Consider the following 56,746-nt stretch of genomic DNA (forward strand, 5'->3'; position numbering starts at 1 on the left):
ATGCCGCCGGCGAGCGACTTGAGGTCCGGCAGGGCGTTGCCCGCGTGGCAGGTGTCGACGAGGGTGACGACCCCGCCGAGGCCGGGGGTGTCGAGGAGCCCGGTGAGGAGCGAGCCGACGTCCACGGCGGTGAGCGGCTCCTCGGCGCGGGAGTCGCCCGCCATGAAGTACAGCCGGGTTCCGGCGGCCATGCCGTGGCCGAGGAGGGCGAGGACGAGGACCGCGCCCGCGCCGGCGGCGGCGAGGCCGGCCTGCCGGACGGCCTTCTCGATGCGCGCCTGGGTGAGTTCGGGGCCGTACAGCAGGGTCGGGCCGTGCGGCTGGTCCTTCTCGCAGGCGCCTGCCCACGGGGTGGTGAGGGTGTCGTGCAGGGCGCGGGCGGCCTGCTCCAGTTCGTCGAGCAGGCCGAGTGCGGGGCACTGGGCCCCGATCACCAGCACGTGTCGCGGTCCGCTCATCGCCCTGCTCTCAGTGCCCCGCGAGGGAGGTCAGGGCTTCGACGAGGGGCCCGGCGACGGCCGGCTGCGCCAGGTATTTGGCGGCCGGGTGGACCCAGGCGCCGTCCGAGTCGACGCGACGGGACGCGGGGGCCACGGCGGTGGCGTTCGGCCGGACGAAGCTCTCCAGCCGCGGCCGGGCGGCCACGATGTCGTCCCGGTCCCAGAAGTTGAGCCAACGGCCCACCGACGCCGGAGTGGCGAGGGGGTTCGGCCGGACCCGGGGCTGGACGGCGGTGCGGATGCCGAGCGGCGAGCCGAGGGTGATCAGGAGGGGCACGTCGGCGCGCTGCTCGTGCAGGGTCTCCAGGGCGACGACGGTGCCGAGCGAGTGGGCGACGACCACGTTGGGGCCGTCGGGGTCCAGGCAGTCGGCGACGCGGGCCCGGATCCGCTGGTCGAGGGTGGTGGCGCCGTCGGGCTCGGCGCGGTTGAGGTAGCGGGCGACCTGGCCGAGCATGCCGGCCGTGACGCGGGCGCTGAGCCAGCCGCCGGCGGAGCGCACCCCGGGTACGGCGAGCAGGCTGGTGACCGCGTTGACGACGCGCCGCGCGGGCGCGCCGGCGCCCTGCGCTCCGCCGGGCGGGGCGAGCTGGGTACGGGCGTGCCGCAGCGCGCGGGCCTCGGCCGGGGGCAGGCCGGGGTCGGCCAGCCGCTCGTCGACGGCCTCCAGGAGGAGCTCGGCGAGCATCTCGTCGTCGCCGTCCTCCCCCGGAGCGGCGCCGGAGCCCTGGGCGCCGGCGGTACGGAACAGGTCGCCGTAGTAGGCGAAGCGGGCATCGGCGGCCCAGCCGCCGGTAAGGCCCGAGACGTGCGCCGAGTGCCCGGCGGCACCGGCTCCCGCGGCCACGGCCCGCAGCCATTCGTCCAGGTCGGCGACGGCGTCGCGGGGGCCGCCGATGCCGTGGACGAAGACCAGGCGAGGTTTCATGACTCCCCCGTTCGACATGATTCTCTGCGGCGATCCTTGCGGGTGGGGCGGGGAGGGAGCAAACCGTCGTGGGGTCAAGACCAGCTCTCGGCCAACTCCCGGGCGAGCTTGGCGAGATACGTACCGTGGTCGGACGCTCGCGCTCAGCGCGTGTCGGTCCGCCGGACGAGGTCGTCGATGAGGCCGAGGGCGTCGTGGGCGGCGTACTCCTTGGCCAGGTCGGCGGCGCGCGCGCCGTAGGACGGCGTGGACAGGACCCTCTCCACGGCGCCCCGGACGGCCGCCACGGAGGGGTCGGCGGTCCGGAGGTTGATGCCGGTGCCGCTCCACTCGGCCCGGGCGGCGACCTCGGGCTTGTCCTCGGTGTCGCCTGCCACGACGAGCGGGACGCCGTGGGCGAGGGCCGCCTGGGTGCCGCCGTAGCCGCCGTTGGTGACCAGGACGTCGGCGAGCGGGAGGAGTTCGGCGAAGGGGACGTAGCCGGCGATCCTGATGTGCGCGGGCAGGGCGGGAAGTTCGGCGGCGAGGAGCGACGCGGCGTCGTCACGGCCGGTGGCGGCCACGACGAAGACGTCCTCGCGGTCGGCGAGGGCGCGCACGGTGGGGCCGATCAGCCGGTTCGGATCGGTGTTGGCGAGGGTTCCCTGGGTGACCACGACGACCCGCCTGCCCTGGGCGCGGGCCGCCTGGAGCTCCGGCCACCAGGCGGGCGGCTCCTGGCCGGCGGCGGCCGGGATCGGGATCGTGCCGGCGAAGCGGACGGTGCCCGGCAGGTCGCTGCGCGGGTACTCGAAGCCGGGGACCGTCAGCTGGAGGAAGACATCTGCGGCCTCGATCAGGGTGCGTCCGAGCCGGCCTTCGGGCAGCGCCACGCCCGCCGCGCCGAAGCACGCCCTCAGGTGGGCGTCGAGCGGTGCCCGCTGCTCCGCCATGCGGTCCGCCAGCTCCGCGTAGCCGGCGCGCTGCGCCTCGTCGGCGGGCGGGAGCAGGCCGAGCATGTGGGGCGCGGTGTCCCGGCTCTCCACGCCGAGCGGCGAGACGCCCACGCTGAAGGTGGCCGGGCGGCGACCCGGCTCGTCGCTCAGGGACAGGGCGACGCCGCCGAAGAAGAGGTTGTCGTGCAGGACGGCGGTGGCGGGGAACTCGTCCAGCAGGCCTTTCAGGCCCCGGAACTGAGCGGGCGTCGGATCACCGAAGACGTGCCGGACGTCCCACATGATCTGCGCCGGTCCGGCCGGGATCCGCTCACGTTCCGGGAAGCGGGCCGAGAAGTCGCGGTCGTCGTAGTCCGCTTCGGCGGGCAGGGCGCGGAAGGCGGGACCTGCGGCCCGGACCTGGTCGGCGAAGCGTGCGCCACCGAGGAACACCACCTCGTGGCCGAGCCCGGTCAGGTGGCGGGCTATCTGGAGCAGCGGACCGTGGTGGCCGGACACGGGCGTGGCGGCGACGAGAATCCTGGTCATGCGGACGTTCCCCCTGGTGCTGGTCGTGGTGGGACGAGTATCGCCAGGGGGAACGGGCGACGCCTAACCGTGGCCTGTGGGTGGCGCGTCGGCCAAGGCCATGCCCCCGGCCCCGGCCCCAGCCCCAGCCCCAGCCCCAGCCCCAGCCCCAGCCCCAGCCCCAGCCAGGATCCCCCAATCCCGTGCTGACGATGGCCACGGCGAGGCCTGCCGCCACCGACCGCACACCCTCGTCACTCTCCGGAGCCGACCGTCACTGGTTCTGCGTTTGACTACGGCCCGGCACGGGGCTGCACTGGACTCATGGACGCTGCGGCGACTCCGTCCTCTGGGAGAGCAGCGATGACGACCATGGAAAGTTTCAGCCTTCTGCAACCCTACAAGATCGCCGAGGAGACGTTCGTCATCCCGTGGGCTCTTGAGGCCCCACCGGTCGGCCACTTCCCGATGAATTCGATGGTGATCCGGGGAGCCGAACCGGTCCTCGTGGACACCGGGGCGCCCGCGGTGCGCTCGCAGTGGCTGGAGGCGGCCTGGTCCGTCGTGGACCCCCTCGACGTACGGTGGATCTTCCTCACCCACGACGACCGCGACCACGCCGGCAACCTCCTGGCGGTCCTCGCGGAATGCCCGAACGCGACCCTGCTGACGACCTGGTTCTCCATCGGCCGCATGGCCGAGGAGTGGGAGACCCCCATCAACCGGTGCCGCTTCCTGACCGACGGCGACACGATCGACACGGGCGACCGCACCCTGGTCGCCAAGCGGCCGCCCCTGTACGACAACCCCACGACCCGCGCCCTCTTCGACTCGAAGACCAACGTCCTGTGGGCCGTCGACACCTTCGCCACGAACGTGCCGACCCCCATGCCCGAAGTGGCAGCCCTTTCTCCAGACGAGTTCCGCGACGGCCAGTTCTTCGGCGGAAGACTGGTCTCTCCCTGGGTCGCCCTGCTGGACGCCCAGAAGTTCGGGACGGTGGTCACCTCCTTCCAGCAGCTGAACGCCGAGGTCATCGCCGGCTGCCACTGCCCGGTCCTGCGCGGCCCCCGGATCCCCGAGGCCTACGACCTCCTCCGCCGGCTCCCCGGAATCCCACCGTGGACCGAGTTCACCCAGTCCGACCTGGACCAGTGGATGGCGGTTGCCGAGAGTTCGGTTCCACCGGAGCAGCCGCGACCGTCGGGGACGTGACCCACGGGGTGCGGCGGCGCTCGGTCCTGGCGCGCCCGTGGCCGTCGCCGGCGACGGCCGACCGGGGAGATGGCCCGTGTGAGGATGACTGCGCGTGAGCTCAATCGGGCCGCCCTCGGCCGTCAGCTCGCCGCCGCGGCTGATGGCGATGTGGGACAGCGTTCTGCTGGCGTACGCCGATCGCGGCCGGGTGATACCGCCCGGCTACCGGCGCGTGGTGATCCGCAACAACGGCGACGTGCTGCCCACGGTGCTCGTCGACGGCTACGTGGCGGGGTGTGGCGGCCGGCCGAGGGCGGCATCGAGGTCACGGCCTTCCGTGACCTTCCGGAGCCGGTGTGGGAGCAACTCGCCGAGGAGGCAGGGGTGTTGCATGCCGCGCTCGCCGCTCGCGACCTCGCGCTCTACCGGAGGTACGACCACTGGTGGGCCCGGCCGGCCGAGGGGCGGGTCCGGGTGCTGCCGGGGTAGGACGGCAGGGGCGGGCCTCCGGCGGACCGGGCGGGAGGCGCCCACCCGCCTCACCGGAGGACGGCCGGCGGCCCCCGCAGCGCACGCCCGCGCGCGAGGGCCCCGGCTCCGGGGGTGTCACCCCCTGGGCGCGGTGCCCGCATCCGAGGCGGGCACCGCGCCGCTCAGGTTCAGTGCCAGTACTTCATGTCCGTACCTCCTCCCCCGCTGAAGGGCGGGCATTCACGTGGCTCGGGCTCAGTGCCAGTACTTCATGTCCGGTCCTCCTCCCCCGTCGAAGGGCGCAGCGTCACCTCGAAACGGTCGAGGCCGCGGAGGGTGAGGTTGCGCCGGTGGTGTGGTTCCGCGACCGCCCGTGCGCCGGGGTGGTCCGTGGCCAGGGTCCCGAGGACCGATCCGGCGAGCCGGATCGCCATGGACGCGCCCAGGCAGGCGTGGGCCCCGCGGCCGAACCCGAGGTGGGGGTTCGGGGCACGGTCGAGTCGCAGCTCGGTGGGGTGGGCGAAGCGGAGCGGGTCGTGGTTGGCCGCCCCGAGCAGGAGGGTGACGGGGTCGCCCGCCTTGATGGCGACGCCGCCCAGTTCGGTGTCCTCGACGCAGACCCGGGCATCGGCCTGGACGGGCGCGTCGTGGCGGATGAGTTCGTCGACGGCGGTGGCCGGGCCGGCGGCGCGGAAGGCGGCCGGGGCGCCGGGCGTGGTGAGCAGGGCCGCGGCGGCGTTGCCGAGCAGGCGGGAGGCCGACTCGTAGCCGGCGTGGAGGACGGTGCGCAGACTGTTGCGCAGTACGGCCGGGTCGACGCCGCTGCCGCCGGCGTGGGCGGCGACGTAGGCGATGAGGCCGTCCTCGGGCGGGTCGGCGAGCCAGCCGCCGGCGTACTCGGCGAGTTCGGCGCGGGCGGCGACGGCCGGCTCGTGCCGCTCGGGCCACAGGCCCGCGTCCATGCCGTCCACGACGGTGCGGGACATGGGGACGAACCAGGCGAGGTCCGGGGCGGGGACGCCGAGGAAGGCGGTGACGAAGCGCAGGGCGAGCGGTTCGGCGAGCTCGCCGACGAGGTCGAAGGAGGTTCGCGGGGCGAGCTCGGCGAGGAGCTCCTTGACCTGCTGGTCCAGCGCCTCGTGCAGGGCCCGGCGGTCCTGGGCGCGGAAGCCGTCGAGCAACAGGTGCCGGATGGCCGTGTGTTCCGGCGGGTCGAGGGTCTGGACGCTCAGCAGCGGGGCCGGGATGTCCTCGCCCGACCGGCGCCAGTCGGACGCGAAACGGGTGCTGTCGGTGAGGACGGCGAGACAGTCGGCGTGCCGGGTGAGGACCCAGGAGCCGAGGAGTTCATGCCAGAAGACAGGGGTGCTTTCGCGCAACTCGGCATATGCCGGGTAGGGGTTGCGGAGGACCGACGGCCGGGCCAGGTCGAGTATCGGGTCGGCTGCCGCCGCCTGATCCGATCGCTCCACGAAACGTCTCCCCCTGCGCAGAAAGGCCTGGTTGAGGCCGTAAATGCTTCCGGTTGAGCAATGCGGAGGAAACGATTCGCCGGTGGGCGACGCCCTTCCGCGGGCAATTCTCCGTGCCGATGGCCGGTGACGCTACCACGCAACTTCGGTGGCTGGTATGACTACGTGCCACGGATCTTTCCCACGCTCACGGGGAGTAACGGATGTCGGATCAAGGCCAGACGATCGTCCATGACGTGCCGCTCGACGTAGCCCAACAGCCCGATCCCTACCCGCTGTTCGAGCGCATCCGGGAGCACGGCGTCGTCCAGCGGGTTCGGCTGAATCCCACCCTTGAAGTCTGGATGGTCACGGGGTACGACGAGGCGGTGGCCGCGCTCACCGACCCCCGGCTCAGCAGCAGCCCCGCCGGGGTCAGCGGCCTGGCCGAGGAGATGGCGCACCAGGAGCGCACCAACGTCCTGATGGCCAGCATGCTGGTGGCCGACGGCCCGGACCACACCCGGCTGCGCAACCTCGTCTCCAAGGCGTTCACCGCCCGCCGGATCGAGGCGCTGGCCCCGCGCATACAGGCGCTCACGGATGCCCACCTGAACGCCTTCGCCGGCCGCGGAACCGCGGATCTGGTGGCCGAGTTCGCCCTGCCGCTGCCGATGGCGGTGCTCAGCGAACTCATCGGCATCCCCGCCGAGGGGCAGCCTGATTTCGCCAGGCTGGCCGTCGGACTCATCATGCCGCCCAACACCCCGGAACGGCTGGCCAAGGGAGCCAGGGCGCGGGCCGAACTCACCGAGTTCTACGAGCCGTTGATCGCCCAGCGCAGGAAGGAGCCGCGCGACGACCTGCTGAGCGCGCTGTGCGCGGCCCAGGCCGAGGAGCGGATCTCCGACCGCGAGCTGACCGCGATGGCCATCCTGTTGACGCTCGCCGGGCACGAGACCACGGCCGGCCTGATCGCCAACGGCGTGCACGCGCTGCTGCGCCACCCCGAGCAGTTCGCCGCGCTGCGCGACGATCCCTCGCTGCTGCCCGGCGCGATCGAAGAGCTGCTGCGCTACGAGGGGCCGGTCAGCCGCGGTGTCGCCCGGTTCACCGTGGACCCGTACGAGATCGGCGGCGTCACCGTCCCGGCCGGCGAGATGATCATCATCGGGCTCGCCGCGGCCAACCGCGACCCGGCCCGCTACGACCGGCCGGACCTCCTCGACGTGGCCCGCCGCGAGGTGCCGCAGCAGCTCGCCTTCGGACACGGTGTGCACTTCTGTCTCGGTGCGCCGCTGGCCAGGGCCGAGGCGCGGATCGCGCTCGGCACCCTGCTGCGGCGCTTCCCGGACCTGCGGCTGACCGACCCGGACGAGGACCTCACCCGGCGCGAGGGCATCCTGCGCGGCATGGCGACCCTGCCGGTCTCCTTCACGCCGACCGCCCCCGTCGCGTGAGCGGGGCGTCGTCCATGGGCCGTACCGCCGCGTTCGACGCCATCGCCCCCACCTACGACGCCACGCGCGGCGGCACCGCCCGCGCCGCCGCCTTCGCCGAGCAGCTCGCCGCGCTGCTCGACCCGGCCGAGCCTGTCCTCGACATCGGCGTGGGCACCGGGATCGTGGCGGCCGAACTGACCGCCCGCGGCCACCGGGTGTGCGGCATCGACCTGTCCCCCGGCATGCTCGCCCACGCCCGTGCGCGGCTCGGCGCCCGGGTGGCCGCCGGCGACGCGGGCCGGCTGCCGGTGCGTACGGGGTCGGTGGCGCAGGCCGTGTCCACCTGGCTGCTGCACGCCGGGCCGAACCCGCGGGCGGTCTTCGGCGAGGTGGCGCGGGTGCTCCGGCCGGGCGGCCGCTATCTGGTGATCCCCGCCCGCGGCATGCGCCCCGGTGACGACATCGGCCGTGTCGTGGGCGAGTTGGAGGACCGGCTCGACCCGGAGGCCGCCCGGCAGGACGGCCCGCAGGTCCTCGCCCCGATCGCCGCCGCGCACGGCCTGGTCTACGAGGGCACGGCGAGCGAACGGCCCACCGTCTTCCGGGTCTCCCCGGAGCAGATGGCCCGGTCGCTGGCGGGCGGCCGGCTGTTCACCGGGGCCTGGCAGGTGGGCGAGGAGCACCTGGGGCTCGTCGCGGAGGCGTGCGAACGGCTGCGCGCGCTGCCGGATCCGCAGGTGCCCCGGGTACGGGAGATGGCGGACTTCGTGATGGTGTTCCGGCGCACGGAATGAGGCGGGGGCCGTGGGCTCGTGACGAAGCCGTCGGCCCGTGACGAACCCGCGGCGGTGACCGCCGCCCGGACGGCCGGCGGCGGCCGGGCCGCGTCCTACTGGCCGTACCGCAGCGCCGCCGCGTACGCCTCGTCGGGGTCGAGTCGGCGCAGTTCCTCGGCGATGAGTTCGGCGGTGGTCCGGACCTTGAGGGCCATGACGCGGTTCGGCTGGCCCGGGATGGCCAGCCGGGCCACCGGGCCCTCCGGGCGGTCGATGCGGATCTCGCCGGCGGGGGTGCCCATGCGGACGGCGGTGACGACCGGCCCGTCCGTGACCACCCGGTCGACCGGGACGTTCAGGCGGGCGCCGAACCAGCGGGCGAGGAGCTCGGCGCTGGGGTTCTCGGCCTCGCTCTCGACGGCGGCCGACACCACCGTCGTCGGGGCCTGGTCGAGGGCCGCGGCGAGCAGGGAGCGCCAGGGGGTGAGCCGGGTCCAGGCGAGGTCCGTGTCGCCGGGGGCGTACGAGGCGGCACGGGCCGCGAGCGCGGCGATCGGGTCCTCGACGGCGTACGCGTCGGTGATACGGCGCTGGGCGAGAGCGCCCAGCGGGTCGCGGGACGGCACGTCGGGGGCGTCGGCCGGCCACCAGACGACGACGGGCGCGTCCGGCAGGAGCAGCGGCAGGACGACGGACTCGGCGCGGGTGAGGAGTTCGCCCTGGAGGCGCAGCAGCACGGTCTCGCCCGCGCCGGCGTCGGTGCCGACCCGGACCTCGGCGTCCAGACGCGTCTCGTTGCGCCCGCGCGGGGCGCGGGCGCGGCGCTTGATGACGACGAGGGTGCGGGAGGGGTGTTCCTTGGAGGCCTCGTTCGCGGCCTTCACGGAGTCGTAGGCGTTCTCCTCGTCGGTGACGATGACGAGCGTGAGCACCATGCCGACGGCCGGTGTGCCGACGGCGCGGCGGGCCCCGAGGATCGCCTTGTTGATCTTGCTGGAATTGGTGTCCGTGAGATCGATCTTCATGTCCGGCGCCCGTACCTTCCCTCGCGTGCCTGCATGTCGCGGCTCTCCCCCCTGCATCAAGCCCGGATCGGCGCCGGATCTTCCCGGAACACTACCCAGGCGATCAGGCCTCGCCGACCGACAGGATCAGCTTGCCCCGGGTGTGACCCTCGCTGTTGAGACGCCAGGCCTCGGCGGCGTCGCGCAGGGGGAGGACCTTCTCGACGGGGACGGTGAGCCGGCCTTCGTCGGCGAGCTCGGCGAGCGTCGTGAGGCCCGCGCCGTCGGGCCTCACCCACACGAAGTGGCCGCCGAGGGCCGCTGCCCGGTGGTCGGCGACGGAGACGAGCCGTCCGGGCGAGGGCAGCAGTTCCACGGAGACGTCGACGGCCTCGCCGCCGACGAAGTCGAGGGCGGCGTCCACACCCTCGGGGGCGAGCGCCCGTACCCGGTCGGCGAGGCCGGGCCCGTACGCGACGGGTTCCGCGCCGAGTTCGCGCAGGAAGTCGTGGTTGGCGGGGCTCGCGGTGCCGATGACCCGGGCGCCGCGGGCCACGGCGATCTGGGTGGCGAGGGAGCCGACGCCCCCGGCGGCGGCGTGCACGAGCACGGTGTCGCCCGCGCCGACGCCGATCCGGTCGGCGGCCTGCAGCGCGGTGAGCCCGGCGAGCGGCAGTCCCGCGGTCTGCGCCCAGCTCAGGGAGCGGGGTTTGCGGGCGAGCATGAAGACCTGGGCGGCCACCTTCTCCGCGTAACTGCCGTGCTCGGCACTGTCCTTGCGGATGTTGCCGAACACCTCGTCGCCCGGCGCGAATTCGGGCGAGTCCAGGCCGTTGCGTTCGACGACGCCGGCCACGTCCCAGCCGGGGATGAGCGGGAAGTGGGTCACCATCAAGGGGTCGAGCCCGCCGGCGGCGAGTTTCCAGTCCACCGGGTTGATGCCGGCGGCCACCACGCGGATCAGGACCTCGCCGGGGGCGACCTTGGGGTCGGGGAGGTCGACCAGGGTGAGGGTCTCGGGGCCGCCGAACCGCGGCATGGTCATCGCCTTCACGGCGTCACCCCCCGTCTTCCGGAGCGGTCGTGTGCTCGGGTTCGGGCTCCTGGTCCGCGGCCGGCCCGGGCGCGGACACCTCCTGGGCCCGGCGGCCGACGACGGCCGCGGCGGCGAGCGCCGTACCGACGAAGGCCACGGCGACCACCCAGGGCCGGTCGACCACGTGTCCCGAGGCGTGGTCGAGCGAGTAGCGGCCGGCCCCTGCGACGCCGATGGCGGCCGCGGTGAAGCCGAGGAAGGCGGGGTACTCGAAGCCGCCTTCCATGGCGAAGAAGCCGGCCGGTGCGTGCACGGCGACGGCGCCGGCCATGGCGCCCGCCGCCGCCGCGCCGGCCACCGGGGTGGCGAGGCCCAGGGCGAGCAGGGCGCCGCCGCCCGCCTCTCCGAGCCCGGCGGCGACGGCGCTCTCCCGGCCGGGCCGGAAGCCCATCGCCTCCATCGCCTTGGTGGTGCCCTCGATGCCGCCGCCACCGAACCAGCCGAAGAGCTTCTGGGCCCCGTGCGCGACGAGTACGGCGCCGGTGCCGACCCGCAGGACGAGCAGTCCGAGGTCGCGGCGGTTGAGAGCGGTCATGGGGTCTCCCGGTGCGTGACACGGGCGCGGCGGGTGCGCGCGCCCTCCACAGGCGCTCCCCACTCTGCTCCGTACGGCGCCGTAACCCTCTGCGTTACTCGTCCATACAGGTCATCCTTCGCGGCGCTCGCCGGGTGTCGATCGAGCGGTCAAGGCGCCCGGGAGCCCGCCCCGCCGGGGCCGTGGGGCCCTGCGCTACATTTTGCCGGTCCTTGACCGCGATCGTTCACGATCACTTCCTTCCGGAGCCGGCATTCTCATGACCGACATCGTCAACGGCCTCGGCCGGGCCTCGGCGTACGGCGCCCTGGGCGTCGTCCTGCTGATCCTCGGCATCTTCCTGGTGGACCTGCTGACGCCCGGCAAGCTCGGCCGGCAGATCTGGGAGGACCGCAACCGCAACGCCGCGATCCTGCTGACCTCGGCCCTGCTGGGCATAGGCGGCATCGTCTTCACCTCGATCTGGACGACGTACGAGGACTTCGCCAAGGGCCTCGCCTCCACCGCCGCGTTCGGCCTGCTCGGCCTGGTGATGATGGCGCTGGCCTTCCTCGTCGTGGACCTGGTCACCCCGGGCAAGCTGGGCGCCACCCTGGTCGACCCGGAACCGCACCCCGCGGTCTGGGTGACGGCCGCCTGCAACATCGCGGTCTCGGCGGTCGTCTCCGCGTCCATCGCCTGACCGGTGCGGGCCGGGCAGCGCTTAGGGGGCAGGCTCCACCTCCAGGAAGCGGCGGCCGCGGGGGCCCCGGTAGAGGAGGGCGTCCCAGCCGAGGCGCTCCAGGACGGTGGCGCAGGCCGTGAGGGCGGGTTCTTCCTGGTGGGCTGCGCCCGCGCCGGGAGGCCCCAGCCATTCCACTACGGCGGTGCCGGGGCGGTCGCCTGCCAGGACGCGGTAGCCGGTGGCCGTGCGGGTGCCCGAGTCGTTCACTGCCGAAGGGGGCTGTCCGGCCGCCTCCAGGGCGAGGGCCACCGCCCGTACCGGCTGCCTGCGCTCCCATGCGGCGGGACGGGTGGCCTGACCGTCGGTCAGACGCCGGATCTGGAGCAGGCCTTCGAACGCGGCCCGCACCTCGCGCGGGCGCTGTCCGGTCTCCGCCGCGGGCAGCTCCGGGCCGTCCCCCGTGGCCGCCTCGAAGGTGCTCACAGCAGGCGCCGGATGTCGCCGCGGACCCGGTAGAAGCCGCCCGAGGCCGCGTGCAGGGCGTCGACGACGTAACGGGCCCCCGGCTCGCGGATGGCCCGCGGGAACTGCACGTTCCAGCCGGGCTCGTACCCCTCCGTCACCACGTGGACGCGCACCCTGCCGGCCTCCTGCACGCACTCGACGACGACCGTGCCCGCGGGCGCGGTGCTGACGGCGGTGACGGCCGCGACGGTGGTCGCCGGCGCGTACGTGGGCAGCGCCTCGGCGAGCTTGATGTCCTGGGCGACCGGGACGGTGCCCCGCTGGGCCGCGGCGATGGCCGCCTCGCTCGCGTCCACGCAGACGAGCGAGCCGTCCGTGGTCACCAGGTAGAGCCGCTCGTCGCGGTACTGCATGGACAGCGCCGAACCGCCGCCGGTGCCCAGCTTCCACAGCCGGGTGCCGTCCTCGGCGAAGCAGTACACCGAGGAGGCGTTGTCACCGGCGAAGACGAAGCGACCGCCGGGCGAGGTGGCACACGAGTACACCGCGCTGTCGCACCCGTACACCGCCTCGGTCCTGCCGTCCTTCTTGGCGAGCCGGTGCACCTTGCGGCGTGCGGTGCCCGCGTAGACGGAGCCGTCCTCCTGCCAGCCGAAGAGCACGCCGCCCTCGGCGCTGGTGTGCCAGAGCTCGCCGCCACCGTCGGGGGCGTACGCCGTGACGCCCCGGCTGTCGCCGTGGTACACGGCGTGGGCGTCGGCGCGGACCATCCACGCGTGCTCGCCGCGGCCGCCGCGCGACCACTGGTGCTCGTCCTCGTGGTCGATGACGGTCAGCCGGCCGGAGCGGTCGGCCACGTTCAGCACGCCCTCGTGGATGTCGAGCCAGAAGATGTCGACGTCGACGGCGATGTCGTAGGCGGCGAAGGGCAGCTTGGACGACAGGTCGTAGACCCGGCCGTCGTCGCAGCCCGCGTAGATCCAGAAGTCGTCGGCGACCAGGCACTTGACGCCGTCGGGCAGGCTGAAACGGGCCTGGACCTCGCCGGTGTGGCTGAGCGTGAAGACCTCGCCCGCCTGGTTGCCGACCCAGCAGCGCTCGTCGTCGACGTGGATCCCGAAGGCCGCGGAACCGGTGCGGAAGCGCCACAGGACGGGGGCGACCGCGCGGGCCGTGGAGGGCGCGGAGCCGACCGCGCGGCGGGTCACGGCGCGGGCCGCGCGCTGCCCCCGGACGGCCGGCGCGTAGCCCTTGCGGGTCTTCTCCCCTATCTTCTTCGCCGCCGCTGCCCGGGCCTTCTCAGCCGTCGGGAACGTCGAGGTCTGTGTCTGCCCGGCCGCACCGATCCGTCCGTAACGGACCGACACCACCGTGGCGTCGACCGTCACTTCGTAGAACTTGTGCGCACCGCCGTCGTCCTGCGACAGCTCCAGATAGGTCGTGGTCGTCATGTCGAAAACGGTAGGGGCACCCACTGACAACGCCGCCGCGCAGCGGGACCAAAAACCGCACCATTCGGGACCTTCGGCGTGGCCTTGCGAACGGTCACGCCTGTGACGATGGTCCCCCGAGATCATCCGACACGTCGTCACCTCGCCGGGGTGACGGCCGGAAGGGCCCCATGAGCGAGCCACAGAAGCGGCCCCTGCGCGTGCGACGCCAAGCCGACGGCATACCGATGGACGACCTGTCCTCGCCGGCCTTACCGCGCTCGGCGCCGCCGCGGCGCTGTTGTGGCGGGCCCGGCCGCTGCGCGGTCGGGCCCGGCCGGGTCGTGCGCGCCGGCTACAACCGGAGCTACGGCAACGAGGTCGTGATCCGGCACGGCGACGGCCGCTACACGCAGTACGCCCACCTCTCCCGCATCGCGTCTCGGCGGGCCAGAGCGTGTCGGGCGGTCAGCGCATCGCCCGGTCGGGTGCGACGGGCCGGGTGACGGGCCCTCACCTGCACTTCGAGGTGCGGACCACGCCGTACTTCGGCTCGGACGTCGACCCGCTCGGGTATCTGCGGCGGCACGGCGTCCGGGTGTGACGGTCAGCCCGCCACGCGCTCGATCCAGGCCGCGAGGTCGGCGAAGACCTCCTCCCGGTTGGTCTCGTTGAGGACCTCGTGGCGGGCGCCCTCGTAGCTGCGGTACGTGATGTCCGTCAGGCCCGCCTCGCGGTAGCGGGAGACCAGCAGGTCGGAGAGGGCGAGCCGGCCGTTGAGCGGGTCGTGGTCGCCGACGAGGACGCACAGTGGCAGGGCGTCCGGTATGCCCTGGGGGGCGGCCAGCCGCGCGGCGGCGGCGCCCATGTCGGCCATGCCCTGGTCGTCGGCCGTGAAGCCGCAGAGCGGGTCGGCGAGGTAGGCGTCGACCTGGGCCTCGTCGCGGCTGAGCCAGTCGGCCTCGGTGCGGGCCGGCGCGAACGCGGCGTTGAAGGCGTCGAACGCGGTGCCGCCCTCGATGCCCGCCTCCCGGGCCTGCTGTGCGGCTTCCAGGAGCGCGACGAGGAGCCGGTCGACGGCGGTGGTGCCGGAGAGGGCGACCCCGTCGACGAGTCCCGCGTGGTCGAGGAGGTACTGCTGGGCGGCGAAGGAGCCCATGCTGTGGCCGACGAGGACCACCGGGAGGCCGGGGTGGTTGTCGCGGGCGATGCGGGTGAGGGCGGCGAGGTCGGCGACGAGGAGGTTCCAGCCGTCGGCGCCGAAGTGGCCGGGGCCGGCGTGCATGGACAGGCCGTGGCCGCGGTGGTCGGCGGCGTAGACGGCGAAGCCGAGGCCGATGAGGTGCTCGGCGAGCGGGGCGTAGCGGCCGGCGTGCTCGCCCATGCCGTGCGCGATCTGCACCACGCCCCGGACGGGGCCGGCCGGCCGCCACTCGTGGACGTGGATCTCGACGCCGTCCTCGGAGGTGAAGGTGAACATGCGCGACTGCTCCCGCTGTCCGGCCCTCGGTCCCGGCCCGGGGGCGACGCCGTCACCGTAGGGGTGTTCGGCGAGGCCGAGCACCCCCACGGCGGGGTGATCCGGGTCACCCCGTCGCGGCGTTCTCCTTGAGGGAGATCCGGCCCTTGCGGAGGGTGGCGAGGCGCGGGGCGCGGCGGGCGATGGCGCTGTCGTGGGTGACCATCACGAAGGTCAGGCCGTGTTCCTTCCAGAGCCCTTCGAGCAGTTCGACGATCTCGTCGCGCATCGACTCGTCGAGGTTGCCGGTGGGTTCGTCGGCGAGCAGCACCTTGGGCCGCTTGACGAGCGCGCGGGCGATGGCGACGCGCTGCTGCTGGCCGCCGGAGAGCTCGGACGGCAGGTGGCCGACGCGCTCGCCGAGGCCGACCGAGTCCAGGGCCTCGGACGCCCGCAGACGGCGTTCGGCGGACTTGACGCCGAGCGGGACGAGCGCGGTCTCCACGTTCTCCTGCGCTGTGAGGGTGGGGATGAGGTTGAAGCTCTGGAAGACGAATCCGATGTTCTGGCTGCGGACGGTGGTCAGCCGGCTCTCCGGGAGCGTGGCGAGATCGATGCCGTCGAGCAGGATGCTGCCGGAGGTGGGGCGGTCGAGGCCGCCGAGCATCTGCAGCAGGGTGGACTTGCCGCCGCCCGTGGGGCCCTGGATGACCAGGCGGTCGCCCTCGCTGATGGTGAGGTCGATGCCGGCGAGGGCGTCGACTCTCTCCTGGCCGCGGCGGTACTGCTTGGTGACGCCGGTGAGTTCGTACATCTTGCGCTCCTGCGGTACGGGAAGGGGTTCGGGCTGCTACTCGACGCGACGCAGCGCGTCGGCGGGGCGCAGCCTGGAGGCGCGCCAGGCGCCGAACGCGCCGGCGACGAGGCCGCCGCCGAGGGCGAGGACGACGGCGAGGCCGACGGTGGTGAGGCTGACCGGGGCGGTCAGGGCGATGTCGAGGCTCTTGCCGAGGCCGGCGGTGGCGCCGGGTCCGCCGCCCACGAGCATCCGGCCGCCGGCCCCGCCGCCGGGGCCGCCGAGACCGCCCGCGGACGCGCCGAGTTCGGCGGTGAGGGTGGGGCTGACGGCGGTGACGAGGTAGGCGCCGCCGAGGCCGACCGCGATGCCGAGGACACCGCCGATGAGACCGTTGACGAGGGCCTCGCCGACGACCTGCCGGGTGACCCGGCCGCTCTTCCAGCCCAGCGCCTTGAGCGTGCCGAACTCGCGGACGCGGCGGCTGACGGCGGATGAGGTGAGCAGCCCTGCGACGAGGACTGCGGCGAGCAGCACGGCGTACGAGAGCCAGGTGCCGACGGTGGTGGCGAGGCCGGAGGCGGTGTCGAGGGAGCCGGAGACCGTCTTGGCGAGGTCGGCGGAGGTGGTGACGGTGGTGCCGGTGACGTTCTTCTGGATGGCGCCCTTGACGGCGTCGATCTTCGTGGAGTCGGCGGCCTTCACATAGACCGTGGTGACCTTGCCCTTGGAGTCGGAGAGCGTCTGGGCCTGCTTCAGCGGGAGGTAGACCTGGGCGGCCGCCTGGCCGCTGTCGGCGGTCGCGATGCCGATGATCTGGAAGGCCACGGCCTTGACGGTGAGCGTCTTGCCGACGGCGAGCCCTTCCTGCTGGGCGTAGGAGCTGTCGACGACGGCGACCTTGGCGTCGGTCTCGGTGGTCTGGAAGGTGCGGCCGGTGGTGACGGTGGAGGTCGTGAGGGGGCCGAGGCCGGGGGCGGTGACGTCGGTGCCGTAGATCGTGAAGGAGTCGACGTCGAAGGCCGCCCCGCCGCCGGTGACGGTGTCGCCGGGCCCGGAACCGGAGCCCGGCCCCGTACCGCCGCCGGGGCCGCCGCCCTGGCCCGCGCCGGTCTGGCCGCGCTGGATCTGGCCGCGCTTGAACTCGCCGTTGATCTTGAGGTTGACGAGGCTGAGGCCGCCGACGGCCTGGGCGACGCCGTCCTGCCGGGCGACGGTGCCGACGGTGGAGTCGGCGAGGGTCTGGAAGCCCTGCACCATCAGCCGGTCGCTGCTCTGCTCCGCACCGTCGTCCCGCCCGTCGAACCGGAACCGGGGTCGCTGCGCCTGCTCCCCCGCCTTGGGCTGCTCCTGCGCCTTGGTGACCGTGAGGTCCGTACCGAGTCCGTAGAGGGATTGGAGGACCTTGTCCTGTGCCTGCTTCATCCCGGACGAGACGGAGCTGACGACGATGACCAGCGCGATGCCGAGCGCGAGCCCGGAGGCGACGACGAGCGCCGCCTTTCTGCGACGGCGCAGCTCGCGCCGGAGGTAGGTGAAGAACATGACGGCGAAGCTAGGAGCGGCTGGTGATGGCCGGATAAGGCGCGGGTGAGAGTGCGATGAGAGTGGCCGGTTCCGATCGGTCATCCCTCTCGGCCGCCGTACGCCGCCGGGTCGGTCGCCTTACGACGAGGAGCCAGCCGCGTACGACGAGAAGCCAGCCGCCGTACGACGAGGAGTCAGCCGCCGTAGGCAGCAGGGTCAACCTCCGTACGCCAGCGGGTCGGCCAGGATCTCGCGCAGGACGAGGGCGGCGGCGCCGCGGGCGGTGGTGGCCGTGGTCGAGGCGGGGCGCAGGCGTGGCGTGAGGCCGGACAGGACGCGCCGGTCGAGTTCGGCCTCGGCGGCGGGCGCCAGCCAGGGCATCAGGCGCGGGTAGATGCCGCCGACGACGACCGCCTCGGTGTCGAGCAGGTTCACGGCGCCGGACAGGGCGACGCCGAGCATGCGGCCCGCCTCGGCGAGGGCGGTGAGCGTACGGGGTTCGGCGGCCTTGGCGCGGCGGGCGAGGGTGTCGAGGCTGCGGGTTCCGGCGGCGCGCAGGAGGGCCGACTGGCCCGCGTACTGTTCGAGGCAGCCGCGGGAGCCGCAGCGGCACGGCGGGCCGTCCGGGGTGACGGGCAGGTGGCCGATCTCGCCGGCGAAGCCGTGGGCGCCGCGCAGGAGTTCGCCGTCCAGGACGATCGCGCCGCCGACGCCGATCTCGCCCGTGACGTAGAGGAAGGTGCGCAGCTCGCCGAGGGAGCCGAACCACAGCTCGGCGAGGGCCGCGACATTGGCCTCGTTGTCGGAGGCTACGGGCAGGTCGCGGGCCAGGGCCGCGGCGAAGAGGGCGTCCGCTTCGACGTGGTTCCAGCCGAGGTTGGGGGCCTGGCGGACGGTGCCGCCGGAGACGAGGCCGGGCAGCGCGAGCCGTACGCCGGTGGGCCGCAGGTCAAGGCGTGCCGCCTCCGTCAGGACCTCGGCGGTGATGCGGGCGGCCCGCCGGAGCACCTCGGGGGCGCCGGGGGTGCGGTTGTCGAGCGGTTCCGTGCGCCGTACCCGGTCGGATCCGGCGAGGTCGGCGACGCACACGCTCACGTAGTCGACGTTGATCTCGACACCGAGGCCCGCCGGCCCGGTGGCCGCGGGTTTGAGGACGGTGCCGGGGCGGCCCGCCTGGCCGCTGAAGGTCTTGCCGGACTCGACGAGCAACCCGAGCTCCAGGAGCTGTTCGACCAGCGAGGAGACGGCGGCGCGGGTGAGTCCGACGCGGGCCGCGACGGCCGCCCGGGTCGTCTCGCCGGCCTCGTGCACGGTGCGCAGGACGAGGCTCAGGTTGTGCCGGCGTACGCCCGCCTTGTCGGCCTTGGGCTCCGAGGGGTGGTGGGGGTTGTTCATCGTGCGCCGAGCCTAACCGCCGGGCGGCCGAACAGCCCGTACCGCCTGAACAGTTCAGTCACCGAACTCTTTGCGCTAGGGTCTGTCCATGACACTTCCGCGTGACTACCGCGGGCAGACCTGTGCCCTCGCGCGCTCGATGGAGATCATCGGCGAGCGCTGGACGCTGCTGATCGTGCGGGACGCCTTCTACGGAGTGCGCCGCTTCGGCGAGTTCGCCGCGCACCTGTCCGTCCCACGCGCCGTCCTCACCGACCGGCTGGCCACGCTCACCGCGGCCGGGGTGCTCGAACGCCGCCCGGACACCGGGCGCCGCGAGGTCTACGTGCTCACCGCCAAGGGCGTCGCCCTCTGGCCCGCCGTGCGCGCCCTCACCTCCTGGGGCGATCACTTCTACGCGGCCGACGGCGGCCCGCGCCGCGTGTTCCGGCACGTCGGCGACGAGGCCCCGGTCGCCGAGGACGGCCGCTGCACCGGCTGCGGGGCCGCCGTGCCGGTCGCGGACCTGCTCGTCACCCCGGGCCCCGGGCTCGGCCCCGCCGGGCCGGACGCCGATCCGGTGACCGCGGCACTCGCCGCGCCGCACCGGCTGCTCACCCCGCTGCTCACGCACTCCGCCAAGAACACCCCCACGAGAGGTTCACAGCGATGAAGATCCTGGTCGTCGGCGCCGGCGCCACCGGTGGTTACCTCGGGGCCATGCTGGCCCGCTCCGGACAGGACGTCACCTTCCTCGTCCGGCCCGGCCGTGCCGCCGCCCTGCGCGAGCGGGGCCTGCGGGTCGTGGGCCGCGGCGAGGAGTGGCGGCTCGACCCCGTCCTGGTCACGGCGGAGCAGCTGGCCGCCGCGCCCGCCCCGTACGACCTGGTGCTGCTCTCGGTGAAGTCCACCGCGCTCGGGCCGGCGATGGACGACCTCGCGCCGGCCGTCGGGCCGGACACGGCCATCGTGCCGCTGCTCAACGGCCTCGCCCACATCGACGCGCTCGGCGCCCGGTTCGGCGCGGACCGGGTGCTCGGCGGCGTCGCGAAGGTGGTCACGACCCTCGACGGCAACGGCGACGTGCTGCGCCTCGCCCCGCTCGCCCACCTGGCCTTCGGCGAGCAGGACGGCACGCTCTCGCCCCGCGTGCAGCGGATCCGGGAGGCGCTGACGAAGGCGGGCATCGACGCGCCGGTGCCCGTGGACGTCCGCACCGCGATGTGGCACAAGTGGGTCTTCATCACCACCTTCGGCGCCGTGACCAGCCTGATGCGCGGCACGGTCGGCGAGATCAACGCCGTCCCGGGCGGCACGGCCCTCGGCACGGCCCTGCTCGACGAGATCGCCGCGGTGTCGGCCGCCGCCGGTCACCCCGTACCGGAGGCGGAGCGGCGGGCGACCCTGGACGTGGTGACGGCGACGGGGTCTTCCCTCGTCCCCTCGCTCTACCGGGACCTCGCGGCCGGCCGGCCCACCGAGGCGGAGCACCTCTTCGGCGATCTGGCCGACCGGGCCCGCGCGCTGGGCGTGGCCACGCCGCTGCTCGACCTGGCGACCCTGCACCTGAGGGTGCACGAGGCGCGGCTGGCGGCGCGGTAGCCGGGTACCGGGAAGGCTCAGGGAGCGACGAAGAGCCCCGGGAAGCGGGGGCCGAGCCAGGGCCTGCGGCCCCACGCGAGGGCGCGGCCGGTCGCCATCACGGGGCGCGGGTCGATCCGGCCGAGGGCCATGAGCAGGAACGCGACGGGCTCGGTCAGGACGGTGCAGTCGGGGCGGTCCAGGGGCCCGTTCGTGGTCGTGACCGCGCCGTCCTCGATGATCACGCCGAACCCTGCGCCGCCCCACAGCCGTACGCGGTAGCGGGCGCTGAGCCCGTCGACGGCGGCGGGAACGGCCACCCGGGGCATGGCGGCGACCATGAACGGCAGGGACAGTCCGACCCGGGTGCGGTCGAGCATGTGCGGGCGGCCGAGGGCACGCGCGAGGTCGTAGCCGTGGCCGAGCATGTGGGTCAGGAGGTACGAGCCGAGGGTGGCCGGGTCGTACGGGCCCATCGGGGTCTCCACGACCTCCTCGGGCGCGCGCTCCTCGACGGCGTCGAGGAAGGCGAGGGCCTGGTCGAGGATCAGGTCGGCGAGCGGCCCCGCGGCCCGCTCGGGGAAGGCCGCCAGGGCCTCCTCGTTCGCGGCCGCCAGGCTCTGCGGGCTGCCGTCGCCGTACGGGCGGGGCCGGCCGGCGGCGAGGTCGGCCATCAGCTCGTTGGCCTGGCCGAGGTGGGCCGCGGCCTCGCCGACGGTCCAGGTGGAGCGGGGTACGGGCAGCCCGGTGTCGGGGGCGCCGCGCAGCACATCGGCGATGTCCTGCGCGGTGTCGCGTATCGCCGCGCCGAGCCCCTCCGGCAGTACTCCCATGTCTCTCCCACCTCGCGCCCCGACGGATCAGGGCGCAAGAGTAGGGGGTGGACCCCGCCCGTGCCCAGGGCTCGCCCGTCACGGGATCCGGCGCGGATCCGACCCGGATCGAGTCCAGGTCGGACCCGGCTCAGACCCGGCCCAGGCCCGGGTCGGGGACCCGGCTCAGGCCCCGCTCAGGCCCGGCTCCGGCCCGGCCCAGGCCCGGCTCAGGCTCGGCTCAGCCGCAGCGTGAGCAGCTGGAACGGGCGCAGCTCGATCATCACCTCGTCGCCCTCCACCCGTACCTCCTCCCCTTCCCGGGGCCGCTCCAGGAGGTCGCAGACCCGGGCGCCGGCCAGGGCGAAGCCGGCCGACAGCCGGGTGCGGGCGCGCCCGCCCCGCGATTCGTAGATCCTGACCACCACGTCGCCGCTGCGGTCGTCGGCCAGTTTGACCGCGCTGACGACGACCTCCTCGTCGCCCACCGTCGCCAGCGGTGCGACGTCGGCGTCGCCCGGCACCCGCCGCTCGGGCAGGTTGATCGCGTAGCCCTCGCGGACGGCGTCGCCGATGCCGGCGCCCGGGACGAGGGCGTGCCGGAAGCGGTGCACGCCCTGGTCGGTCTGCGGGTCGGGGAAGCGCGGGGCGCGCAGCAGGGAGACCCGTACGGTGGTCGTGGTGCCGCGGTCGGCGGGCCGTACGGTACGGGTGACGTCGTGGCCGTACGTCGAAGCGGTGACGAGGGCGACGCCCCAGCCGGGCTCCTCGAAGTGGACGAACTTGTGGTTGCAGGCCTCGAACTTGGCCGCCTCCCAGCTGGTGTTGGTGTGGGTCGGGCGGTGCAGATGGCCGAACTGGGTCTCCGCCGCGTACCGGTCGGTGTGCAGGTCGAGCGGGTAGGCGGCCTTCAGGAACTTCTCGGTCTCGTGCCAGTCCACCTCGGTGTCGAGGTCGAGGCGCTTGGCGCCGGCGGTCAGGGTGAGGGTCTGGACGGCCCGGGAGGAGCCGAAGGACCGGGTCACGCGGACGGCGGCCGTCTCCGGGGTGTCGGCGGCGATGGTCAGTTCGTCGAGCCCGGTCAGGTCGGTCACGGTGTTGCGGTAGAAGCGGTCGACGTCCCAGGCGTCCCACATGTTCGGGAAGTCGGGGTGGAGCTGGAGGAGGTTCGCGGCCGCGCCGGGGGCGATGGTCTCGCGTCCCGTGTCGAGGTCGACGGCGGAGACGACGAGTCCGGCGCCGTCCACGGCGACCCGGAGCAGGCCGTTGTCGAGGACGAAACCGCCCTCGGTGCGGGGCCCGACGGTACAGCGGCCGGGGGCGGCGGACAGGGCGGGGGCGCGGCGGGCGCCGCCCGCGGGGACGCCGGCACGCGGGTGCGGGGCACTGTTGAAGACCACGTCGGTGCCGGTGTCCGCGGCCGGGCCGGCCAGGGCGCGCTGGGCCCGGTCGACGATCGCGGTCAGTTCCCCGGCGACGGCGGCGTAGGTGCGTTCCGCCTCGCGGTGCACCCAGGCGATGGAGGAGCCGGGCAGGATGTCGTGGAACTGGTGCAGCAGCACCGTCTTCCAGATGCGGTCCAACTCCTCGTATGCGTAAGGGAGTCCGGCGCGTACGGCGGCGGTGGCGGCCCACAGCTCGGCCTCCCGGAGCAGGTTCTCGCTCGCCCGGTTGCCCTGCTTGGTCCGCGCCTGACTGGTGAGGGTCGCCCGGTGCAGCTCCAGGTACAACTCACCGACCCACACCGGTGGTTCCGGGTACTCGGCCTGGGCCTTGGCGAAGAACTCGGCGGGCCGCTCCCAGGCGACGCGGGCCGAACCCTCCAGGTCGCGCAGCCGGGCGGCCTTCGCGATCATCTCCCGGGTGGTGCCGCCGCCTCCGTCACCCCAGCCGGTGGGGGCGATGGAGTGCCGGGCGCGGCCCTTGTCCTTGAAGTTCCGTACGGCGTGGGCGATCTCCTTGCCCTGCATGGAGCAGTTGTACGTGTCGACCGGCGGGAAGTGGGTGAAGATCCGGGTGCCGTCGATGCCCTCCCACCAGAAGGTGTGGTGCGGGAAGGAGTTGACCTGGCTCCAGGAGATCTTCTGGGTCAGCAGCCACTTCGAGCCGGCCTCCTTGATGATCTGCGGGAGTCCGCCGGCGAAGCCGAAGGTGTCGGGCAGCCAGGCCTCCTGGTTCTCGACGCCGAACTCGTCCATGAAGAAGCGCTTGCCGTGGACGAACTGACGGGCCATCGCCTCGGAGGAGGGCATGTTGGTGTCGGACTCGACCCACATGCCGCCGGCCGGGACGAACCGGCCCTCGGCGACCGCCTTCTTGACCCGGGCGTACACCTCGGGCCGGTGCTCCTTGATCCACGCGTACTGCTGGGCCTGCGACATCGTGTAGACGAAGTCGGGCTCGTCCTCCAGGAGCGCGGTCATGTTGGCGGTGGTCCGCGCGACCTTGCGTACCGTCTCCCGCAGCGGCCACAGCCAGGCCGAGTCGATGTGGGCGTGGCCGACGGCGCTGATGCGGTGGGCGGAGGGTTCGGCGGGCGAGGCGAGGACGGCGGTGAGCTCCGCGCGGGCCGCGGCGGCGGTCGCGTTCACGTCCTGGAGGTCGATCGCGTCGAGGGCCCGCTCGACGGCGCGCAGGATGTCCCAGCGGCGGGCTCCCTCGACGGGCAGTTCGGCCATGAGCTCGCCGAGCACCTCCAGGTCGACGACGAGCTGCCAGACGGTCTCGTCGAAGACGGCGAGGTCCATCCGGGCGAGCCGGTACTGCGGCCGGTCGCCGGCGGTGTCCTTGTCGCCGAGCTCGGTGGGCAGGAAGGGGTGGTAGTCGAGGATGACCGGGTTGGAAGCGGCCTCGACGTGCAGCAGCACCTCCTCGCCGCCGGCCGCGGGGGCCGCGATCCGCACCCACTGGTTGCGCGGGTTCAGGCCCTTCACCGGGGTGCCGTCGGAGCGGTAGACCAGGCCCTCGCACTGGAAGCCGGGCATGTTGGCGTCGAAGCCGAGGTCGAGGAGCGCCTCGACGGTGCGGCCGGCCCACTCCTCGGGCACCGTGCCGGAGACGGTGAGCCAGCTCGTACCCCAGGGGGCGCCCCAGGCGTCGCCGACGGCGATCGGGCTCCGGGGGGCGGCCAGGCCCTCGGCGACCGGGACGGGTTCGCCGGGCGCGGTCCAGATGCCCACCTGGAGGGGGACGGAGTCGGGGTACACGGCGGGGCGGATGCGTTCGTCGAGGACGCGCTTGAGCCGGGACTCGACGAGGCTGCGGTCGTCATGCATGCGGAACACTCCGGAGGACGGGAGGTACGGGAGGACGGTCGGGCCCGGGGGCGCCAGGGCGCGTGGGCGGGTCAGCTCTGCGGGGCGCCGGAGTTGCGAGCCGGGCCGGGGGCGCCGGGCTCGTCGACGGTGACCAGCTCGGTGATGCCGCGCGCGGCGAGGTACGCCGGGTCGTCGGCCCGGGCCGCGAGGACCACGGCCGGGCGGGCACCGGCCCCGGCGAGCCGCATGAACGCCTCGAAGTACCGCCCGCCGGGGCCGCACTCCGAGCGCTTGGACCCGTCGTCCGCGAGGTCGAGGACGAGGGCAGTGCCGCGGGCCGGTGCGGGAGAGTGCGCGGTGCGTGCCTCGGCGACGGCGTCCGCGAGCGCCCGGCCGGCCGGTTTGACCCGGCGGTCGGTGGTCAACAGACCGAGGCTGTATTCCAGTTCGGGGAAGTCGGCGAGCGCGCGGTCGACGTCGTGGGAGCACCACCACGTGATACCCCACAGATCGGGGCAGTCGAGCGCGGCGGCGACGGTCGTCCGGGTGAATTCCGCGGCGCGCTCGGCCGGCACGTGCGGGGCGGGGGCACCGACCTCCTGGAGCCAGACGGGGCGCCGGGGGTCGTCGGCCCAGGCCTTGGCGAGCTCGATCAGGTACGCGGCGTGCTCGCCGACCGCCACGGAGTCGGGGCCGTAGCGCTGCGCCGTGCCGTTGAAGACCCAGGAGTGGACGGCCGTGATCCCGCCGAGGCGGGCGGCGTGGGCGGGGGTGAAGGGGTGGTCGTCCAGGTACCAGGCGGCGTCGTACTCGGCGTGCAGGTGCAGGCGGCCGGGGGCGCCCTCCTCGCAGGCGGCGAGCATGCGGCGCAGCCAGGTCTCGGCCTGTGCGGGGGTGATGCGGTCGGGGTCGGGGTGGGGGTCGCCGGAGAACTGGTTGATCTCGTTGCCGATGGTCATGCCGAGGAAGTTCGGCCGGTCGGCGAGGGCGGCGGCGAGGGTGCGCAGATAGGTGCCCTGCCCGTCGACGACGTCGGGGTCGGTGAAGAGGTTGCGCCGGTGCCAGGTCTGGGTCCAGGAGGGCAGGAAGTCGAAGCTGGAGAGGTGGCCCTGCAGGCCGTCCACGGCGACGTCGAGGCCGAACTCCGCTGCCGTGTCGACGAGTCGGCCGAGCTGTTCGACGGCTCGGGGGCGGATCAGCGTGCGGTTGGGCTGGAAGAGGGGCCAGAGCGGGAAGGCGCGGATGTGGTCGAGGCCGAGGGCGGCGATGGAGTCGAGGTCGGCGCGTACGGCGTCGAGGTCGAAGTCGAGCCAGTGGTGGAACCAGCCCTGGCTGGGGGTGTAGTTGACGCCGAAGCGCGGACCGGAGCGGTGCTGACGAATCGTCATGCGCGGTGCGATTCCTTCGTGAAGGAGAGGTGGTGGAGCGTGCGTGGGTCTCGTCGGGTCATCCCTTGATCGCGCCTTCCTCCACGCCCCTGAAGAAGAACCGCTGGAGTGCCGCGAACACGGCGACGATCGGCAGGAAGGCGATCATGGTGCCGGCCGCTATCAGCCGGGGGTTGGCGCTGAACGTGCCGTCGAGGTACTGGAGTCCGACGGTGAGGGTGTAGCGGCCCGGGTCGTTGAGCACGATCAGCGGCCACAGGAAGTCGTCCCAGGCGCCGATGAAGGTGAAGATCACGACGACGCTCAGCATGCCCCGTACGTTGGGCAGCCCCACGTGCACGAGCCGCTGCCACGCGTTGGCGCCGTCCACGAGGGCGGCGGCGTCGAGTTCGGCCGGCACGGCACGGAAGGCGGTGTACATCAGGAGCACGTTGAGCATGGCGATCGCCCCGGGCAGGGCGACGCCGAGGAGGGTGTCGGTCAGGCCGAGGCTGCGGACCGTCACGTACTGGGAGACGATCGTGACCTCGCCGGGCAGCACCAGGGTGGCGACGAAGAGCCCGAGGGCGAGCCGGGCGCCCCGGAAGCGGAGCCGGGCCAGGGCGTATCCGGCGAGGGTGGCGCCGACGACGTTGCCGAGGACGGCGATCCCGGCCACGATCAGCGAGTTGGCCGCGTACGTCCACACCGGGATGGTGTCGGCGACCTGGCCGTAGTTGGCGAGGGTGAGGTCCTCGGGCAGGAAGCGGGGGGTGCGGGAGTAGACGTCCTCGCCCGGCCCCTTGAGCGAGGTGGACAGCTGCCAGAGGAACGGGCCGATGGTGAGGAGCAGGACGAGGACGAGAAGCAGGTAGCGCACCGTCTTCTCGCCGGCGGTCGGGGTGCGGCTCAGGGTCATGCGTCAGGCCGCCTTCCGGTTGAGCCGGGCCAGGAAGAGCATCGGGCCGACGGTGAGGACGAAGAGCAGCACGCTGAGGGCGGAGGCGTAGCCGATGTGCCCGGTGAAGCCGCGGCTGTACATCTGGATGAGCATGACGACCGACATGTCGCGTCCGCCGGGTCCGCCGGTGCCGTTGGACAGCACGTACAGCTCGGAGAAGATCCGCAGGGCGGAGACCGAGATGAGGACGGAGATCAGGAGCATCGCCGGGCGTACGCCGGGCAGGGTGACGTGCCAGAACCTGCGGACGGCGGAAGCGCCGTCGACGGCGGCCGCCTCGTGGAGTTCGCGGCCGACGTTCCCGAGCGCGGACAGGTAGATGACCATGTAGTAGCCGAGCCCCTTCCACACCGTGAGGCCGATCGCGCTGAGGAGCAGCAGCCAGCGGTCGGTGAGGAAGGAGACGGGCCGGTCGGCGAGGCCGAGCTGGTGGAGCATCCCGTTGAGCAGCCCGCGGTCGTCGAGGACCCAGCCCCAGACGAGGCCGACGACGACGGCGGAGGCGACGACCGGGGTGTAGAACGCGGTGCGGAAGAAGGTGACGCCGGGCAGCTTCCGCTCCACGAGGAGGGCGAGCAGCAGCGGCAGCAGGGTGAGCAGGGGCAGGCAGACGACGAGGTAGAGGACGCTGTTGAACAGTGCTGCTGTCAACTGGTCGTCGTCGAGCGCGCGTTGGTAGTTGTCCAGGCCGGTGAAGTGTCCTCCGCCGAGCGGTTTGGCGTTGGTGAAGGACAGGATCACCGTGTTGACCGCGGGCCACAGGTTGAAGACGGCGAGCCAGACCAGGGCGGGACCGGCGAGCAGCCAGGGGGTGAACCAGCGCCGGTGGGTCATGGAGCTCAGTCCTTCAGGAGCTGGTCGGCACGGTCGACCGCGGTGTCGAGGGCTTCCTTGGAGCTCGCCTGGCCGCTGATGGCGAGGGCGATCTGCTGGTTGACGACGGTCTTGATCGCGTCGTTGGCCTGTACGGGTTCGAGGACACGGGCGGAGGCGAGCGAGCGGAAGGCGGTGACCTTGGCGTCGCCGGCGTTGGTGCCGTCGCTCTTGCTGAAGAAGGGATCGGCGGCGGAGGCCGTGGTGGACGGGAAGATGCTCGTCTCGCGGGCGAACGCGGCCTGGTTGGCGGCGTTGGTGACCCAGCGGGCGAGGGCGAGCGCCGCGGTCGGGTTCTTGGTGGACTTGGGGATGGACAGTCCCTGGACGTACAGCGGCGGGGTGCCCATGGCAGCCGAGGGGACCACCTTGGGGGCGAGGGTCGGGTTGTCGGTCGCGAGGCTGGTGATGTAGTTGGCGCCCGCGGTGGTCCAGGCGGCGGTGCCGGAGCTGAAGAGCTTGGTGTTGCCCGCGTACGTCTCGGTGAGGACGTCCTTGGGCAGCAGGCCCTCCTTGAAGGCGGCGCGGTAGGTGTCGAGGACGGCGGCGGCCTCGGGGGTGTTGAACGTGAAGGTCTTCCCGTCCGCCGACATGATGGGGACGCCGGCGTTGGCGAGGTCCATGAGGTTGGGCTTGCGGCTCATCAGGTACGTCTGGCCGCCTGACTTCGCCTTGACGGTACGGGCGGCGGCGACCAGCTCGTCGAGCGAGGCCGGGGGCTTCTCCGGGTCGAGGCCGTACTTCGCGAGGAGTTCGCCGTTCCAGTAGTTGACGTCGGTGTTGAGGTACCAGGGGTAGCCGTAGGTGCCGTCGTGACCGGGGAAGCGGTAGGCGTCGAGGCCGCCCTTGACGTAGTCGGTGCCGGCGGCGGGGTCGGACGTGGCGACGTCGAGCAGCAGGTTCCGCTTCACCAGCGGCAGGGCGAAGTCCGGGGGCAGGTTGACGACGTCGGGGAGGGTTCCGCCGGCGGACTGGCTGAGGACCTTCTCCGAGTAGCCCTCGCCGGGCTGGTCGAGCCATTCGACCTCGACGCCCGGGTGCTTCTTCTCGAAGCCGGCGATCACGCCCTCCATGTAGGCGGTGAACTTCGGCTTGAGGGCCCACGTCTGGAGGGAGACCTTGCCCTTCACCTCGCCGCCGGAGACCTCCGGACCGGGGCCGCCGGAGTCCTCGGCGCCGCCGAGGCCGCAGCCGGCGAGGGTCACCGCCGCCACCGCCACGGCCGTCCACCGCGCCCACCGGCTTCTACGTATGACTCGCACGAGGGTGTCTCCTTGCTCGGACGTTGCTCGGAATGTGCTCGGACCTTGCGCTGACTAAACCGCTCTAGCGAAGGGGACTGTGCTCGCGGCTACACTCCGGTGTCAAGAGCGCACGCGAAACGGCGTACGGGAACGGCTGATCAGGGAGGGCGTCCGGTGGCCAGACCGACCATCGCCGACATCGCCAGGGAGGCAGGCGTCTCCAAGGGCGCGGTCTCCTTCGCGCTCAACGGGCGGCCGGGAGTGAGCGAGGCGACCCGTGACCGGATCCTGCGGGTCGCCGAGCGGATGAACTGGCGCCCGCACAGCGCCGCGCGCGCCCTCGGCGGGGCGCGGGCGGGAGCCGTCGGGCTCGTGCTCGCCCGGCCCGCGCGGACGATCGGCCTGGAGCCCTTCTTCAGCCACCTGCTCTCCGGGCTCCAGGCCGCCCTGTCGGGGCGGGGCACGGCGCTCCAGCTGCTCGTGGTCGAGGACACGGCGGCCGAGATCGAGGTCTACCGGCGGTGGACCTCCGAGCACCGGGTGGACGGCTTCTTCCTGGTCGACCTCCAGGTGCGCGACCCGCGCATCCCGGTCCTGGAGGAGCTGGAGGTGCCGGCGGTCGTGCTCGGCGGCCCCGGCCGGCACGGGCGGCTCCCGGCCGTCTGGGCCGACGACCGGGAGGCGATGACCTCGATCGTCGAGTACCTGGCGGCCCTCGGCCACCGCCGCATCGCGCACCTCGCCGGGCTGCCCTCCTTCCAGCACACCCAGCGCCGGATCCGCGCCCTGCGGGACGCGGCGCGACGGCTCGGCATGGCCGACGCGGTCTCCGTGCCGACCGACTTCAGCGACGCGGAGGGCGCGGCCGCCACCCGCACCCTGCTCGCCAGGCCGGGGGGTCAGCGGCCGACGGCGCTCGTGTACGACAGCGACGTCATGGCGGTGGCGGGGCTCGGCGTCGCGACCGAGATGGGGGTGCCGGTGCCCGGCGAGCTGTCGATCGTGTCCTTCGACGACTCGGCCCTCACCCGCATCGTCCACCCCTCTCTCACGGCCCTCTCACGCGACACCTTCGCCCTCGGCGAGCAGGTCGCGACGGCGCTGCTCGCGCTGATCGACGACCCGTCCTCGGCGAGCGACGTCAGGAACCCGACGCCGCGGCTCACGGTCCGCGAGAGCACGGCGTCGCCCTCTTGACCGTGCCCGCTAAAGCCGTTTAGCTTCGGCCTTCGCACCATCGCGCCACCGGCACCACCAGCCCCCACCCCCTCAGCTGGACCGGAGCTTCGATGAGACGACCCCTGCACCTCGTTCTGGCCGCCGCGCTGTCCGTGGCCTCACTGGGCCTCGGCGCCGCACAGAGCGCGTCGGCGGCGCCCGCGCGGCCCGAGGCCCCGCGCACGGCGGCGACCGCGACCGGCGACCAGCCGTACGCCTCGTACTGGTACCCGAACACGATCCTGAACTGGGACCCGGCCACCGACCCCGACGCCCGCTTCAACCGCTCCCGCGTGCCCCTTCAGCAGCGGGTCTCGGACCCTGCCCTCAAGGCCAACGCCAACGCCCGCCCGGGCGAGGGCAAGGTCGTCTCCCTGGTGTCGTTCGCACCGACCTCGAACAATCCCTCCCAAGGCTCGCTCGACCCCCGCTACTACGCGTTCGGGCACTGGCAGTACCTCGACAAGCTGGTGTTCTGGGGCGGTTCGGCCGGCGAGGGGCTGATCCTCGCGCCGAACCCCACCGTGATCGACGCCGCCCACCGCAACGGCGTCAAGGTGTACGGCACGGTCTTCTTCCCGCCCACCGCCTACGGCGGCCAGATCCAGTGGGTCCGCGACTTCACGCAGAAGTCCGGCAGCCGCTATCCCGTCGCCGACAAGCTCGCCCAGGTCGCGCAGCACTACGGCTTCGACGGCTGGTTCATCAACCAGGAGACGGCCGGCGGCGACGCCGCCCTCGCGACCGAGATGCGCAACACCCTGCGCTACGCGCGCTCGCTCGGCCCGCTCGAGTTCATGTGGTACGACGCGATGACCGAGTCGGGATCGGTGAGCTGGCAGGACGCGCTCACCAGCGCCAACGACGCCTTCCTGCAAGAAGGTTCGCAGCGCACGAGTGACTCGATGTTCCTCGACTTCGGCTGGGGCGCCACCGCCCTCGACTCCTCGCGGACCCTGGCCCGCAACCTCGGCCGCAGCGAGTACGAGCTGTTCGCGGGCGTCGACACCGAGGCGAACGGCTACAACACGAGCGCCCCGTGGAGCGCGGTCTTCCCGGACGGCCGACCGCACACCGCCTCGCTCGGACTCTACCGCCCCGAGTGGACCCACAACTCCTCCACCGACCGGGCCGACTCCTACGCCCGTGAAGCCAGGTACTGGGACGGCGCCAACGGCGACCCGTCGAACACCACGACCAGCTCGGCGTGGAAGGGCCTCGCGCAGTACGTCCCGGAGTCCTCGCCCGTCACCGCCAAGCCCTTCGTCACCTCCTTCGACGCGGGCCAGGGCGACTTCTACCACTCCGGCGGCGTCCGCGTGTCCACCGGCGGCTGGAACAACCTGTCCCTCCAGGACGTGCCGCCCACCTACCGCTGGCTCGTGCAGTCCGCGGGGACGAAGCTGAAGCCGTCGATCGACTTCACCGACGCCTACGAGGGCGGCTCCGCCCTCCGCCTCACCGGCACGCTCGACGCGGTGAACACCGTACGGCTGTACCAGTCACGGCTGCCGGTCGCGGCCGACACCAAGCTCTCCGTGGTGGTGAAGACCCCGGCGGCCGGGCCGACCCGGCTGAAGGCGGCCGTCTCCTTCACGGACTCCCCCACCACGTTCACCACGCTCGACCTCGGCTCCACCACGACCGCGGGCTGGGAGCGCAGGACGCTCGACCTGTCCGCGTACGCCGGCCGCACCCTCGCGCAGCTCGGCCTCCAGACCACGGGCACGGCCCCCTCGTACGACATCAAGGTGGGCCAACTCGCCGTGTACGACGGGACGGTGGACGCCCCGGCGGCCCCGACCGCGCCGACCGTCCTCGGCACGACGGACACCGGCACCACGAGCAGGTCCCTGCGGCTCGCGTGGACGCCCTCGGCCTCCGGTTCCGTGCACCACTACGAGGTGTACCGCCGCAACGCGGACGGCAGCCGCACCTTCCTGGGCGCCACCCCCAACGACAGCTACTTCGTGCCGAAGCTGGACCGGGCCGGTACGGAGACGACGACGACGCTCGACATCGAGGCGGTCTCCACCGAGTTCGGCCGCTCCCCCGCCGCGAGCACCGCGGTCACCTGGTCCGGGACGACCGACGCCAACCTGGCGCTCAACCGGCCCGCGACGGCGTCCGGGCAGTGCAACGCCTCGGAGACGGCGGCCAAGGCCGTCAACGGCAGCGTGACCGGCGGCAACAGCGACAAGTGGTGCACGACCACCACGGCCAAGTGGCTGGAGGTGGACCTGGGGGCCTCCCGCACCCTCGACCGCTTCGTGGTGAAGCACGCGGCGGCGGGCGGCGAGAGCGCGAGCTGGAACACGCGCGACTTCACGGTCGAGGTCCGCGCGAGCGCCACCGCGCCCTGGACCACGGCCGCGACGGTCACCGGCAACACGGCGGCCACCACCACCCACCCGGTGAGCGTGACGGCCCGCTACGTCCGCCTGGTGATCACCAAGCCGACGCAGACGACGGACCCGGCGGCCAGGATCTACGAGTTCGAGGCCTGGGGTTCCTGAACCTCGCCCGTCCCTGTGCCCCGCACGGCGCGGCCCGCTCGGGCCGCGCCGTGCCGGTTCACCGCCGACCGGTCCGGTGCGCCGGGGGTACCGGCGCCTCGGGCCGGCGTGGTCGACTGGGCGCATGACGCTGCTGAGCCGGACCTATGTGGACGCGTGCCTCACCGGAGACGGCGGGCTGCGCGAGGCCGTCGCGCGCGCCGGGTTGCCGGACGCCTTCGAGGCGGCCTGGCGCAAGCACCTGCTGCCGCGCCCCTGGTTCGTCGGGGAGGATGAAATGGCCGCGTTCGCACGGGACCTGGAGGGCCTGTTCGAGCTGCTGGTCTCGCTGCCGGCGCGGCTGTTCGACGGCGACCTCGTGCGGTACGGGGAAGGGATCGGGGTCGCGCCGCGTCACCTGGAGCTGCTGCGGCGCGGGGCGGCGGGGCGTCCGGCGAAGCTGGGCCGCGCCGACGCCTACCACGACGGCACGTCGTACAAGCTGCTCGAGTTCAACCTGGGCAGCGAGGTGGGCGGCATGGACATGGCCGTGTGCAACGCGAGGCTGTTGCGGGTCGCCGAGTTCGCCGCGTTCGCCACCGAGTACCGGCTGCGCTTCGTGGACACGGCGGCGCGGCTCGCGGCCGATCTGCGCGAGCGGGCCCGGCCGGCGCTCGCGGGCGGCGGGGCCGAGCCGGTGATCGGGCTGATCGAGGGCAACGGCGGCATCGGCCCGTACGGGACGCTCATGCGGGCGTTCCAGGAGGCCATGGCGGAGCAGGGTCTGGAGCTGCTGATCGGCGAGATCGACCAGGTGCGTGCCGGGACCGACGGAAAGCTGACCCTGGACGGCGCCCCGCTCGACCTCGTGCTGCGCAACTTCGGGGCGAGCCAGCTGCTCGGTGATCCGGCGGGGCCGGATGTGGCGGAGCACCTCCTCCGCGCCCACCGGACCGACAGGACCGTGCTGTTCACGTCCCTGGAGAGCGGTCTGTACGCCCACAAGAACGCCCTCGCCCTCCTCTCCGACCCCCGCTGGGCCGCCGCCTTCGACGCCGAGGAGCGCGCGCTCGTCGACCGGGTCCTGCCCTGGAGCCGTAGCCTGCGGGCACCGGCCCGCGGGCTGCTGGACGAGTGCCGGGAGCGCCGGGAACAGCTGATCCTGAAGCCCGGCGCCGGGCACGGCGGCATGGACACCTTCGTCGGCTGGGAGTGCGACGACGCCGAGTGGCGCGCGGCCCTGGCCGTCGCCGCCGACCGCGGCTATCTGGCCCAGGAACGGGTGGTGCCGCGCGCCGAACCGGTCCACGACCCGGCGGGCGACCGTGCCCACGACTGGATCGCGGCCCTCGGCGTCTTCCTCACCTCCGAGGGCTACGCCGGCGCGCACGCCCGGGCGAACCGGGCCGACGGCGGCGCGATCGTCGGCATGAGCAGCAACCCCGGCACCCGCATGGCCTGCGTGTTCTCCCACCCCTGAGTAGCGCGAACACGAGAATGGCGGGGGGTGTCGTATCGGCGCAGGGAGCGCGCATGGCAAGGGTCGAGGTCAACGGCGTCGGACTGTTCTTCGAGGCCGGCGGGGACGGGGACCCGCTGGTGCTCGTGCACGGCTCCTGGGTCGACCACCACAACTGGGACGCGGTGGTCCACGGCCTCGCCCTGCGCTACCGCGTGCTGGTGTACGACCGGCGCGGGCACAGCGAGAGCGACCGGCCGGACGGGCAGGGGACGCGCCGCGAGGACGAGGATGACCTGGGGGCGCTGATGGAGGTGCTGGGTTTCGCGCCGGCGTACGTCGTCGGCAACTCGTTCGGCGCCTCGACCGCCCTCGGTCTGGCCGCCCGGCGCCCGGAGCTGTTCCGGGGGATCGCCGTCCACGAGCCGCCGCTGCTCGACGTGGTCGCCGACGTCCCCGAGTACCGCGAACAGGTGGCGGAGACCCGCCGGCTGCTCGGCGCATGCGCCGACCGGCTGCGGGAGGGGGACGCCCTCGCCGGGGCGCGGCAGTTCGTGGACGAGGTCGCCTTCGGCCCTGGAGCGTGGGAGCAGTGCCCGACGAAGGTCAAGGAGACCTTCGTCGCCAACGCCCCCACGTTCCTCGACGAGCAGGGCGACCCGCTGTGGGCCGCCCTCGACCCGTCCGAGCTGCACGACTTCACCGCTCCCGCGCTGCTGTCGCGCGGCGCGCACAGCCCGCCCTGGTTCGGGGCGGTCTTCGACCGGCTCGCCGGGGCGCTGCCCTGGGCCCGTACCCATGTCTACGAGGGTGCCGGGCACACGCCGCACGTGACGGACCCCGAGGAGTTCACGGCGGTGCTGACGGCGTTCTTCGACGAGGCCGGAAGGTCCTGAGCGGTGGTCCGGTCCGGGCGGCTCAGGAGCCGTCGACGACGAGGACGATCTTGCCGCTGGTGCGGTCGGTCTCGCCCAGGGCGTGGGCCTTGGACGCCTCGGTGAGCGGGAAGACCGCCTCGACGTGGGCGCGCAGGGCGCCGGACGCGGCGAGCTCGGCGATCGCGTTCATGCCGGCGTGGTCGGCCTCGACCAGCAGGGTCTCCATCCGGATGCCCCGCTCCGCGGCCTGCGCCGTCAGGTCCGGGCCGGCGCCCGACAGCAGCGAGACGATGACGCCGCCGGGGCGCACGACGTCCAGGGAGCGGGCCCGGGTGTCGCCGGCCAGCGGGTCGAGGACGACGTCGATGTCGCCGGTCGCCTCGCGGAAGTCGGTCGTGCGGTAGTCGATCACCTCGTCCGCGCCCAGCGAGCGCAGGAACTCGTGCTTGGGGGCGCTCGCGGTGCCGATCACGTACGCGCCGCGGGCCTTGGCGATCTGGACGGCGAGGTGGCCGACCCCGCCGGCGGCGGCGTGCACCAGGACGCGCTGCCCGGCGCGGACCCCGGCGGTGTCGACGAGCGCCTGGTACGCGGTGAGGGCGGCGAGCGGCAGGGCGCCGGCCTGGACGTGGTCGAGGCCGTCCGGCTTGTGCGCGAAGGCGCGGGCGGGGGCGGTCACGTACTCGGCGTGGGCGCCGACGCCGTGGGGGTAGGGCAGCATGCCGAAGACCTCGTCGCCCGGCTTGAAGAGGGTGACCCCGTAGCCGACGGCCTCGACGACGCCGGAGACGTCCCAGCCGAGGACCAGCGGCAGATGGTCGAGGAAGAGGCCGGGCCGGGAGCGGTGCTTCCAGTCGGTCGGGTTGACCCCGGAGGCGCGCACGGCGACCAGGATCTGGCTCGGTCCCGGCACCGGCCGGGGCAGGACGGCCTCGTGGAGGACGTCGGGGGCTCCGTGGGTGGACTGGCTGATGGCGCGCATGGTGGCGGTGGTGGCCTCGGGGGCGTTGTTCGTCATGCGTACCAGCCTGGCGTGCGGGCCCACTCGCGTACCATGGCATGAAAGCCATCTTTCGACAGGATCGTGCCATGGGAAGCGTCCACCGCGTCGTCGTACTCGCCCTGGACGGGGTGTACCCCTTCGAGCTGGGCATCGCGAACCGGGTCTTCGGCTCCGCCGAGGGCCGCTACGAGGTGCTGACCTGCTCGGTCGACGGTGGTCCTGTCCGCACCAACTCCGACTTCTCGGTCACGGTCGGTCACGGCCTCGACGCGCTGCGCACGGCCGACACGGTGGTGCTGCCGCCGTTCGACCGGGCCCTGCTGACTCCCGAGCTGCCCGCCGGTGTCACCGACGCGCTCGCGGCCATCCCCGAGGGCGCGCGGATCGTGTCCATCTGCACGGGCGCCTTCGTCCTGGCGGCCGCCGGGATGCTCGACGGCCGGCCGGCCACGACGCACTGGCTGCTCGCCGAGCGCTTCCGGGAGTGGTTCCCGTACGTGGACCTCGACCCGGACGTGCTGTTCGTCGACGACGGTGACGTGCTGACCTCGGCCGGGGCCGCCGCGGGCGTGGACGTGTGTCTCCATCTCGTACGGCGTGACCACGGCACCGCGGTCGCCAACCAGGTGGCACGCGCCTGTATCGTCCCGCCGTGGCGGGACGGCGGGCAGGCCCAGTACATCGAGCAGCCGGTGCCGGAGGCCGATACGCAGGGGACCTCGGCCACCCGCCAGTGGGCCCTGGAGAACCTGCACGAGCCGCTGACCCTCACGGAGCTCGCCGGGCACGCCCGGATGAGCCTGCGCACCTTCGCCCGCCGCTTCACCGAGGAGGTCGGGGTGAGCCCCGGCCGCTGGCTGATCCAGCAGCGCGTGTCCCGCGCCCGGCACCTCCTGGAGTCCACCGACCTGGCGGTCGACGACATCGCCGGCCAGGTCGGCTTCGCCACCGGCACCTCACTCCGCCAGCACCTGCACGCCGCGATCGGCGTCACACCCCTGGCCTACCGCCGCACCTTCCGCGGTGAGGCGCTGACCCTGCGGGCGACCTCGTAGTCGGGGGTTTCGGCCTCCTCGTGCGATCGAGTGAAGGAGAGGGCCCTCCGCATGCGCGGTGCGGAGGCGGACCCTTCACTGGGAGTCGTGGATGACGACACGCGCCCCAGATCTCAGCCAGGTCGTTCTCGTCGGCCATCGGTCCGACGGGCACTCCGGCGCCGCGGACGATCCAGGACGGCGGGGGCGAGCGCCGGGCAGCCGGGACGGGAGCCCTGGGAGTTCGCGATCGTGCTGGCGATCGGGATCGCCACCATGTGCGGTGCGGTCCTCACCTTCCTGTCACTCCGGGAGGAGAGCTCCGCGGTGGACGACGACAGATATGCCCAGTTGGAGACGGTGACGGTCAAGTCGCGTCAGGTGGAGGCCGATATCCAGGTCCGCCACGAGCGCGCCCTGGTCGGCCGGTACCGCCAGTCCTACGCGGAGGCCGGCAGGCTGGAAGCGGAAGCACGGGGCGCGCCTGACGCCGCCCCGCTTCTGGACTCGGCCATGCTCATGAGAAGGGTGGCCAGAGCCTCCAGCGAGGTCGGTGCCGCGTTCGACTGGAGCAAGCTCAAAGGGGTGGGAGCACAAGCGACGTACGACTACGAAGGGCGCTTCCAGGACGTCCTCCAAAGCTTGGAGTACGCGTCCTACGTGCCGGGCGACCAGCCCGCACGCACGGCTTCCGCCGCCGACCGCCACCGTGCGCGGAGCGAGCGCTACGCGCTCGGCGTCGTCGCGACCCTCGCGGTCCTCACACTCCTCACGGTGGCGAGGATCGGCCCGGTGCGCCTGCGACCCTGGATCGCCGGGGCCGGCACGGTCGCCGGGGTCGTGGTGATCCCCGTCCTGGTGTTCACCGGAGGGTGGACCTGACATGCCCAGCCACCGTGACCAGGAGCTGAACGTCCCGGACATCGACACCGTCCATACGCCGTTCAACCGGCGCCTCGCGCTCTCCGTCGCGGTCATCGCCCTGTTCGGCAGTGTCCTCGGGTATGCCGCATGCCGAGCAGGTACGTACGAGGACGAAGCCGCTCGCGACGCGCAGAGGAACGCCGTCCTGGCGATGTCCGAGAAGAGCGCGGCCTTGTCCGAGTACTACGACCGTCTCGGCGGGCTCACCATCGTGGCGGCGTTCAGACAGCGGCGGGCGATCGCCGAAGCGCGCGCCGAACTGCTGTCGATGCCAGGGGAATCCACCCGAGCGGATCACTGGGAGGAAGCCTCCGGCGAAGTGGCCGATCTGTCCCCCTTGCCGCAGCAGGAGCCGAGTCTCCAGAACGCGCCCCTTTCCTGGGCCGATGCTGCGGCGAGGCCCGTTCTCGCGCAACTCCACCAGCAGACCAGCCGCCGAATGGCGGCGGAGTGGGGCGACAAGGCAAGCCTCTACGTCGGCGGGATCACTCTGCTGGCCATCGCTCTCGCCCTCCTGGGACTGTCCGCGACCATCACCCCTCGGATCCGCCCGTTCTTCTGGTGGCCGGCGGCCGCCATCTCCGTGGCGACCCTGGTCGGCTTCCTCATCGTCGTGCTGACACCGGTTCCGCACATCTCCGAAAGGGCGATGAAGGCCGTGGCCGAAGGCGACCGTCTACTGCTCCGGGGCGAGCCCGGGAAGGCCATGGCTTCCTACACGAGTGCGGTTCGGGACAGCGGACAGTACGGTGTGGGCTTCCAGAAACGTGCCGACGCGCGTGCGGCAGCCGAGAACCCCGGCTCCCGGTACGTCTTCAACGTCATGAGCCCCCGAGCCCGGAGGGAGAACGTCGCGGACCTCGACCGGGCCATTCAGCTGGGCGAAGAGACCTTCGCGAACCTTGCCAATCAGGGGGCCAATTACTTCCACCTCAAGGACTACGAGAAGATGGAGGAGTTCACGCGTCGAGCCATAGCGATGAACGACGCTCTCCCCATACCCCGGCTGAACCTCGCACTGGCCATGGCGGCGCGGGGGCGGACGGAGCAGGCACAGCGGGAGTTCCGGCGCTCGATCAAGCTCTTCCAGAAGCGGTCCCTCCTGGAGCGCAGCGAGCTCTACGCATCCGCCAGGACCCAGCTGGAGATTCTTCTGGCTCAGCAGCCCGAGCGAATCGAAGCGGTGCGCCGCCTCCAGGGGATGCTGGTCAAGAGCGAGGCCGAAGCCCGGGTTCCCGGCCGCCACGTCCCGGCCGATCGGGCATCCATCCAGGCTCTCGACCTGAATCTGGACGGCCCCCATATCAACGTCGGCATGACGTACACGAATATCCTTCCGAACTCTCTGGTGTCGAAGATCTTCTATTTCCGAAAAGGTCCGGGCGACCCTTGGGTCCAGCGTCACGACCTCAACACCTTCGAGCCGTTCGCAGATCTTCCCCGGCAGGGGCCGGCCGTCTGGACCGGACTCGTTGAATTCCAGTGCCCATCAGCCGGCGAATACCGGGTCGACGTCTACGTCGACGACCGGATGCTGGAGAGCGCCGAGAAGGTCCGCGAGTCCCGGTCGGGCGACTTGCGTACGCACTACGACCCACTCGGCCGATACACCCTCTGCCAGCCTTCGACGTGGAGATACTCCACCAAGGGCGCGGGCCATGGTCGCTTCGAGTCCCCGGACGGCGAGCAGCGACTCAGCCTCCAGTCGGTTCCCGTGGCCCTTCCCATGCCCATGAAGGAGACGACCATCGAGACGGCTCTCACCAGCCTGCGCAACCGTATCCGGACCGAACCGGCGCTGACCGAAGATGTCCAGGACAAGGAGATCGGTGGCGTGAAAGGCACCGGTCGGACGTACGAACTGGCGGACGGCCGCAAGGTGGACACCTGGGCGGCGCTCACGGCTGACGGCATGCTGCACACGTTCATGGCCGAGTACCGCGCCGGGCGGGACGACCAGATGATGAAGGATCTCGAGGATCGCGTCAAGTACCTCGACCAGGGGTGAGGAGCCCGGCGCTCAGGTCAGCTGTCGCCTGACCAGGTCGTGGAAGAGCCCGTCGGTGTCCGCCAGGAGTTCGGCCGGCGGGCCCTGCTGGACGACGCGGCCGTCGGCCATGGCGATCACGCGGTCGGCGTCCATGACGGTGGAAAGGCGGTGGGCGATCACGACGCGGGTCGCCCGCAGGGCGCGGGTGGACTCGATGACGACGCGCTGGGCCTCGTTGTCGAGCGCACTGGTGGCCTCGTCGAGGAAGAGGATGCGGGGGCGGCGGATCAGGGCCTGGGCGATCATCAGGCGCTGGCGCTGGCCGCCCGAGATGGTGCCGCCGCCGTCGGAGAGCATGGTGTGCAGGCCCATGGGCATGGCCTGGATGTCCTCGGCGAGGCCCGCCATGGCGGCGGCCGCCCACACCTCCTCCAGGGAGTAGGCCTCGGTGCCCCGGATGCAGTCGAGGATCGACCCGGTGAAGGGCTGGGCGCTCTGCAGGACGACGCCGCACTGACGGCGTACGGCCGCCTGGTCCAGGGCGGCCAGGTCCTGGCCGTCGTAGAGCACGCTGCCGGTGGTGGGCCGGTCGAAGCCGATGAGGAGGCGCAGCAGCGTGGACTTGCCGCAGCCGCTGGCGCCGACGATCGCCACGAACTCGCCCGGCTCGACGCGGACGTCGACGCCGTCGAGGACGAGCGGGCCGTCCTCGGTGTAGCGGTACGCGAGCTGCCGGGCCTCGACGGCTCCGCTGAGCAGGCCGGGGCGGGTCGCCGCGGCGCGTACCTCGGGCCGCTCGCGCAGGATCGGGGCGACCTCCTCGAAGACGGGCAGCACGGCGGCGGCGGAGAGGAGGGCTCCGGTCAGCTGGGTCACCGAGGACAGCAGCAGGGTCACCGCGGTGCTGAAGGTGAGGAACTCCCCCGCCGACAGGGTGCCGCGGGCCGGCCCTGCGAGCAGCATGAACATCACGAGGGTGCACAGCGGCAGGCAGACCGCGCCGAGCACCGTGGTGACGTTCTGCAGCCGGCCGACCCGCTGCTGGAGCACGCGCGTGCCGGCGAACTCCCGGGCCCAGGCGGCGTAGGCGAAGCTCTCGGCGGCGGCGACGCGGAGTTTGGGCAGCCCGCGCAGGGTCTGGAAGGCCCGGTTGTCGAGGCGGTGGTTCATCCGGATCAGTCGTCGCTGATAGCGGAGTTGCCACAGCCCGAGCCCGAGGAGGAGCACCGCGATCACGAGCAGCATGGCGATCGCGGTCAGTGCGAGCGGGACGCTGTGTACGAGGAGCAGCGTGAGGTTCACCGCGCCGACCGTGCCGGCCTGCACGCAGACCGATCCGATGCCGGAGAGCGTACGGCGGATGGTGCTGATGCCCATGGCCGCGCCGGCGAGCTCACCCGTCGAGCGGCCGGTGAAGAACGTGGTCGGAAGCTTCAACAGCCGGTCCCATACGGCTGGTTGGAGGGTGGCCTCGATGCGGCCCTCCATGCGGAGGATGGCGATGTTCTGCAGCAGCATGAACCCGGCCGAGACCACGGCGGCCGCGATCAGCGCGATCGCCGTCTGCACGATGAGGCCTGTCTCGCCCGCCGGCACGTAGCGGCCGAGCACGGTGCCCGTGGCGACGGGCACCAGCGCGCCCAGGGCGACCGCGGCGAGCCCGCCGAAGACGATGGAGCGCAGTTCGGAGCGGGTGCCGCGCAGACTGAACCGGACCAGGGCGGGCAGGCCCAGCCTGCCCTCGGGCAGCGGGCGGTAGAACATGACGGCGTGCCGTTCGTACCCGGCCTCGCCGGCCTCGCCGATCCGCTCGCGCCGCCCGGTGGCCGGGTCGACCGCCACGTAACCGCCGCGCCGCCACAGCAGGGCGACCGGCGCGCCGTCCTTTTCGCGCCGGCCCACCAGCGGACCGGTGTTCTCCCGCCACCAGCCGCCGGCGAGCCGGATCGCGCGGGTGCGGATGCGCGAGGCGAGCGCCACGCGTTCGACGGGGTCCATGGCCGCTTCGGCGCCGTTTCCCGGGTCGGCGGCCTCGATGCGGTCGGCCAGGGTGATGCGCGCCTCGGCGGCGACCAGGCGGCACGCGGCGAGGGTCGCGTCCGCGCTCGCACCGGGGCGGGCGCCGCGGCGGGAGCGGTCGATGGAGGCGAGGAGGGTGCGGTCGGCTTCGGTACGGGCCTCCCGGCCGGCCGCGAGTCCGGCCGCCGTCCGGTCCTCGTGGGCGCGCTCGCGGTGCTCGATCCAGCGGTCCAGGGCGTGCAGCAGCCGGTACTGCTGCTCGACCATGCCCTGCCACATGGCGGGGTCCACGAGGAGGGTGCCGTCGGCCCCGCCCTCGTAGGCGGCGCCGTAGTGCACGTCGCCGGGGCTGACCCGCAGCCACTCGATGGCGTCGTCGGCGCGGCCGTCGAGCGGTGCCTGGTACAGGACGTGCAGGCCGCGCCCGATGCCGAGGGCGAAGGCGCTTTCGAGGGGGCTGGGGGCGACGCCGTACGGGGTGTGGACTCCGTGGTCGCCGTAGTCGCCGTACGACCCGTGCCACTGGGCGTCGTGCCACCCGCCCGGCTGTCCCTCGTACGCCGCCCGCTGCAGCTCGCGCAGCTCGATGCGGCGCAGCACGCACTCGCGCGACGGGCGGCCGACCAGCGTGTGCTCGGGGCCCTCCGGGGGGCCGAGCAGCAGGGTGCCCGCGTCGAGGCGGCCGAGGAAGTGCCACTGCCCGAGCAGCGCCGCGTCGACGGCGAACAGGTCCAGGGCGCCGTGCACGACCAGCCACAGCACCAGGGGGCCTTCGAGGGACAGGCTGCGCAGGTCGCTGCAGTCGACGGGCGTGCCGAGGCCGCCGAGGGCCGCGACCACCGGGTCGAGTGAGGCCGGGGCGGCGGGGGCCTGTGCGGGCTGCGCGGTGGCCGCCGCGGCGGGCTGCGGGGTGGTCACCTCAGTGCTCCTTGACCAGGTGGGCGTACGGTCCGCCCGCGGCGACCAGCTGCTCGTGCCGCCCGCGTTCGACGACCGTGCCGCGGTCCAGCACGAGGATCTCGTCGCTGTCGCGGACGGTGCTCAGCCGGTGGGCGATGACCACGCAGGCGCAGCCGCGGCGGCGCAGGTTGTCGATGACGAGCCGCTCGGTGACGGCGTCGAGCGCGCTGGTGACCTCGTCGAGCACGAGCACGCTGGGTTCCCGTACCAACGCGCGGGCGATCTCCAGGCGTTGGCGCTGGCCGCCGGAGAAGTTGCGGCCGTCCTGCTCGACCCGGCTGTGGATGCCGCCGGGACGGCGGGAGACCACGTCGAACACGGCGGCGTCCTGGAGCGCGGCGACGACGGCCTCGTCCGGGACGGAGGGGTCCCACAGGGCCACGTTGTCACGGACGGTGCCCTCGAAGAGGAAGACGTCCTGGTCGACGAAGGACACGGAGGCGGCGAGCGCGCCGCGCGGGATGTCCTCCAGACGCATCTCGTCGATGCGGACGGTGCCCTCCCAGGGGGCGTAGAGCCCGGCGATCAGCCGCGAGACGGTGGACTTCCCGCTGCCGGAGCCGCCGACGAGGGCGACCTGGCGGCCGGGCCCGACGGAGAGCGAGAAGTCCTTCAGGAGCGGGGCGTCGAGCGGGCTGTAGCCGAAGGTGACGCGGTCGAGTTCGACCCGGCCGGTGAGCCTGCGGGCACCGGCGGCCGGCTCGCGGCGGGTGTGGACGGGGTCGGCGGGGAAGCTCTCGACGTCCTTGAGCCGGGCGACGTCGGCGGCGAAGTCCTGGATGCGTCCGGCGGCGCCTCCGAGGCGGGTGATGGGCGCGGTGAAGCCGGTCACCAGGGACTGGAAGGCGACGAGCAGACCGACGGTGAGGTGGCCCTCGACCGCCCGCAGGCCGCCGATCATCAGGATCAGGGCGCTGTTGAGCGCGGCCAGGGTGGGGGCGACGATCGCCAGCCAGGCGCTGGGCACGCCGAGCCGCTGCTGCACGTCGAGGGTGACGGCGTGCTGGCCGGCCCAGCGGCGGAAGAAGCCGTTCTCGCCGCCGGTGGCCTTCATGGTCTCGATGAGCTGCAGTCCGCTGTACGAGGTGTTCGTCAACCGGGCGCTCTCGGCGCGGAGTTTGTGGGTGCCGGTGGCACGGACCTGGATCACGATCCGCATGGCCGCGACGTTGAGCAGGGCGACGAGCACGCCGAGGAGGGTGAGCTGGGGGTCGTACGTCCACAGCAATACGGCGTAGAGCACGACCACGACCGCGTCCACGCCCGCCGCGGACAGGTCGCGGGCGAGGGTCTCGGCGACCACGTCGTTGGACCGCAGCCGCTGGACCAGGTCGGCGGGGCTGCGCTGGGCGTAGAAGGCGACGGGGAGGCGCAGGAGGTGCCGCAGGAAGCGGGCGCTGCCGAGGGTCGAGGAGATGATCCGCCCGCGCAGCAGATTGGCCTGCTGGAGCCCGGTGAGCAGGGCGCTGAGCCCGATCGCGCCGGCCATCGCCGCGAACACGACGCCGAGCAGCGAGGACTGGCCTTCCATCAGGAACATGTCGATGTAGGTACGGCTCAGCGCGGGCAGCGCGGCGCCGACGACCACCAGGAGGAGGCTGGCCAGCAGCGCCGCGGCCAGGGTGCCCGACGTGCCGCGCATCCGGGCCGGCATGGCGCCGAAGACGCTGGGCTTGCGGCCGCCGCGGCGGAAGCCGGCGCCCGGTTCGAAGGTGAGCACGATGCCGGTGAAGCTGGTGTCGAACTCGTCCATGGGGACGAACCGTCGCCCCTTGCCCGGGTCGTTGACGTACACGCCCGCGCGGCCGAAGCGGCGCCCCATGCCGTCGTAGACGACGTAGTGGTTGAACTCCCAGAAGAGCACGGCAGGGGCCTGGACCTCGGCGAGCGCCGCCAGGTCCATCTGCATGCCCTTGGCCTGCAGGCCGTAACTCCGGGCCGCCTTGAGGAGGTTGCTTGCGCGCGAGCCGTCGCGGGAGACGCCGCAGGCGATCCGCAGCTCCTCCAGGGGGACGAAGCGTCGGAAATGGCCGAGGACCATGGCGAGCGCGGCGGCGCCGCACTCCACCGCCTCCATCTGCAGCACGGTGGGGGTTCGGACGGCGCGGGGGCGGCGGCCTTTGGGGAGGCGCCTGGACGGCGGGCGGCGCCGGCGGGGGGACGAGGTCACGGGAGCAGCCAGTCGACGGGGCGTTGGGCGGAGAGATGGACGGCGCCGGAGACCGGGGTGCCGGAGTCGACGGCGTACGGGGGGCCGTCCGTGGAGGACCAGGCGTAGCCGGAGGCGGTGGCGGTCGAGCGCTGGAGGCGTACGCGCACGGCGACCGCGCCGCCCTGCCCGGCGAACTGCTCGCCGAGCCCGCCGTCGCCGAGGAACGCGCCGATCTGGGCCCCGGTCTGGGGGGTGCGGCCCACCGCGTCGACCGTGCCGCGCAGCACGCCGAACCGTTCCTGCGGCGCGGTCGGGACCCTCAGGTCCACCGATGCGCCGACCCGGACGGTCGCCGCCTGCGCGCCCGGCACGTACATCATGACGACGAGCGGCTCGTCCGGGCTCGTCACGCGCTCGACGGTGGCCACGTCCGCGCCGGTCCTGACGACGGAGCCGGTGCTGGCGAACAGGGTGGTGACCCGGCCGCCCTCGACGGCGCGGACCGACTGGTCGCCCTTGTCGGTGCGCACGGTGAGGAGCGGCGCGCCGGCGGCGACGGTGCGGCCTTCCTGCGCGAGGACCCGGGTGACCTGGCCGGCGACGGGGCTCTGCAGCAGGTAGCTGCCGCCGGCGTGGGTGAGGATGCCCGGGGCGGTGAGCTTGGCGGAGACCGTCCCGGTGAAGGCCCAGACGGTCGCGGCGGCCATCACGAGCACGGTGACGGCGAGGACGAGACGTCCCTGGGGGCGCGCGAATCGCACGGGGAGGTCGAGTTCCTCGGGTGACTGCAGCTTGGAAAGCGCCTTCTCACGGAACTGCACGGGCTATTCCTTCGGCTGCATTCGTTGCGGTAATGCGACGGGAGGCCATGAACCCCGAAACGTGGAGTTCCGGGGTTCATGACCGTTCCGCTCAGAGACCGGCGATACCGGTGACGGCGGTGGCGTTCACGGAGACGCCGGTGAGGCCGGTGGCCAGGCCGGGGACGCCGCCGACGAGGCCGGTCGCACCCTGGACGGTGTTCAGCGAGCCGACGGTGCCGAGGACGCCCGCGACGTCGCTGGTCACGGCGCCGACGAGGCCGCCGGAGATGTTGACGATGCCGCCGGAGACGGCGTCGAGCTCGGCGTCGGCGATCTCACGGGTCTCGAGGTTGTCACGCATGATGCGCACCCTTCGTTTGCAGTGGGGGGGAATCCGTCTTTCTTGCCGCGGCGGCAGGATCAAAGCACGGGAACGGGTGACGTCGCCAATTCGGTTGACGCCCGATCAGGGGGCTGATGTGCAGCTCGATTCACCGGAGTGCGCCTTGTTTCACGGAACGGTGACAGCTTCTCCGCAGAACCGAGTAACACTTCGGGGCACCCGTGACCACCGGGGCGACCAAAAGGACAAACAATGACTGTCCGGGCGCAGCGCAGGGGCGGTTTCGGAGCACGGTGAAAAGGCCGGGGCCCGGTGCACACACAATGTGGAGGTTCTCGGCGAACGGTGTACGAAGGCCGGGTACGGGCCCGCCGCCGGGGCCGCCCGGTCGGGGCCGTCACTGATTTGCCGGGTCCGAGTGGCGATGCGGTAATGGGAACGCCTCGTACTCATCCGTCCCCGAGCCGACGCGGGAGCAGCCATGACCGACGGTCCCGAGCCCATCAGCGCCGACGCCCTGCGAGCGCTCCAGGAGGAGCTCGGCGAGTTGCGCGCCGAACGGGCGAGGGTGGCGGCGACCATCCGTGACGAGGATCCCGTGGGCGACCGGGCAGACGAGGCCGACGAGTTGCAGCGAGCCGGGGACGTGGCACGCCTGGAGCAGCGCATCGACGAGATCGAGGGCCGGATCCGCGAGGCGTCCGTCGCGGGGCCGCCCTCCACGGACGTGGTGGGGGTGGGCAGCACGGTCACCGTGCGCTTCGCCGACGGCACGGAGTCGACGGTGCGTCTGGGCGAGCTCGCCGAGGCGCCCGACCTCGGCCTGGTGACCGCCGACAGTCCGCTCGGCCGCGCCCTGCTCGGCCACCGCGCGGGCGACACGGTGACGTACCGGACGCCGGAGGGCACCACGACCGCGGCGGTGGTCTCGCTCGGTCCGGCCAGGTAGGGCGCAGGCCCGCACCGGGTGCACGTCGCCGGCGGAGCGGCCGGGTTCGGCGTATCGGCGCCCGGTCTCGCGCGCAGTCCCTGGTCAGGCGGCCGCCGGGGCGATCGTGACCTTCAGGTGCTTCATGATCGGCTGGTCGCTCTGGGTGCTGTAGTCGCCCAGCGCGCACAGCACGTTCATCTCCGGCATGTAGCCGGCCGCGCAGCCGCGCGGGATGTCGTACGGGATCGCCAGGTAGCCGTGGAGATGGCGTCGGCTGCCGTCCCTGGCCGTGCTGGTGATGTCGACGGGGTCGAACTTCTCGATGCCGCGCTCGCGCATGTCGTCCTCGTTCATGAAGACGAGGGTGCGCAGGTTGTCGATGCCGCGGTAGCGGTCGTTGTCGGAGTAGATGGTGGTGTTCCACTGGTCGTGCGAGCGCATGGTGCCGAGCGCCAGGGTGCCCGGTTCGGGGACCACGTCAGGCAGCGGCGCGGCCGAGAACTCCGCACGCCCGGACGGGGTGAGGAAGACCAGTTCGCGGGCGGGCTGCCTGATCCGGAAGCCGAGGGGCAGCCGTACCCGGCGGTTGAAGTCCTCGAAGCCGTCGAGCGCCTTGGCCATGGTGTCGCGGATGCGGTCGTAGTCCTCGATGTACCACTCCCACGGGGTGGCGCTGTCGGGGAGGGCCGCGCGCGCGATGCCGGCGACGATGGCCGGCTCGGAGAGCAGGTGCGGCGAGGCGGGGCGTTTCATGCCGACGGACAGGTGCACCATGCTCATCGAGTCCTCGACGGACGTGCTCTGGACGCCGGCGTGCTGGTGGTCCTTCTCGGTGCGGCCGAGGCAGGGCAGGATGAGCGCCGCGCTGCCGTGGACGAGGTGACTGCGGTTCAGCTTGGTGCTGACCTGCACGGTCAGCTCGCAGGTGCGCAGTGCCTCGTACGTGTAGGGGGTGTCGGGCGCGGCGAGGGCGAAGTTGCCGCCCATACCGATGAAGACCTTCACGTCGCCGCGGTGCATGGCCTGCAGGGTGCCCACCGTGTCCAGGCCGTGCTCGCGCGGCGGGTCGATCCCGCAGACCTCCGCGAGGCGGTCCAGGAACTCGGTGCCGGGGCGGTGGTCGATGCCGCAGGTGCGGTTGCCCTGGACGTTGCTGTGGCCGCGCACCGGGGACGGGCCGGCGCCCTCTCGGCCCAGGTTGCCGCGCAGCAGAAGGAGGTTGACGATCTCGCGTACGGTGTCGACGCCGTGCTCGTGCTGGGTGACGCCCAGGCACCAGCTGACGATGGAACGGTCGGCCTCGCGGTAGACGCGCGCCGCCATGAGGATCTCGGGCCGGCTGAGCCCCGACTGGCGCTCGATCTCCTCCCAGGAGGTGGCCTCGCACACCGCGCGGTAGGCGTCGAAGCCGTCGGTGTGCCGGTCGATGAACTCGCGGTCCAGCGCCTTGGGGTCGGAGGCGGACTGCTCCAGGATCGCCTTCGCCATGCCGCGCAGCAGCGCCATGTCGCCGCCGATGCGCGGCTGGAGGTTGAGGGTGCTGGTGCGGGTGGCGTGGAAGGTGGCCATGTCGCGGAAGTCGTGCGGGATGATCGCGCGGGTGGCGGCGGCCTCGACCAGCGGGTTGATGTGCACGATGGCGGCCCCGCGGTGGTGCGCCTCGGTGAGGGCGGTCAGCATCCGGGGGGCGTTGGAGGCGGCGTTGACGCCGATGATGAACAGCGCGTCGGTGGCCTCCCAGTCCTTGAGGTCGACGGTGCCCTTGCCCGTGCCGAGCGAGGCCGTGAGGGCCCGGCCGCTGGCCTCGTGGCACATGTTGGAGCAGTCGGGCAGGTTGTTGGTGCCCAGTTCCCGCGCCATGAGCTGGTAGAGGAAGGTGGCCTCGTTGCCGAGCCGGCCCGAGGTGTAGTACGCGGCCTGATGCGGGGACTCGAGCTCGCGCAGGGTACGCCCGACGAGCGCGAAGGCGTCCTTCCAGCTGATGGGGACGTAGTGGTCGGTGTCGGGGTCGTAGACCATCGGTTCGGTCAGCCGGCCCTGGTTCTCCAGGTCGTAGTCGCTCCACGAGGACAGCTCGGTCACCGTGTGGTCCGCGAAGAACTCGCGGCCGACCCGCTTGCGGGTCATCTCCCACGTGACGTGCTTGATGCCGTTCTCGCAGATGTCGAGGTGCAGCCCCTTGGTGTCGTCGGGCCAGGCGCAGCCGGGGCAGTCGAAGCCTCCGTTCTCGTGGTTCATCTTGAGGATGGCCCGCGGACCGTCGACGAGCGTGCCCTCCCGCTTCATGAAGCGGGTCACGCTCTTGGCCGCACCCCATCCGGCGGCGGGGTGGTGATACGGGTGGAACTCCGGCTCCCCCTCGGGGGCGGGGCCCACCCGGGCCTCCGCCCGGCCCGTCTCTTCCTGGGAGGCGCTCACATCGCTCACCCTTCCGCGGCGCACGAGGGACTTCCGCCCAGGCTAGGCCGGTCGTCCCGGGCCCGCCATCGCAGGCGGGGCGCAGCCCCGTCGCAGGCGCCACGCGCAGGTGTCGCAGGCGCGTCCGGGCGGGGGGCCGGCGGACCGTACCCCGCTTGCGGGGCGGTGGGGGCGGGGTTTGAGTGGTGAGGACCGGTACCCGGTGAGCCCGGTGGAACCGGTGGACCCGGTGAGGACCTCCACCCTCCTCAGGAGCTTCAGCATGTCGATGGCCTTCGGTTCTTCCTTCGGTTCGTCCGACCCCTTCAGCGACCTGCTGAACCGGTTCTTCGGTATGTCGCCGGGGTCGTCGCCCCCGGCCGTACAACGCGTACCGATCGGCCGGCTCCTGACGGAGTCCTCGCACCAGCTCATCAACCTGGCCACGCGCAAGGCGGCCGAGGACGGCACGTCCGACCTCGACACCGAGCACCTGCTCTGGGCCGCCACGCAGGTCGAGCCCTCGCGGCGGCTCCTCGCCAGGGCCGGGGTCGACCCCGAGCAGCTCGCGGCGCGGATCGCCGAGGTGCTCCCCCGCGAGGCCGCCGAGCCGTCCGCCGAATCCGGGCTCACCCCGGCCGCCAAGCGCACCCTCGGCGCGGCCCACGCCTACGCCCAGGCGTCGGGCGCCTCGTACATCGGCCCCGAGCACATCCTCGGCGCGCTCCTCTCCGACGCCGACTCCGGCGCCGGACGCTTCCTGCAGGCCGAAGACCTCGACGTCGGCAAGCTGCACAGCCGTACGGACCAGCCGTCACGCACCGACGGCACCCCGGCTGCCCCGAAGCAGCCGGCCACCACCCTCGACGAGTTCGGCAGGGACCTCACCGAGGAGGCCCGGGCCGGAAGGCTCGACCCGGTGGTCGGCCGGGCCGACGAGATCGAGCAGACCGTCGAGATCCTCTCCCGGCGCTCCAAGAACAACCCGGTGCTCATCGGCGAGCCCGGCGTCGGCAAGACCGCCATCGTGGAGGGCCTCGCCCAGCGCATCGTGGCGGGCGAGGTGCCGAACACCCTGAAGGACAAGCGGGTCGTCTCCCTCGACATGTCCGGGATGGTGGCCGGCGCGCAGTACCGCGGGCAGTTCGAGGAGCGGCTGAAGAAGGTCATCGAGGAGGTCCAGGAGGCGGGCGGCGACATCATCCTCTTCATCGACGAACTGCACACGGTCGTCGGAGCCGGCGCGACGGGAGAGGGCGCGATGGACGCGGGCAACATGCTCAAGCCCGCCCTCGCCCGCGGCGAGCTCCACGTGGTGGGCGCGACCACGATCGACGAGTACCGCAAGCACGTCGAGAAGGACGCCGCCCTCGAACGCCGCTTCCAGCCCGTGCTGATCCCCGAGCCGACGGTCGAGGAGACCGTCCAGATCCTCGAAGGTCTGCGCGACGCGTACGAGGCCCACCACCAGGTCCGGTTCGCCGACGGGGCTCTGGCGGCCGCGGCCGAGCTCTCCGACCGCTACGTCAGCGACCGCTTCCTGCCCGACAAGGCCATCGACCTGATGGACCAGGCCGGCGCCCGCGTACGGCTGCGCAGCGCCTCCCGCTCCACCGAGGTGGTCAGCCGGGAGGACCGGCTCGCGAAGCTGCGCCGCGAGAAGGACGAGGCCGTCGCGGGCGAGCAGTTCGAGAAGGCCTCGGAGCTGAAGCAGCAGATCGCCGAGGTGGAGGGAGAGCTCGCCGGCATCGAGGAGCGGCGCGAGGGCGTCGTCTCGGTCACCGCCTCCGACATCGCCGACATCGTCTCGCGCCGCACCGGCATCCCCGTGTCCCAGCTCACCACGAGCGAGAAGGAGCGGCTCCTCAGGCTCGAGGAGGAGATGCACGCCCGGATCGTCGGCCAGGACGAGGCCGTCACCGCCGTCTCCGAGGCCGTCCGGCGCAACCGCGCCGGCATGGGCGACCCGAACCGCCCCGTCGGCTCCTTCCTCTTCCTCGGCCCCACGGGCGTGGGCAAGACCGAGCTCGCCAAGACCCTCGCGGAGCTGCTGTTCGGCGACGAGGACCGGATGATCCGCTTCGACATGAGCGAGTTCCAGGAGAAGCACACGGTCGCGCGCCTCGTCGGGGCGCCGCCCGGATACGTCGGTTACGAGGAGGCCGGCCAGCTCACCGAGAAGGTCCGCCGCCAGCCGTACAGCGTCGTGCTGTTCGACGAGGTGGAGAAGGCGCACCCCGACGTCTTCAACACCCTGCTCCAGATCCTCGACGACGGCCGGCTCACCGACGGCCAGGGCCGCACGGTCGACTTCCGGCACTGCGTCGTCATCATGACCTCCAACATCGGCGCCCACCGGATCCTCGCCCACGAGGGCGACGCGGCCGAGCTCAAGGACGAGCTGATGGAGGATCTGCGGGGCCGGTTCCTGCCGGAGTTCCTCAACCGCATCGACGACATCATCGTCTTCCACAGCCTCACCGAGGACGACCTGACGCGAATCGTCGAGCACCTCCTCGAGCGCAGCGGCCACCGCGTCCACGCGCAGGGTCTGAAGCTGGAGGTCACGGAGGCGGCGAAGAGACTCCTCGTCGCGCACGGCTACCAGCCGGAGTTCGGCGCGAGGCCGTTGCGCCGCACGATCCAGACGGAGCTCGACAACCGCATCGCCATGCTGCTGCTCGGCGGCGAGGCGGACCCCGGGGACACGATCGTCGCCGACGTGGTGGACGACTCGCTGCACTGCACGGTCCGGCGCGGAGCGGACGCGCCCGCCGGCGGAGGCGAGGAGCCGATGGCGGCGGCGGGCTGACCCGGCCGCGCAGGCTCGTCCGGGGCGGCCCGGCCAGGGCGGGATCGGCCAACGCCGGCCCGGCCAAAGCGCGCCCGGCCAAGGCAAGATCGCGCCGGGTCGGACGCGTGTCGCGCGTGCGTACCCGGCGCGTTCGGCGTCTCGTCAGCCCGGTTCCGGATCGAGGCGGTCCACGGGCACGTACGGCATGAGGGCGCTCAGGGCCTGCTCCGGCTCGGGATCGGACACCGCGAGGCGGCGGTAGGGCGCGGAGCCGCGCAGCTCGACGCAGAGGACGGGGCGCCCGGGGTGGATCACGACGAAGTCCTCACCGTCCGGGAGGATCCGGGTCCCCACACACAGGCGGTCCGGGATCCACAGGCCCTTGCCCTTGGCCCCGCGCAGGGCCCGCCACCAGTCGGGCTCGACGTAGGCGGCACGCAACGCGGTCAGCGGGACCCTGACCGCACCACGTCGGGCCGCGAGCCGCTCCCGCGGCGAAAGACGGACGACGATCTCCCCGCCGCCACTGCCCTTCTCCCCCTTCTCCCCCTTCTCCCTCTTCTCCTCCTTCTCCCCTCGCTCCCGTTCCTCCCCCTTCTCCCCGACCCCGCCCTTCCCCTCGTTCTCCACGCGCATCCGCGCCATCGCCCTCACCTCCTTCCTCCATCACAGGCGTGCGAGGCCAGCGCCGCCAGCGGTGGGGGCCGGATGCCACGGGGATCTTGGCCGTCGGACGCCATGTCAGGTTGACGGGTACGACATCGAACGGCGACGGTGACCCGCATGGGGAGAGAACGCCGACTGCCGACGCTGCTCGTCTGCCTGGCCCTGGGTGGGGGTGCCCTGACCGCAGCCGTGATCGGCGCGTCCGAGGCGGGCAGGTCGCACATGGGGGCGTCCGGCCTGCCCTCGCCCGAGGAGTACGCCGACATCCGGGACCTGCCGCCCGCTCCCGGCGGGTCGCCGCGCCCCGGACCCGACGCCTCCACCGGCTCGTTCAGGGTCGACTGCGGCCGCAACGAGGAGGGGCACTACAACCAGGACAACCTGGTGGTCTCGCCCGGCCTCAAGGGCGGCGCCCACCACACCCACGCGTACGTGGGCAACCTGTCCACCGACGCGCTCTCGACGGACCGGAGCCTGGCCACCGCTTCCACCACCTGCCGCGGCGGCGACCGCTCCACCTACTACTGGCCGGTGCTGCGCCGTGCCGACCGGCCCGCGACCCGCCCGTACGAGAAGGCGGCCGGGCACGGCAACGCGGGCGAGATCCTGCGACCGGCCGACGTGCGGCTCGAGTTCCACGGCAACCCGGTCACGAAGGTCGTCGCGATGCCCCGCTTCCTGCGCGCCCTGACCGGCGACGCCGTGGCGTACACCGCGCGCAGCGACGAGGGCGTCCGGGCACGGTGGGGCTGCGCGAGCGCGCCCGACCGGTTCACCACCCGTTACCCGCGCTGCCCCGAGGGCGACCGGCTCACCCGTACGCTGGTGTTCCCCAGTTGCTGGAACGGCCTGGACACCCTCAACGCCGACCGCACCCATCTGCGCTTCCCCGCCGCCAACGGCGTCTGCCCCCAGGACACCTTCGCCGTCCCCGAGCTGCGCATCCGCCTGGCCTACGATGCCCCGCCCGCCGACGCGCCGCTCGCGCTGGACTCCTTCCCCGAGCAGCGGCACAGCCCCAAGACCGACCACGCCATGTTCGTCAACGTGATGACGGAGGCCCAGATGACGGCCGTCGTCGGCTGCGTCAACACCGGCCGCCGCTGCTGAACGTCCGCGATGTGATGCGGGTCACATGAACCGTCCGGGACGCTCTCCCGTGTGGGGCACGACGCAGCAGACGGAGACGGGAGCGGGTGAATGGCCGGACCACTGTGGCCCCGCGGCAGGCGGGGCTCGACCGACGAGGCACTGATCAGGTCGGTGTACGAGGAGCACGGCAACGCCCTCCTCGCGTACGCCACCCGGCTGACCGGCGACCGGGCCGCGGCGGAGGACGTCGTCCAGGAGACCCTCATACGGGCCTGGCGGCACGCGGACGCCCTGGTCAACGGGAAGGGCTCGGTGCGCGGCTGGCTCCTGACGGTGGCCCGCAACATCGTCACCGACCGCTACCGGGCCAAGGCGGCCCGGCCGGCCGAGGTGGCCGAGTCGCCCGCGACGCCCCCGGTCGAGGACGACCACGCCGACTCGGTCGTCGACACGATGACCGTGCTCGGCGCCCTCGACCGGCTGTCGCCGGAACACCGCGACGTCCTCACTGAGCTGTACTACCGGGAGCGCAGTGTCGCCGAGGCAGCCGACCGTCTGGGCATTCCGGTGGGCACGGTGAAGTCCCGCTCGCACTACGCGCTGAAGGCGCTGCGCGAGACGTTCAGAGAAGACAACCGGCCGAGCGTGCCGCAGCAGCCCGCCGGACTCAGGGAGGTGGTCGCGTGAACCGGCAGCAGCACGACGAGGAGGAACTGCTCGGCCCGTACGTACTCGGTGTCCTTGACGCCGCCGATGTCCGGCGCGTCGAGGCCCATGTGAAGGACTGCGGGGCATGCCGCCAGGAGGTGTCCGCGTTGCACGAGATGGAGGCGGCGCTCGGCGAGGTGCCGCCGGAGGCTTTCCTCGACGGGCCGCCGCAGGGCGGCGACCTGATGCTGCAGCGCACCCTGCGGCAGATGCGGAACGAACGCGCGGGCGCGCGGCGCCGCCGCGGGGCACTCGTGGGCCTGGCGGCGGCAGCCGCGCTCGCCGGCGTGTTCTGGGCCGGTACGGCGATCTCGGGCGGTGACGCGCCGCCGGTCGCCCTGCCCCCGCCGCCGACGGCCACGGCGACGCCCGCCCCACCTCCGCCGGACACCAAGGTGGCCTCGGCGACGGATGCCGCGAGCGGCGCCCGGATGACCGTGCGGGTGACCCCGGCGTCGGGCTGGGTCCGCGTCCACGCGGCGGTGACCGGACTGCCGCCGGGCGAGCGCTGCACGCTCGTCGTGGTGGGCAGCGACGGCAGCCGGACCACGGCCGGCAGTTGGGTCGTGGGCGCCGGGGCGCACGCCGGCGAGGGCAAGGGCGCCTCGCTCGACGGCTCGGCGGCGGTAGCGCCGGCCGACGTGCGGGCGGTCGTGGTCGAGAACGAGGCCGGCAAGCGCTTCGTCACCGTGCCCTTGCAGGCATAGCCGCACCTCGCGACGAGGTCCTCATGAGGAGCGCCGGTCGGGCCGAGGCCCGGCCGGCGCTCCTCGTCTTCTCCGCGCCCACTCCGGAGCTCTTCGGAAAAACTCCGGGAATCCGTTGAACCCACTCCCGACAGGCCTCGTGTTTCCGGTGCCGACAGAGTCCAACGAACCATCCGAACACGGGAGTAGTCATGATGAACCTGCGCAAGCTCACCATCGCCGCCGCCGGAACCGCTCTGCTGCTGGGCGCGACGGCCTGTGGCACGCAGGGCGACCAGGCCGGCACCGCGGCGCAGGCGCCGGCCGGCGCGACCGCTTCCGCGGCCTCCGACGGCTACGGCAACGGCGCCGGGACCGACGGTTACGGGGCTGCTCCGGCCGACGGCGCCACGGCGTCCGGGCCGCTGGCGGTCCGCAACGACGCCACGCTCGGCCCGGTGGTGACCGACGGCGCCGGCTTCACCCTGTACCGCTTCGACAAGGACACCGCCAAGCCCTCCACCTCGGCCTGCTCCGGCGGCTGCGCCAAGACCTGGCCCCCGGTGCCCGCCGGCAGCACCCGGCCGGGCGGCGTGGACGCCGCCAAGGTCGGTTCCCTGGTGCGCGCCGACGGCGTGAAGCAGCTGACCATCGCGGGCTGGCCGGTCTACCGCTTCGCGAAGGACACCGCCCCGGGCCAGACCAACGGGCAGGGCGTGGGCGGCACCTGGTTCGCCGTCACCCCCGACGGCAAGAAGGCGGGCGTCGGGCAGCCCGGCGAAGCGGCGCCGCCCGCGCTCTCCCTCGCCGACGACGACAAGCTGGGCAAGATCATCCGAGACGGCAAGGGCCGCACCCTGTACCGCTTCACCAAGGACACCGCCTGGCCCATGAAGTCCAACTGCGAGGGCGCCTGCCTGGAGAAGTGGAAGCCCGCCAAGCTGGTCGACCTCGACAAGGTCGAGGGCGTCGACCCGAAGAAGCTGATCCCGTACACCCGCACGGACGGCACGAAGCAGCTCACCATCGACTGCTGGCCGCTGTACTGGTTCACCGGCGACAAGACCCCCGGCGACACCAACGGCCAGGGCGTCGGCGGCACCTGGTTCGCGGTCACGGCGAACGGCAAGCTGGCCAGGTAGCCGCTCCGGGAACGGGCCCGAGGGGCCGCTTCGGATCTCTCCGAAGCGGCCCCTCGGGGCTATGTGGAGGCCTGTGACCTGCGTGAAGACCCTGTGAAAAAGATGATCATGACAGGCCGGCGGCGGTTACGTTGAGTGAATGAAACTCATGTTCGGACGAAGAAGTCGCCTTGCCCGGTTCTCCCTCGGGGCCCTCGTAGCCGCCTCCGTACTGCTTCCCGCCCAGCCCGCCCAGGCCGCGTCCGGCCTGGACCCGTTCGCCGCGAACTTCAGGCTCACGCGCGTGGACGGGGACAAGACCGGCCTCATCGACTCCGCCGAGGCCGCCGGAGTCGCCAAGGCGACCGTCACCGACGTCCTCGGCACCCGTACGGGACGTCCGGGTCTCTGTCACGCCACC

Annotated in this window: 46 protein-coding genes and 2 pseudogenes (2 of these 48 running past the window's edge); 22 read left to right on the forward strand and 26 right to left on the reverse strand. The window is 72.8% G+C overall.

The features are described 5' to 3' along the window. From ACIGEZ_RS25995 to ACIGEZ_RS26005, 3 genes are all read right to left on the reverse strand, one after another. Positions 1–458, reverse strand: partial view of a hypothetical protein gene (locus ACIGEZ_RS25995; RefSeq protein ID WP_399835130.1) — the 5' end (the start) only. 1,717 nt of this gene lie to the left of the window's left edge; the window shows 458 of its 2,175 coding nt (coding positions 1–458); its start codon is at positions 456–458; its stop codon lies beyond the left edge, outside the window. A gap of 10 nt (positions 459–468) precedes the next feature. Beyond that, positions 469–1,428 (reverse strand): alpha/beta hydrolase, encoded by a 960-nt coding sequence (locus ACIGEZ_RS26000; RefSeq protein WP_399835132.1) that lies wholly within the window; start codon positions 1,426–1,428, stop codon positions 469–471. Positions 1,429–1,571: 143 nt separating this feature from the next. Next, the gene (locus ACIGEZ_RS26005) at positions 1,572–2,891 is read right to left on the reverse strand and encodes a nucleotide disphospho-sugar-binding domain-containing protein (protein ID WP_399835135.1); all 1,320 of its coding nucleotides are present in this window, start codon (positions 2,889–2,891) and stop codon (positions 1,572–1,574) included. 342 nt (positions 2,892–3,233) lie between these two features. Here ACIGEZ_RS26005 and ACIGEZ_RS26010 point away from each other — a divergent pair, with 342 nt between their 5' ends. Both ACIGEZ_RS26010 and ACIGEZ_RS26015 read left to right on the forward strand, forming a co-directional pair. Beyond that, positions 3,234–4,085: an MBL fold metallo-hydrolase gene (locus tag ACIGEZ_RS26010; RefSeq protein ID WP_399835138.1), complete on the forward strand. Its 852-nt coding sequence runs from the start codon at positions 3,234–3,236 to the stop codon at positions 4,083–4,085. Positions 4,086–4,194: 109 nt separating this feature from the next. Beyond that, a pseudogene (locus ACIGEZ_RS26015) lies at positions 4,195–4,556 on the forward strand (DNA glycosylase AlkZ-like family protein); the annotation flags it as partial. Positions 4,557–4,807: 251 nt separating this feature from the next. Here ACIGEZ_RS26015 and ACIGEZ_RS26020 read toward each other — a convergent pair. Then, entirely contained in the window at positions 4,808–6,010 is a 1,203-nt protein-coding gene (locus tag ACIGEZ_RS26020; RefSeq protein WP_399835141.1) for a cytochrome P450, read from the reverse strand. A gap of 236 nt (positions 6,011–6,246) precedes the next feature. Here ACIGEZ_RS26020 and ACIGEZ_RS26025 point away from each other — a divergent pair, with 236 nt between their 5' ends. Both ACIGEZ_RS26025 and ACIGEZ_RS26030 read left to right on the forward strand, forming a co-directional pair. After that, positions 6,247–7,449: a cytochrome P450 gene (locus ACIGEZ_RS26025; RefSeq protein ID WP_399835144.1), complete on the forward strand. Its 1,203-nt coding sequence runs from the start codon at positions 6,247–6,249 to the stop codon at positions 7,447–7,449. Between the two features lie 14 nt (positions 7,450–7,463). After that, positions 7,464–8,225: a class I SAM-dependent methyltransferase gene (locus ACIGEZ_RS26030; RefSeq protein WP_399835147.1), complete on the forward strand. Its 762-nt coding sequence runs from the start codon at positions 7,464–7,466 to the stop codon at positions 8,223–8,225. 95 nt (positions 8,226–8,320) lie between these two features. Here the strand turns inward: ACIGEZ_RS26030 and opcA are convergent, their stop codons facing one another. The 3 genes from opcA to ACIGEZ_RS26045 form a co-directional block, all read right to left on the reverse strand. Beyond that, a complete protein-coding gene (opcA, locus tag ACIGEZ_RS26035; protein WP_399835151.1) occupies positions 8,321–9,232 on the reverse strand; it encodes a glucose-6-phosphate dehydrogenase assembly protein OpcA in 912 nt (303 codons plus the stop codon). Between the two features lie 103 nt (positions 9,233–9,335). Then, a complete protein-coding gene (locus ACIGEZ_RS26040; protein WP_399835154.1) occupies positions 9,336–10,265 on the reverse strand; it encodes an NADP-dependent oxidoreductase in 930 nt (309 codons plus the stop codon). Positions 10,266–10,269: 4 nt separating this feature from the next. Beyond that, entirely contained in the window at positions 10,270–10,842 is a 573-nt protein-coding gene (locus ACIGEZ_RS26045; protein ID WP_399835157.1) for a DoxX family membrane protein, read from the reverse strand. A gap of 259 nt (positions 10,843–11,101) precedes the next feature. Here ACIGEZ_RS26045 and ACIGEZ_RS26050 point away from each other — a divergent pair, with 259 nt between their 5' ends. Beyond that, positions 11,102–11,524 (forward strand): DUF350 domain-containing protein, encoded by a 423-nt coding sequence (locus ACIGEZ_RS26050; protein WP_399835160.1) that lies wholly within the window; start codon positions 11,102–11,104, stop codon positions 11,522–11,524. 21 nt (positions 11,525–11,545) lie between these two features. Here ACIGEZ_RS26050 and ACIGEZ_RS26055 read toward each other — a convergent pair whose 3' ends face one another. Together ACIGEZ_RS26055 and ACIGEZ_RS26060 are read right to left on the reverse strand one after the other, a co-directional pair. Next, a complete protein-coding gene (locus tag ACIGEZ_RS26055; RefSeq protein WP_399835163.1) occupies positions 11,546–11,989 on the reverse strand; it encodes a hypothetical protein in 444 nt (147 codons plus the stop codon). Beyond that, a complete protein-coding gene (locus ACIGEZ_RS26060; protein ID WP_399835166.1) occupies positions 11,986–13,422 on the reverse strand; it encodes a WGR domain-containing protein in 1,437 nt (478 codons plus the stop codon). The genes ACIGEZ_RS26055 and ACIGEZ_RS26060 overlap by 4 nt, the downstream gene beginning before the upstream one ends. A gap of 302 nt (positions 13,423–13,724) precedes the next feature. On the opposite strand from ACIGEZ_RS26060, the pseudogene ACIGEZ_RS26065 reads away from it, so the two are divergent. Continuing rightward, positions 13,725–14,005, forward strand: a pseudogene (locus ACIGEZ_RS26065) (M23 family metallopeptidase); the annotation flags it as partial. 3 nt (positions 14,006–14,008) lie between these two features. Here ACIGEZ_RS26065 and ACIGEZ_RS26070 read toward each other — a convergent pair. The 4 genes from ACIGEZ_RS26070 to ACIGEZ_RS26085 form a co-directional block, all read right to left on the reverse strand. Then, the gene (locus ACIGEZ_RS26070; RefSeq protein WP_399835169.1) at positions 14,009–14,971 is read right to left on the reverse strand and encodes an alpha/beta fold hydrolase; all 963 of its coding nucleotides are present in this window, start codon (positions 14,969–14,971) and stop codon (positions 14,009–14,011) included. Between the two features lie 16 nt (positions 14,972–14,987). Then, positions 14,988–15,674 (reverse strand): ABC transporter ATP-binding protein, encoded by a 687-nt coding sequence (locus tag ACIGEZ_RS26075; RefSeq protein WP_399835172.1) that lies wholly within the window; start codon positions 15,672–15,674, stop codon positions 14,988–14,990. 36 nt (positions 15,675–15,710) lie between these two features. After that, positions 15,711–17,201, reverse strand: a complete 1,491-nt coding sequence (locus ACIGEZ_RS26080; RefSeq protein ID WP_399835175.1) for an ABC transporter permease — start codon at positions 17,199–17,201, stop codon at positions 15,711–15,713. A gap of 198 nt (positions 17,202–17,399) precedes the next feature. After that, positions 17,400–18,578: an ROK family protein gene (locus ACIGEZ_RS26085; RefSeq protein ID WP_399835178.1), complete on the reverse strand. Its 1,179-nt coding sequence runs from the start codon at positions 18,576–18,578 to the stop codon at positions 17,400–17,402. An 88-nt stretch (positions 18,579–18,666) separates the two neighbouring features. Between ACIGEZ_RS26085 and ACIGEZ_RS26090 the strand changes: the two genes are divergently transcribed. Together ACIGEZ_RS26090 and ACIGEZ_RS26095 are read left to right on the forward strand one after the other, a co-directional pair. Then, complete coding sequence (locus tag ACIGEZ_RS26090) at positions 18,667–19,230, forward strand: winged helix-turn-helix transcriptional regulator (protein WP_399835181.1); 564 nt, start codon at positions 18,667–18,669, stop codon at positions 19,228–19,230. Next, positions 19,227–20,159: a ketopantoate reductase family protein gene (locus tag ACIGEZ_RS26095; protein WP_399835184.1), complete on the forward strand. Its 933-nt coding sequence runs from the start codon at positions 19,227–19,229 to the stop codon at positions 20,157–20,159. The genes ACIGEZ_RS26090 and ACIGEZ_RS26095 overlap by 4 nt, the downstream gene beginning before the upstream one ends. Before the next feature lie 17 nt (positions 20,160–20,176). Here the strand turns inward: ACIGEZ_RS26095 and ACIGEZ_RS26100 are convergent, their stop codons facing one another. The 6 genes from ACIGEZ_RS26100 to ACIGEZ_RS26125 form a co-directional block, all read right to left on the reverse strand. After that, positions 20,177–20,971 (reverse strand): maleylpyruvate isomerase family mycothiol-dependent enzyme, encoded by a 795-nt coding sequence (locus tag ACIGEZ_RS26100; RefSeq protein WP_399835187.1) that lies wholly within the window; start codon positions 20,969–20,971, stop codon positions 20,177–20,179. Between the two features lie 209 nt (positions 20,972–21,180). After that, positions 21,181–24,225 (reverse strand): alpha-mannosidase, encoded by a 3,045-nt coding sequence (locus tag ACIGEZ_RS26105; RefSeq protein ID WP_399835190.1) that lies wholly within the window; start codon positions 24,223–24,225, stop codon positions 21,181–21,183. 71 nt (positions 24,226–24,296) lie between these two features. Further along, positions 24,297–25,595, reverse strand: coding sequence for a glycosyl hydrolase (locus ACIGEZ_RS26110; protein ID WP_399835193.1), 1,299 nt, complete (start codon positions 25,593–25,595; stop codon positions 24,297–24,299). Positions 25,596–25,653: 58 nt separating this feature from the next. Beyond that, on the reverse strand, positions 25,654–26,493 hold the full coding sequence (locus tag ACIGEZ_RS26115; RefSeq protein ID WP_399835196.1) for a carbohydrate ABC transporter permease: 840 nt from the start codon (positions 26,491–26,493) through the stop codon (positions 25,654–25,656). 3 nt (positions 26,494–26,496) lie between these two features. After that, positions 26,497–27,369: a carbohydrate ABC transporter permease gene (locus ACIGEZ_RS26120; RefSeq protein ID WP_399835199.1), complete on the reverse strand. Its 873-nt coding sequence runs from the start codon at positions 27,367–27,369 to the stop codon at positions 26,497–26,499. Between the two features lie 5 nt (positions 27,370–27,374). Beyond that, positions 27,375–28,670: an ABC transporter substrate-binding protein gene (locus tag ACIGEZ_RS26125; RefSeq protein ID WP_399835203.1), complete on the reverse strand. Its 1,296-nt coding sequence runs from the start codon at positions 28,668–28,670 to the stop codon at positions 27,375–27,377. 156 nt (positions 28,671–28,826) lie between these two features. On the opposite strand from ACIGEZ_RS26125, the gene ACIGEZ_RS26130 reads away from it, so the two are divergent. The 4 genes from ACIGEZ_RS26130 (at position 28,827) to ACIGEZ_RS26145 (ending at position 34,720) form a co-directional block, all read left to right on the forward strand. Then, positions 28,827–29,849 (forward strand): LacI family DNA-binding transcriptional regulator, encoded by a 1,023-nt coding sequence (locus ACIGEZ_RS26130; protein ID WP_399835206.1) that lies wholly within the window; start codon positions 28,827–28,829, stop codon positions 29,847–29,849. 92 nt (positions 29,850–29,941) lie between these two features. Continuing rightward, positions 29,942–32,386 carry a discoidin domain-containing protein gene (locus ACIGEZ_RS26135; RefSeq protein ID WP_399835209.1) on the forward strand — a complete coding sequence of 815 codons (2,445 nt, stop codon included), beginning with the start codon at positions 29,942–29,944 and terminating at the stop codon, positions 32,384–32,386. Between the two features lie 124 nt (positions 32,387–32,510). After that, complete coding sequence (locus ACIGEZ_RS26140) at positions 32,511–33,845, forward strand: hypothetical protein (protein ID WP_399835212.1); 1,335 nt, start codon at positions 32,511–32,513, stop codon at positions 33,843–33,845. Between the two features lie 53 nt (positions 33,846–33,898). Beyond that, on the forward strand, positions 33,899–34,720 hold the full coding sequence (locus ACIGEZ_RS26145; RefSeq protein ID WP_399835215.1) for an alpha/beta fold hydrolase: 822 nt from the start codon (positions 33,899–33,901) through the stop codon (positions 34,718–34,720). A 22-nt stretch (positions 34,721–34,742) separates the two neighbouring features. Here ACIGEZ_RS26145 and ACIGEZ_RS26150 read toward each other — a convergent pair whose 3' ends face one another. Further along, positions 34,743–35,684, reverse strand: a complete 942-nt coding sequence (locus ACIGEZ_RS26150; protein WP_399835277.1) for an NADP-dependent oxidoreductase — start codon at positions 35,682–35,684, stop codon at positions 34,743–34,745. Positions 35,685–35,791: 107 nt separating this feature from the next. On the opposite strand from ACIGEZ_RS26150, the gene ACIGEZ_RS26155 reads away from it, so the two are divergent. The 3 genes from ACIGEZ_RS26155 (at position 35,792) to ACIGEZ_RS26165 (ending at position 39,671) form a co-directional block, all read left to right on the forward strand. Next, complete coding sequence (locus ACIGEZ_RS26155) at positions 35,792–36,760, forward strand: GlxA family transcriptional regulator (RefSeq protein WP_399835218.1); 969 nt, start codon at positions 35,792–35,794, stop codon at positions 36,758–36,760. 231 nt (positions 36,761–36,991) lie between these two features. Next, positions 36,992–37,621: a hypothetical protein gene (locus ACIGEZ_RS26160; protein ID WP_399835221.1), complete on the forward strand. Its 630-nt coding sequence runs from the start codon at positions 36,992–36,994 to the stop codon at positions 37,619–37,621. Position 37,622: 1 nt separating this feature from the next. Further along, the gene (locus ACIGEZ_RS26165) at positions 37,623–39,671 is read left to right on the forward strand and encodes a tetratricopeptide repeat protein (RefSeq protein ID WP_399835223.1); all 2,049 of its coding nucleotides are present in this window, start codon (positions 37,623–37,625) and stop codon (positions 39,669–39,671) included. A 12-nt stretch (positions 39,672–39,683) separates the two neighbouring features. Here ACIGEZ_RS26165 and ACIGEZ_RS26170 read toward each other — a convergent pair whose 3' ends face one another. The 4 genes from ACIGEZ_RS26170 to ACIGEZ_RS26185 form a co-directional block, all read right to left on the reverse strand. Next, the gene (locus ACIGEZ_RS26170; protein WP_399835226.1) at positions 39,684–42,590 is read right to left on the reverse strand and encodes an NHLP bacteriocin export ABC transporter permease/ATPase subunit; all 2,907 of its coding nucleotides are present in this window, start codon (positions 42,588–42,590) and stop codon (positions 39,684–39,686) included. Between the two features lies 1 nt (position 42,591). Continuing rightward, positions 42,592–44,709, reverse strand: a complete 2,118-nt coding sequence (locus ACIGEZ_RS26175) for an NHLP family bacteriocin export ABC transporter peptidase/permease/ATPase subunit (protein ID WP_399835228.1) — start codon at positions 44,707–44,709, stop codon at positions 42,592–42,594. Between the two features lie 89 nt (positions 44,710–44,798). Beyond that, positions 44,799–45,605: an HlyD family efflux transporter periplasmic adaptor subunit gene (locus ACIGEZ_RS26180; RefSeq protein ID WP_399835231.1), complete on the reverse strand. Its 807-nt coding sequence runs from the start codon at positions 45,603–45,605 to the stop codon at positions 44,799–44,801. 91 nt (positions 45,606–45,696) lie between these two features. Beyond that, positions 45,697–45,948 carry a hypothetical protein gene (locus ACIGEZ_RS26185; protein ID WP_399835234.1) on the reverse strand — a complete coding sequence of 84 codons (252 nt, stop codon included), beginning with the start codon at positions 45,946–45,948 and terminating at the stop codon, positions 45,697–45,699. 463 nt (positions 45,949–46,411) lie between these two features. On the opposite strand from ACIGEZ_RS26185, the gene ACIGEZ_RS26190 reads away from it, so the two are divergent. After that, the gene (locus tag ACIGEZ_RS26190) at positions 46,412–46,879 is read left to right on the forward strand and encodes a GreA/GreB family elongation factor (RefSeq protein ID WP_399835237.1); all 468 of its coding nucleotides are present in this window, start codon (positions 46,412–46,414) and stop codon (positions 46,877–46,879) included. An 84-nt stretch (positions 46,880–46,963) separates the two neighbouring features. Here the strand turns inward: ACIGEZ_RS26190 and ACIGEZ_RS26195 are convergent, their stop codons facing one another. After that, complete coding sequence (locus ACIGEZ_RS26195) at positions 46,964–49,279, reverse strand: FdhF/YdeP family oxidoreductase (protein ID WP_399835239.1); 2,316 nt, start codon at positions 49,277–49,279, stop codon at positions 46,964–46,966. A 262-nt stretch (positions 49,280–49,541) separates the two neighbouring features. Between ACIGEZ_RS26195 and ACIGEZ_RS26200 the strand changes: the two genes are divergently transcribed. Continuing rightward, the gene (locus ACIGEZ_RS26200; RefSeq protein WP_399835243.1) at positions 49,542–52,070 is read left to right on the forward strand and encodes an ATP-dependent Clp protease ATP-binding subunit; all 2,529 of its coding nucleotides are present in this window, start codon (positions 49,542–49,544) and stop codon (positions 52,068–52,070) included. A gap of 144 nt (positions 52,071–52,214) precedes the next feature. Here the strand turns inward: ACIGEZ_RS26200 and ACIGEZ_RS26205 are convergent, their stop codons facing one another. Beyond that, positions 52,215–52,697 carry a hypothetical protein gene (locus ACIGEZ_RS26205; RefSeq protein ID WP_399835246.1) on the reverse strand — a complete coding sequence of 161 codons (483 nt, stop codon included), beginning with the start codon at positions 52,695–52,697 and terminating at the stop codon, positions 52,215–52,217. A 138-nt stretch (positions 52,698–52,835) separates the two neighbouring features. Between ACIGEZ_RS26205 and ACIGEZ_RS26210 the strand changes: the two genes are divergently transcribed. The 5 genes from ACIGEZ_RS26210 to ACIGEZ_RS26230 form a co-directional block, all read left to right on the forward strand. Further along, positions 52,836–53,828, forward strand: coding sequence for a DUF1996 domain-containing protein (locus ACIGEZ_RS26210; protein ID WP_399835249.1), 993 nt, complete (start codon positions 52,836–52,838; stop codon positions 53,826–53,828). Between the two features lie 90 nt (positions 53,829–53,918). Then, positions 53,919–54,497: a sigma-70 family RNA polymerase sigma factor gene (locus ACIGEZ_RS26215; protein ID WP_399835251.1), complete on the forward strand. Its 579-nt coding sequence runs from the start codon at positions 53,919–53,921 to the stop codon at positions 54,495–54,497. Beyond that, entirely contained in the window at positions 54,494–55,225 is a 732-nt protein-coding gene (locus ACIGEZ_RS26220) for a zf-HC2 domain-containing protein (protein ID WP_399835254.1), read from the forward strand. The genes ACIGEZ_RS26215 and ACIGEZ_RS26220 overlap by 4 nt, the downstream gene beginning before the upstream one ends. A gap of 191 nt (positions 55,226–55,416) precedes the next feature. Beyond that, on the forward strand, positions 55,417–56,346 hold the full coding sequence (locus ACIGEZ_RS26225) for an SCO0930 family lipoprotein (protein ID WP_399835256.1): 930 nt from the start codon (positions 55,417–55,419) through the stop codon (positions 56,344–56,346). 139 nt (positions 56,347–56,485) lie between these two features. Next, on the forward strand, positions 56,486–56,746 hold the beginning of the coding sequence (locus tag ACIGEZ_RS26230) for an RICIN domain-containing protein (RefSeq protein ID WP_399835259.1). It continues 1,452 nt past the right edge of the window; only the first 261 of its 1,713 coding nucleotides appear in the window; its start codon is at positions 56,486–56,488; its stop codon lies beyond the right edge, outside the window.

Origin of the sequence: Streptomyces sp. NPDC085481, assembly GCF_044541845.1 — a bacterium.
In the GTDB taxonomy this organism is placed as follows: Bacteria; Actinomycetota; Actinomycetes; order Streptomycetales; family Streptomycetaceae; genus Streptomyces.

Bases quoted from the DNA above. Each gene is read 5' to 3' on its own strand.
- ACIGEZ_RS26050 (WP_399835160.1), top strand. From the start codon at position 11,102: ATGACCGACATCGTCAACGGCCTCGGCCGGGCCTCGGCGTACGGCGCC.
- ACIGEZ_RS26175 (WP_399835228.1), bottom strand. From the start codon at position 44,709: ATGGAGGCGGTGGAGTGCGGCGCCGCCGCGCTCGCCATGGTCCTCGGC.
- ACIGEZ_RS26135 (WP_399835209.1), top strand. From the start codon at position 29,942: ATGAGACGACCCCTGCACCTCGTTCTGGCCGCCGCGCTGTCCGTGGCC.
- ACIGEZ_RS26110 (WP_399835193.1), bottom strand. From the start codon at position 25,595: ATGACGATTCGTCAGCACCGCTCCGGTCCGCGCTTCGGCGTCAACTAC.
- opcA (WP_399835151.1), bottom strand. From the start codon at position 9,232: ATGAAGATCGATCTCACGGACACCAATTCCAGCAAGATCAACAAGGCG.
- ACIGEZ_RS26185 (WP_399835234.1), bottom strand. From the start codon at position 45,948: ATGCGTGACAACCTCGAGACCCGTGAGATCGCCGACGCCGAGCTCGAC.
- ACIGEZ_RS26080 (WP_399835175.1), bottom strand. From the start codon at position 17,201: ATGTTCTTCACCTACCTCCGGCGCGAGCTGCGCCGTCGCAGAAAGGCG.
- ACIGEZ_RS26010 (WP_399835138.1), top strand. From the start codon at position 3,234: ATGACGACCATGGAAAGTTTCAGCCTTCTGCAACCCTACAAGATCGCC.
- ACIGEZ_RS26120 (WP_399835199.1), bottom strand. From the start codon at position 27,369: ATGACCCACCGGCGCTGGTTCACCCCCTGGCTGCTCGCCGGTCCCGCC.
- ACIGEZ_RS26085 (WP_399835178.1), bottom strand. From the start codon at position 18,578: ATGAACAACCCCCACCACCCCTCGGAGCCCAAGGCCGACAAGGCGGGC.
- ACIGEZ_RS26090 (WP_399835181.1), top strand. From the start codon at position 18,667: ATGACACTTCCGCGTGACTACCGCGGGCAGACCTGTGCCCTCGCGCGC.
- ACIGEZ_RS26100 (WP_399835187.1), bottom strand. From the start codon at position 20,971: ATGGGAGTACTGCCGGAGGGGCTCGGCGCGGCGATACGCGACACCGCG.
- ACIGEZ_RS26095 (WP_399835184.1), top strand. From the start codon at position 19,227: ATGAAGATCCTGGTCGTCGGCGCCGGCGCCACCGGTGGTTACCTCGGG.
- ACIGEZ_RS26030 (WP_399835147.1), top strand. From the start codon at position 7,464: ATGGGCCGTACCGCCGCGTTCGACGCCATCGCCCCCACCTACGACGCC.
- ACIGEZ_RS26155 (WP_399835218.1), top strand. From the start codon at position 35,792: ATGGGAAGCGTCCACCGCGTCGTCGTACTCGCCCTGGACGGGGTGTAC.
- ACIGEZ_RS26000 (WP_399835132.1), bottom strand. From the start codon at position 1,428: ATGAAACCTCGCCTGGTCTTCGTCCACGGCATCGGCGGCCCCCGCGAC.
- ACIGEZ_RS26005 (WP_399835135.1), bottom strand. From the start codon at position 2,891: ATGACCAGGATTCTCGTCGCCGCCACGCCCGTGTCCGGCCACCACGGT.
- ACIGEZ_RS26165 (WP_399835223.1), top strand. From the start codon at position 37,623: ATGCCCAGCCACCGTGACCAGGAGCTGAACGTCCCGGACATCGACACC.
- ACIGEZ_RS26215 (WP_399835251.1), top strand. From the start codon at position 53,919: ATGGCCGGACCACTGTGGCCCCGCGGCAGGCGGGGCTCGACCGACGAG.
- ACIGEZ_RS26200 (WP_399835243.1), top strand. From the start codon at position 49,542: ATGTCGATGGCCTTCGGTTCTTCCTTCGGTTCGTCCGACCCCTTCAGC.
- ACIGEZ_RS26075 (WP_399835172.1), bottom strand. From the start codon at position 15,674: ATGTACGAACTCACCGGCGTCACCAAGCAGTACCGCCGCGGCCAGGAG.
- ACIGEZ_RS26140 (WP_399835212.1), top strand. From the start codon at position 32,511: ATGACGCTGCTGAGCCGGACCTATGTGGACGCGTGCCTCACCGGAGAC.
- ACIGEZ_RS26205 (WP_399835246.1), bottom strand. From the start codon at position 52,697: ATGGCGCGGATGCGCGTGGAGAACGAGGGGAAGGGCGGGGTCGGGGAG.
- ACIGEZ_RS26145 (WP_399835215.1), top strand. From the start codon at position 33,899: ATGGCAAGGGTCGAGGTCAACGGCGTCGGACTGTTCTTCGAGGCCGGC.
- ACIGEZ_RS26150 (WP_399835277.1), bottom strand. From the start codon at position 35,684: ATGCGCGCCATCAGCCAGTCCACCCACGGAGCCCCCGACGTCCTCCAC.
- ACIGEZ_RS26115 (WP_399835196.1), bottom strand. From the start codon at position 26,493: ATGACCCTGAGCCGCACCCCGACCGCCGGCGAGAAGACGGTGCGCTAC.
- ACIGEZ_RS26225 (WP_399835256.1), top strand. From the start codon at position 55,417: ATGATGAACCTGCGCAAGCTCACCATCGCCGCCGCCGGAACCGCTCTG.
- ACIGEZ_RS26210 (WP_399835249.1), top strand. From the start codon at position 52,836: ATGGGGAGAGAACGCCGACTGCCGACGCTGCTCGTCTGCCTGGCCCTG.
- ACIGEZ_RS26060 (WP_399835166.1), bottom strand. From the start codon at position 13,422: ATGACGACCACGACCTATCTGGAGCTGTCGCAGGACGACGGCGGTGCG.
- ACIGEZ_RS26190 (WP_399835237.1), top strand. From the start codon at position 46,412: ATGACCGACGGTCCCGAGCCCATCAGCGCCGACGCCCTGCGAGCGCTC.
- ACIGEZ_RS26045 (WP_399835157.1), bottom strand. From the start codon at position 10,842: ATGACCGCTCTCAACCGCCGCGACCTCGGACTGCTCGTCCTGCGGGTC.
- ACIGEZ_RS26105 (WP_399835190.1), bottom strand. From the start codon at position 24,225: ATGCATGACGACCGCAGCCTCGTCGAGTCCCGGCTCAAGCGCGTCCTC.